The sequence below is a fragment of the Pseudomonas sp. RIT-PI-o genome, from assembly GCF_001297215.1.
Classification (GTDB): Bacteria; Pseudomonadota; Gammaproteobacteria; order Pseudomonadales; family Pseudomonadaceae; genus Aquipseudomonas; species Aquipseudomonas moraviensis_A.
In genome coordinates this window covers 111,404-167,582 of record NZ_LHPA01000037.1, presented here as the reverse complement: position 1 = coordinate 167,582, position 56,179 = coordinate 111,404, and the positions used below count along the sequence as shown (strand labels likewise).

Sequence of the window (56,179 nt, the reverse complement as noted above, 5' to 3'; positions counted from 1 at the left end):
GCTGCCGAAGGCTGCGATCTTTTGATCTTCAGGCCGGGGACATTTCCTGTGCGAGTCCCAAAAAAGCCGCCGGCAACCGCGCGCCCTTCCTTTCCTTGAGGCAATACAGATATTCCGGAATCTGCGGTGCATTCTCGATGGTCAGCACGCGCAGCTGCGGATCATGCGGCACTTCCTGACGCGCAATGATGCTGATGCCGATGTTGCGCAGCACCGCTTCACGAATCGACTCGCGGCTGCCGATCTCCAGCAGCGGCCCGAAGCTGACCCCGGCGCTGGCGAGCAATTCTTCGGTCAAGCGCCGCGTGGTCGAGCCCGACTCACGCATCAACAGCGTATGCCCGGCCAGTGCACTCAACGTCACATGCTCTTGCGCCGCCAATGGATGATTGCGATGCACCGCCAGCACCAACGGATCGGTGCCGAGCACCCGGCGAATCAATCGCGCATCGTCGAGCAACTGTGACGACGCCGCGACATCCACGCGGTAATCCTCCAGCGCTTCGAGCACTTGCTGCGAGTTGCCGATTTCCACCGACACTTCCACCTGTGGCAAACGCTCGCGGAAGGTTTTCACCAGATCGAGGATGTAATACGGCGCGGTAGCGGCAATGCGCAACGTGCCCTGCACCTGGCCGCTGTTACGCAAAAAGAACTCGATGTCGGCCTCTTGCTGCAACAGGGTTTTGACCATTGGCAGCAAGCGCGCGCCTTCGTCGCTGACGCTGAGGCGTCGACCGCCGCGATAAAACAGCTCCACCGAATACTGACTTTCCAGGTTACGGATCTGCGTGGTCACGGTCGGTTGACTGAGGCCGAGTTTTTTCGCCGCCAGCGTGATACTGCCCAGGCGGGCGACCATGTAGAACGCTTTCAGCTCGGCACTCAGCACAACCATTCCTCATGGTTATTTACGCAACAGGCGCAACCCGTTGAACACCACCAGCAGGCTCACGCCCATATCGGCGAACACTGCCATCCACATGGTGGCAAGCCCGGCGAAGGTTACCGCAAGAAAGATCGCCTTGATCACCAGGGCCAGCGCGATGTTCTGTTTCAGGATGCTCGCGGTATTGCGAGACAGGTTGATGAACGCGGGGATCTTGCGCAGATCGTCGTCCATCAGGGCGACATCGGCGGTTTCGATCGCGGTGTCGGTGCCTGCGGCAGCCATGGCGAAACCGATCTCGGCGCGGGCCAGTGCCGGCGCGTCATTGATGCCGTCGCCGACCATGCCGACGCGATGGCCCTGCTTGTACAGGTCTTCGATGGCCTGCAGTTTGTCGGTCGGCAGCAAGTCGCCGCGCGCCTCGTCGATACCGACCTGAGCGGCAATCGCTTGCGCGGTGTGGACGTTGTCGCCAGTGAGCATCAGGGTTTTCACACCGAGTTCATGCAACTGACGAATCGCTTCGCGGCTGCTTTCCTTGACCGTGTCGGCCACGGCAAACAACGCCAGCGGGCCAGAACTGTCGAGCAGCAGCACCACGGATTTGCCCTGTTTCTCCAGCGCGAAGAGTTTTTCCTCCAATTGCGGCGAGCACAGACCCAGTTCCTCGACCAGACGATGGTTGCCCAGGTGATAGGTCTGGCCATTGATATCGCCTTTGACGCCACGCCCACCCAGCGCTTCGAAGTTATCCACAGCGGGCGCCGCGGAATCTTTACCCACAGCAGCGTTGGCAATGGCCAGCGATACCGGGTGATCGGAGCGTCCGGCCAACGCTGCGGCGATGGCGGGTGCAGTTTGCTCGGCGGTTGCCTCCAGGCACAAGTAATCGGTCTGCACCGGTTTGCCATGGGTGATCGTGCCGGTCTTGTCCAGCGCCAGATAATCGAGCTTGAAGCCGCCCTCCAGATACACGCCGCCCTTGACCAGAATGCCTTTGCGCGCCGCCGCTGCGAGGCCGCTGACGATGGTCACCGGAGTGGAAATCACCAGTGCACACGGGCAGGCCACCACCAGCAGCACCAGCGCGCGGTAGATCCAGTCGAACCACGCCGCACCCATGAACAGCGGCGGAATCACCGCCACGGCTAAAGCGAAGACGAACACCGCCGGGGTGTAGATTTTCGAGAATTGATCAACGAAACGCTGGGTCGGCGCCCGTGCGCCTTGCGCCTGTTCGACAGCGTGGATGATCCGTGCGAGTGTCGAGTTGTTCGCCGCAGCGGTCACCGTATATTCCAGCGAACCGGCCTGATTGATGGTGCCAGCGAAGACTTTGTCACCGACGGTTTTCTCCACGGGCAGGCTTTCCCCGGTGATCGGCGCCTGGTCGATGGTCGAGCTGCCGCTGACCACCGCGCCGTCCAGGGCGATACGCTCGCCGGGTTTCACCCGCACGCGGGCGCCGAGTTCAACGCTTTTCACCTCTTGTTCGCGCCAATTGCCGTCGGCCTGCAATACCGTGGCTTGCTCAGGGGTCATCTGCATCAAGCCGCTGATCGCGTTGCGCGCGCGGTCCAGCGAGCGTGCTTCAATCAGCTCGGCGACGGTGAAGAGGAACATCACCATCGCCGCTTCCGGCCACTGGCCGATGAGGATGGCACCGGTTACGGCGATGCTCATCAGCGCATTGATGTTGAGGTTGAGGTTCTTCAGGGCGATCCAGCCCTTTTTGTAAGTGCCGAGGCCACCACTGAGAATCGACACCAGCGCAACGATCGCCACCACCCAATCGGGTGCGGCGCTGGTGAAGTGAATGACTTCGGCGCCCAGTGCGGTAAGGCCGGACAGCGCCAGCGGCCACCAGTGCTTTTTCACGGGTGCCGGGGCCTGTGCGTCGACGCCCGCGTCCAGCGGCTCGGCGTGCATGCCGAGGGATTTAATCGCGTCAGTGATGGGCTCGGTGCCCGGCAGATTGTGGGTCACGCCAAGAACGCGGTTGATCAGGTTGAATTGCAGCTGCTGCACCCCAGCCAGTTTGCCCAGCTTGTTTTGAATCAGCGTCTGCTCGGTCGGGCAATCCATCGCCTCGATGCGGAAACTGCTCAGGCGCGCATCGGCGCTGGTCATTTCGCTCAGTTGCACCAACGCAGGCGCTGCGGCTTTCGACCCGCAGCAGGATTCGCCACCGTGGTCATGTTTGTGCACGGGCTGCAATTTATGACCGTGATCGTGGCCGTCGCCGGGCTTGTGGGTGTGCAGGGAATCGCTCATTGGTCGCGTCCATGAAGGTGCCTGTTGCCAAGTAAAGACCCTGTAGCCACTATAGGGTCAAGCACCCATTTGGAGATGGCCGTCATGAAGATCGGCGAACTGGCGAAACTCACCGACTGCGCCGTGGAAACCATCCGCTACTACGAGCGCGAAAATCTCCTGCCGGAACCGGCGCGCAGCGACGGCAATTACCGTGTCTACACCCAGGCCCACGCCGAGCGCCTGACGTTCATCCGCAACTGCCGCACCCTCGACATGACTCTCGAAGAAATCCGCAGCCTGCTCGCCCTGCGCGACAGCCCGCAGGATCAGTGCGAGAGCGTCAATGCGCTGATCGACGAACACATCCAGCATGTGAAGGCGCGGATTGACGGATTGCTGGCCTTGCAGGCACAACTGCTCGACCTGCGCCAACGCTGTGGCGAAGGCCCGGAGGCAGATCAATGCGGGATCTTGCAGCGGCTGGAAGTGAGTGGCGGGGTTGTTGCAACGGAGGTTGAGCATTCCCACGTAGGCCGTAGCCACGGCCATTGAGCACACCACAAAAGCAAATGTAGGAGCTGCCGCAGGCTGCGATCTTTTGATCTTGTAAACAGCAAGATCAAAAGATCGCAGCCTTCGGCAGCTCCTACAGAGGGGGCCTGCGTAGTGGTTCAGACCGCCATCGGCGCAGTCATTGGCGGATGGTGCTCGTAGCCTTCCAGCGAGAAGTCGCTCGGCTCGACCAGTTCCAGCCACTCCGGTTGATACACACCGGTCTTGGCAAACTCCGGCACGCGATCGGAGATCTTCAGTTTCGGCATGGCAAACGGCTCGCGCTTGAGCTGTTCGTTGAGCATGTCCAAGTGGTTTTCGTAGACGTGGGCATCACCGATGAAATAGGTGAACCAGCGCGGCGTGTAACCGGTCAGGCGGCCGATCAGGCTCAGCAGTGCGGCGCCTTCGGTGAGGTTGAACGGCGTACCCAGACCCAGATCGTTGGAGCGGATGTACAGGGTCAGCGAGATCTCTTTGGTCTCGACGTTCGGGTGGAACTGGTACAGCAGATGGCACGGCGGCAGGGCCATTTCATCGAGCTGGGCGACGTTCCAGCCGTGGAACAGGATGCGCCGGCTGCCCGGATCCTTGATGATCGTGTCGACGCACTGGCGCACCTGATCGATCGCCTTGTACAGCACGACGTAAGCCTGGCCGTCTTCTTCGCCCTGAGCGATCTGCTTGTAGCCGTTGCTCAAGGTTTGCTCGATGGCGGCGGTGTTGCTCAGCGGGATCTGCTTGTAAGCCGGCCACTTGCGCCATTGCACGCCATAGATTTCGCCGAGGTCGTCGTCGCCCTGACGGAACGGGTTGGCCAGCCACTGCGCGTTTTCGTTGGCGTTCTGGTCCCAGACCTTGCAGCCCAGCGCGCGGAATTCAGCGGCGTTGTTCACGCCACGCAGAAAACCGCACATCTCGCCGATGGCCGATTTGAAGGCCATTTTGCGCGTGGTGATCGCCGGAAAACCTTCCTGCAGATCGAAACGCAGCATCGCCCCCGGGAAACTGATGGTGTTGATGCCGGTGCGGTTGGCCTGTTTACTGCCGTTCTGGATGACGTGCGAGACCAGTTCGAGATATTGCTTCATGAGTTACCTGTGTCCTTTGAGCCCCGGCGTCGCGCGCCGGGGTTCGTAGTTTAAGCCGTCGGCGCGAGCGGCGCTGCCGGGGCGCGACGATAGGCCAGCCAGATCAGCAACAGCCCGCCGACAATCATCGGCACGCACAGCACCTGACCCATGGTCAGCCAGTTCCACGCCAGATAGCCCAACTGTGCGTCCGGCACGCGGACGAATTCGACGATGAAACGGAAGATGCCATAGAACAGCGCGAACATGCCGGAGACGGCCATGGTCGGGCGCGGTTTGCGCGAGAAAATCCACAGGATCAGGAACAGCGCCACGCCTTCGAGGGCGAACTGATACAGCTGCGATGGATGGCGCGGCAACTGCGCCGGATCGCTGAACGGCGGGAACACCATGGACCATGGTACGTCGGTGGCCTTGCCCCACAGCTCGGCGTTGATGAAGTTGCCGATGCGCCCGGCGCCCAGACCGATCGGCACCATCGGCGCGACGAAGTCCATCAACTGGAAGAACGACTTGCCATTGCGCTTGCCGAACCACAAGGCCGCGAGCATCACGCCGATGAATCCGCCGTGGAACGACATGCCGCCCTTCCACACTTCGAAAATCAGCGTCGGGTTGGCCAGGTACGCGCTCAGGTCGTAGAACAGCACATAACCCAGACGGCCGCCGACGATCACGCCCATCGATAGCCAGAACACCAGATCGGAGAGCTTCTCCTTGGTCCAGGTCGGGTCGAAGCGGTTGAGCCGGCGCGACGCCAACAGCCACGCGCCGCCGATGCCGATCAGGTACATCAGACCGTACCAGTGGATTTTCAGCGGACCGATGGCCAGGGCCACCGGGTCGATCTGCGGGTAAGGCAGCATTGCGACTCCTTGTTAGAGTTGAAAGCGAAATTCCCGGGTGACGCTGCCACCTCAGGATTAAGCCAGGATTGCCACGCGGTCAGAGCAGAAAGCTCAAACCCACGCAGAACAGCAAAGCGGCGAACAGCCTTTTCAGCAAGCGCGGCGACAACCTGTGCGCCAGACGCGCGCCGAGCCGGGCGAATACCATGCTGGTCAGGGCGATGCCCAACAATGCCGGCAAATACACAAAACCGAGACTATGGGCCGGCAGCAACGGATCGTGCCACCCCAGAATCATGAAACTTGACGCACTCGCCAAAGCGATCGGCAGGCCACAGGCCGACGAGGTCGCCACGGCCTGCTGCATCGGCACGCTGCGCCAGGTCAGAAACGGCACGGTCAGCGAGCCGCCGCCAATACCGAAAATCGCCGAGGCCCAGCCAATCACCGTACCGGCCGCAGTCAGACCGAGCTTGCCCGGCACCGTTCGGCTGGCCTTGGGTTTGACGTCCAGCGCCAATTGCACGGCGATCACCAGAGCAAACACGCCGATGATCTTTTGCAGGTTCGGCCCCGAGATCGCTTCCGCGGTCAGCGCACCGAAACCGGCACCGAGCAGAATGCCCACGGTCATCCAGCGGAAAATCGCCCAACGTACCGCGCCACGGCGGTGATGTTCACGCACGGCGTTGATCGAGGTGAAGATGATCGTCGCCAGCGACGTACCCACCGCCAGATGCGTGAGAATCGACTGATCGAAGCCTTGCAGGGTAAAGCTGAACACCAGCACCGGGACGATGATGATCCCGCCGCCGACGCCAAACAGCCCGGCGAGCACGCCCGCGCAGGCGCCGAGCGCCAGGTAGAGCAGAAATTCCATGACCGTCTCCAGCACGCGTCGGCAAAACAGGACCGGCATGGTAACGGATGCGCAGCCTTCTGCTCCACTGGCGATGGATGCACGGACGCCGGATGCGTAGAGTGGGCAAAAAACACACAAGGACCACCTTATGTGCCTGATTGTTTTCGCCTGGCGCCCGGGCCATGCCCAGCCGCTGATCGTCGCGGCCAACCGCGACGAGTTCTACGCCCGCCCCAGCCTGCCATTGGCGCCGTGGCCGGAGGCGCCGCAGGTGCATGCCGGGCGCGATCTTGAGGCCGGCGGCACCTGGCTGGGGATCGGCGCCAACGGACGCTTCGCTGCACTGACCAATATTCGCGACCCGCAGCAGCCGCCCGCGACCAAATCCCGGGGCGAGCTGGTGGCACGCTTTCTCACGGGTGATCTTTCTATTGATGATTATTTGAGCGATGTAGTGGACCGTGCGGCGGAGTACGCCGGGTTCAACCTGCTGCTGGGCAATACCCATGAGCTTTGGCATTTCAATGCACGGGCGTCCGAGCCGGTGATGCTCCAGCCCGGGGTTTATGGGCTATCCAATGCCGGGCTGGACACGCCGTGGCCAAAACTGCTCAAGGCCAGGGCGGCGTTGAGCGCAGTGCTGGACGATCCGCAGCCTGAACGATTGCTGGCGTTGTTGAGCGATGCGCAGCCCGCACCAGAGGCCGAGTTGCCGGATACCGGGGTGGGCATGGCGACGGAGTCATTGTTGTCGAGCGTGTTTATTGCCAGCCAGAGTTACGGCACGCGGGCGAGTACGGCGTTGGTTGTGCAGGCGGACGGGACGCGGCGAATGGTGGAGCGCAGTTTTGGGCCGTATGGCGGTCATCTAGGGGAAGTTGAGGTTTGTGTCTAACAGCAGCCCCTCACCCCAGCCCTCTCCCGGAGGGAGAGGGGGCCGACCGAGGTGTCTTGGGCCTTACATCGACCTGAAAGAACAAGTCGATTATGGATTCAGCAAAGCTCTTTCAGGTCGACGGAGTTCTGCAGCATCCCCCGATCAGTCCCCTCTCCCTCCGGGAGAGGGCTAGGGTGAGGGGCCTTTGATCTTTAGAGAGCCTTGTTCACCACAGGCGAATTCATCTTAGCCAACCCAAGATTCTTCAGCGCCAACTGCAGCGAGCTATGGATAACCTGCGGGTTATCGATCTTCATCAGCTCCGCCAGCATCTCCTGTGCCTTGCTCAGGTTCACCTGGCGCAACATCCACTTCACCTTCGGCAGGTTGGTGGCGTTCATCGACAGGCTGTCGAAGCCCATCGCCATCAACAGCACTGCTGCCGCCGGATCACCGGCCATCTCGCCGCAGATGCTCACCGGTTTGCCTTCGGCGTGCGCATCGGTGACCACGGTTTGCAGCGCTTGCAGCACTGCCGGGTGCAGGTAGTCGTAGAGGTCGGCGACGCGCGGGTTGTTGCGATCGACCGCCAGCAGATACTGGGTCAAATCGTTGGAGCCGACCGAGAGGAAGTCGACCATCCGCGCCAGTTCCTTGGTCTGGTACACCGCTGCCGGGATTTCGATCATCACGCCGATCGGCGGCATCGGCACGTCGGTGCCTTCGTCGCGCACCTCGCCCCAGGCACGGTGGATCAGGTGCAGGGCTTCTTCGAGTTCATGGGTGCCGGAGATCATCGGCAGCAGAATCCGCAGGTTGTTCAGGCCTTCGCTGGCCTTGAGCATCGCGCGGGTCTGCACCAGGAAGATTTCCGGGTGGTCAAGGGTGACGCGAATACCGCGCCAGCCGAGGAACGGGTTGTCTTCCTTGATCGGGAAGTACGACAGCGACTTGTCACCGCCGATGTCGAGGCTGCGCATGGTCACCGGTTGCGGGTGGAACGCGGCGAGCTGTTCGCGGTAGATCGCCAGCTGTTCCTTCTCGCTCGGGAAGCGCTGGTTGATCATGAACGGCACTTCGGTGCGGTACAGACCGACTCCCTCGGCGCCGCGCTTCTGCGCCCGCGCCACATCGGCGAGCAGGCCGGTGTTGACCCACAGCGGCATGCGGTGACCATCGAGGGTCACGCACGGCAGGTCGCGCAGGGTGTCGAGGCCCAGCGCCAGTTGTTTCTCTTCTTCGACGACTTCGGCGAACTGCTTGCGCAGCACTTCGCTGGGGTTGGTGTAGACCTCGCCACGGGTGCCGTCGACGATCATTTCGATGCCGTCGACCTTGGCGTACGGCAGGTCGACCAGACCCATGACGGTCGGAATGCCCATGGCCCGGGCCAGAATCGCAACGTGTGAGTTACCCGAACCGAGTACCGACACCAGGCCGACCAGCGTGCCTTCCGGCACCTCGCCGAGCATCGCCGGCGTCAGTTCTTCGCTGACCAGGATGGTTTTTTCCGGGTAGACCAGGTTCTGCTGGCGCTCTTCCTGCAGATAGGCGAGCAGACGGCGACCAAGGTCTTTGACGTCCGACGCACGCTCACGCAGGTAAGCGTCGTCCATCAATTCGAAGCGGTTGACGTGTTCCGTGACCACCTGACGCAGCGCGCCCTGGGCCCATTGGCCAGTCTTGATCACGGTGGTGATTTCGCTGCCCAGCGAGGCATCGTCGAGCATCATCAGGTAGACGTCGAACAGCGCGCGCTCTTCCGGGCGCAGCTGGGTCGCCAGTTTGGCGGACAACGCGCGCATGTCGGCGCGCACGCCTTCGATGGCGGTCTTGAACAGCGCCAGCTCAGCGTTGATGTCGGTAATGGTCTTGTCCGGCACCACGTCCAGGTCGGCCGGCGGCAGCATGACCACTGCGGTACCGACAGCAGCACCCGGCGAGCCCGGCACGCCGACGAACTTGGCTTCCTGAATGCCCTTGCCCTGCCGGCCCAGGCCACGGATCGAACCGGTGGCCTCGGCATGGGCGATAACGCCGGCGAGCTGCGCGCTCATGGTCACGAGGAAGGCTTCTTCACCTTCGTCGAACTGGCGGCGCTCTTTCTGCTGGATGACCAACACGCCGACGACGCGGCGGTGGTGAATGATCGGAGCACCGAGGAACGAAGCGTAACGCTCTTCACCGGTCTCGGCGAAGTAGCGATAGCGCGGGTGAACCGATGCGTTTTCGAGGTTCAGGGGTTCTTCACGCGTGCCGACCAGACCGACCAGACCCTCGTTGGGGGCCATGCTGACCTTGCCGATCGAGCGCTTGTTCAAGCCCTCGGTGGCCATCAGGACGAAGCGATTGGTTTCCGGGTCAAGCAGGTAGACCGAGCAGACCTGGCTGCCCATGGCCTCTTTGACGCGCAACACAATAATCCCCAACGCCGCCTTGAGATCCTTGGCGGAGTTAACTTCCTGGACGATCTTGCGCAGCGTATTGAGCATGGCTCGGGGTCGAACTCCGTCGTCAGTCGCGCGCTAAAAGGCGCGGGGCAAGCTCTTTGAGAGCGCGTCGATACACCTCGCGCTTGAATGTCACCACCTGGCCCAACGGATACCAATAGCTGACCCAGCGCCAGCCATCGAACTCCGGTTTACCGGTCAGATCCATCCGCACCCGCTGCTCGTTGGAGATCAGGCGCAGGAGGAACCATTTCTGTTTCTGGCCGATGCACAACGGTTGGCTGTGGGTACGCACCAGGCGTTGCGGCAAACGATAGCGCAACCAGCCTCGGGTACAGGCCAGTATTTCAACATCTTCACGTTCCAGGCCAACTTCTTCGTTCAGCTCGCGGTACAAGGCGTCTTCCGGCGTCTCCTCGGGGTTGATCCCCCCTTGCGGAAACTGCCAGGCGTCCTGATTGATACGGCGAGCCCATAGCACCTGGCCGGCGTCATTCGTCAGAATGATCCCGACATTGGGGCGGAAACCATCGGGGTCGATCACGGCAACAACCTCGCAAACGCATGTCGCCGCATTGTTCCACAAAGCTTGATCAGGCGGCAACGAAGGTTCCTACCTTATGTGCACTCTTGTGAAAAGACCGTATTCTTGTCGCCTTTTTACTGACTTTTCAGCGGGTAACTGCAATGCGCCTGGCTCTATTCGATTTGGACAACACCCTTCTGGGCGGCGACAGCGATCACGCCTGGGGCGATTATCTGTGCGAGCGCGGCTTCCTCGACCCGATCGCCTACAAGGCGCGCAACGACGAGTTCTATCAGGATTACCTGGCCGGCAAGCTGGACAACGCCGCGTACCTGAACTTCTGCCTGGAGATTCTTGGCCGCACGGAAATGTCTGTGCTTGACGCCTGGCACAGTGATTACATGCGCGACTGCATCGAGCCGATCGTCCTGCCCAAGGCTCTGGATCTGCTGAAAAAGCACCGCGATGCCGGCGACAAACTGGTGATCATCACCGCCACCAACCGTTTCGTCACGGCGCCGATCGCCGTGCGTCTGGGCGTGGAAACCCTGATCGCCACCGAATGCGAGATGGTTGATGGCCGCTACAGCGGGCGCAGCACCGATATCCCGTGCTTCCGTGAAGGCAAGGTCACGCGCCTGAATCGGTGGCTGGAGGAGACTGGTTATTCGCTGGAGGGCAGCTATTTCTATAGCGACTCGATGAATGATCTGCCGCTGCTGGAGCAGGTGGCGAATCCGGTGGCGGTGGATCCGGATCCGAATTTGCGTGCTGAAGCCGAAAAACGCGGCTGGCCGGTGATTTCGTTGCGCGACTGATATCGCTATCGCGAGCAGGCTCCCTCCCACATTGGATCTGTGTCATTGACAAATCCCCTGTGGGAGCGAGCCTGCTCGCGAATGGCCGCAACTCGGTCGCAAACCTTAAACCGGCTTGGCCCCCATCAACGCCGCGATGGCGACAAACCCGACGCCGCTGACAATCGCCAGCGCCAGATTGAATGTGCGGTTACCCAGCCCGGTTGTCCAGAGCCGATCCAGCCGAACCAGCAGCCAGACCGCACTGAACGTGGCCACGGCGTAGATCACGCTCGATCCCAGAATCCACAATTGTCCCAAGGGCCAGCCAATCAGGTGCACCAGCCACCAGCCGGTGAACGGCATGCTGAGCATGCCGATCAGCATCAGGCACCAGATAAACAGCCACGGCCGGCGCATCGTGCTGGCCGGACCTTCGCTGCGATTGCGCCAGGTCAGGAAGGCCAGCCCCAGCCCACTCGCGAGGATGACCACGGTCGCTGCGACGTGAAGGACTTTCAGGGTGGTCAGGGTTTCCATGTCGTTCTCTTCCGTAGGTCCATGCCCATCAGCGTAGCCGTTCAGCCGAGAAACAGCTGATAGGCCGGATTGTCGCTTTCGTCCCAGTACGGGTAGCCGATTTCCGCCAGCGCCGCGGGCACCAGATGACGCTCGTCATGGGGCACTTGCAGGCCCGCGACCACACGGCCGTCCGCCGCGCCGTGGTTGCGATAGTGGAACATCGAGATGTTCCAGCGCCCGCCGAGCTTGTTGAGGAAGTTGAACAGCGCCCCCGGCCGTTCCGGGAATTCGAAGCGCAGCACCACTTCATCGACCACCTGCGCGGCGCGGCCACCGACCATGTGGCGGATGTGCAGCTTGGCCAGCTCATTGTCGGTCAGGTCGATAACCGGGAAACCCTGCTCGGTCAGGCTCGCCAGCAAGGCGCTGCGCGGGTCGTTGTCAGGATGGGTCTGCACGCCGACGAAGATGTGCGCTTCGCTGCCGGTGTTGTAGCGGTAGTTGAACTCGGTGATCTGGCGCTTGCCGATGGCTTCACAGAACGCCTTGAAGCTGCCGGCCTGCTCGGGAATGGTCACGGCGATGATCGCCTCGCGACCTTCGCCCAGCTCGGCGCGCTCGGCGACGTGGCGCAAGCGGTCGAAGTTGACGTTGGCGCCAGAGTCGATGGCGACGAATGTCTGACCGCTGACGCCGCGCTGCTCGACGTATTTCTTGATCCCGGCCACGCCCAGCGCGCCGGCAGGTTCGGTGATCGAACGGGTATCGTCGTAGATATCCTTGATTGCCGCGCAGATCTCGTCGGTGCTGACAGTGATCACTTCATCGACGTAATCCTTGCAGATCTCAAAGGTATGCTGGCCGATCTGTGCCACCGCCACACCGTCGGCGAAGATCCCCACGGTCGGCAGGACCACGCGCTCGCCCGCTGCCATCGCGGCCTGCAGACAATTGGAGTCGTCCGGCTCGACGCCAATCACCTTGATGTCGGGCCGCAGGTATTTCACGTACGCCGCGATACCGGCGATCAGCCCGCCGCCGCCAACCGGGACGAAAATCGCGTCCAGCGGCTGCGGGTGCTGACGGAGAATTTCCATGGCCACGGTGCCCTGCCCGGCAATGGTGTGGGGATCGTCGTACGGATGGATGTAGACGTAGCCTTTTTCATCAACCAGTTTCAGCGAATAGGCCAGCGCTTTCGGGAACGAATCGCCGTGCAGCACCACTTTGCCGCCGCGCGAACGCACGCCTTCGACTTTGATTTCCGGGGTGGTCTTGGGCATGACGATGGTGGCTTTGACGCCCAGCACTTTCGCCGCCAGGGCCAGACCCTGCGCATGGTTGCCCGCCGAGGCGGTGACCACGCCACGGGCGCGTTCTTCATCGCTCAGTTGGGTCAACTTGTTGTAGGCGCCGCGAATCTTGAACGAGAACACTGGCTGCAAGTCTTCGCGCTTGAGCCAGATGTCGTTGCCCAGTCGCTCGGAGAGCTGGCGAGCGTTCTGCAGCGGGGTTTCTACGGCAACGTCATAAACGCGCGAGGTGAGGATCTTTTTGACGTACTGTTCGAGCATCGGAAAGCATCACTGAGCGGGTTGGGCAGGGCCAAGGAGTCTAACCCGGCTTTCGGGCGCACGACCACACGAATCCAGAGGTTTTAGCCACGCTTGCGGCTATAATGCCGGCCTTTCTGCCCACCCCTTGCCCGCTTCGGAGCCCGCATGACCCAGGATCAACTCAAACAGGCCGTGGCCCAGGCCGCCGTCGACTTCATCCTGCCGAAACTCGACGACAAGAGCATCGTCGGCGTCGGCACCGGCTCCACCGCCAACTGCTTCATCGATGCCCTGGCCCAGCACAAGGGCGCGTTCGATGGCGCGGTCGCCAGCTCCGAAGCCACCGCCGCGCGCCTCAAGGGCCACGGGATTCCGGTGTATGAGCTGAACACTGTCAGCGATCTGGAGTTCTACGTCGACGGCGCCGACGAAAGCGATGCGCACCTGAACCTGATCAAGGGCGGCGGCGCGGCCCTGACCCGCGAGAAGATCGTTGCCGCCGTGGCCAAGACCTTCATCTGCATCGCCGACGCCAGCAAACTGGTGCCGGTGCTCGGTGAGTTCCCGCTGCCGGTGGAAGTGATCCCGATGGCCCGCAGCCACGTTGCCCGCCAACTGGTCAAGCTCGGTGGCGACCCGGTGTACCGCGAAGGCGTGCTGACCGACAACGGCAATATCATCCTCGACGTATTCAACCTGCAGATCACCAACCCGGTGGAACTGGAAGCGCAGATCAACGCCATCGTCGGCGTGGTCACCAACGGCCTGTTCGCCGCACGCCCGGCGGATATGTTGTTGCTGGGTACTAGCGAAGGTGTGAAAACCCTCAAGGCTGAGTAAGCCAACGCTGCCCACACTTGATGGGCAGACGAATAAACCTGTGGGAGCGAGCCTGCTCGCGAAAGCGCCAGTTCAGCCAACATTTTCATTGGCTGACACGACGCCTTCGCGAGCAGGCTCGCTCCCACAGTGTTTTGTGGTGTGAGTCAAGGCTGTGCAGGTTTTTTGAAGACGTAGAAAAGATTCGGCTCACTCACCAGGTATAACGTGCCGTCATCGTCCATCGCAATCCCCTCGGCCTGCGGCACGGTTTTCTGCAAACCCTGGCGTCCGCCGCTGATCGACATGGTGCTCAACGGCCGGCCGTCGACATCCAGTTCGATAATCAAGCGCGACTCGTCCGACAGCGCCAGCAAGTGCCCGCTGCGTTCGTCGTACTGCAGACTCGACAGGTCACGCACGAACATCCCGGCATCGCGCCTGGGGTTGTTGATCACGTGTACGGCGTAGGTCTTGTCCGGTTTGAAATGCGGAAAACCGTGGACCTCATAGATCAGCATGGGGTCGCGTTCTTTCGCCACGAACAGGCGTTTGCCCACCGAGTCGTAAGCCAGCCCCTCGAAACCCTTGTTGCTGGCCATGTGCACGCCCAAGGTCATCTGCTCGGCATCTTCGGCGTCAAGGAACGTGGTGTCGGCGTCGAGGTGGATCTTGATCAGGCGCTGCTGGCGCTCGTCGGTGATGACGTAGGTGTCGGCACTGATGTATTCGACCGCTTCAGGATCGCCGAACCCGACCAAAGCAATGCGCCGCAGGATCTTGCCTTCCAGCGACAGTTCGATCAGTTCGGAATTCTTGTTGGTCACGGTGAACAGGCTTTTGCGCACCGGATCGTAGGTCAGCGCCGAAACGTCATCGTCGAGCCCGTCGATTGGCCGCGCTTCGATCGTCACCCGATATTGATCCAGACCGATCGCCTCGCTGCTCAACGGCTGCCACAGGGTGTGCAGGTTGAACCAGGCGCGCTCGAACAGGCGCAGGTACTGGCCGATCGCGAGCAACGCGATCAGAGCAATCATCAACAGGACAAGAATCAACGGTTTGGGACGGGCAAGTCGACGCATTCAGGCAGGCTCGGGTTCAAGACAGGCCGATGAAATATCACGCCCGTCTGAATTGAAGCTTAATGGCCAGTTGCCTGCCAGGACAACCACACGATTCCGCGTTTGTCGTAGGGAAAATTACCTGTGCTTCTCGAAGCGATAAAACAGGTTCGGCTCGCTGACCATGTACAGCGTGCCGTCTTCGTCCATGGTCAGGCCTTCGGCGCGGGGAATGGTGTCTTTCAGACCGTTGAAATTGCCGAGCAAGGTCATGAAGCTGACTTGCTCGCCACGCTCGTCCAGTTCCAGCAACAGGTGCGAATCGGCCGACAACACCAGTAGATGGCCAGTGCGCGGATCGACCGCCAGCGCCGAGAGATTGCGAATGTCGAGCTCGTCACTGGCCAGCTTCTGCTTGTCGCCGATCAGCGTCTGACTGCCATCGCTCTTCCAGGTGAACAACGCCGGCGGGTGTTCTTCACCCAGCACAAGCTGATGATTGCGCGGATCCCAGGTGATGGCTTCAAAAGCCTTGTTCTGGTCTTTCGACGGCCCGAGGTCGTATTTCGGAAAGTCGGCAATGTTCAGCTCGCGGGTACCGGCGTCGACCTTGACGATCGACAACGTGTGCTGGCGCTCATCGACAATCGCCATCAGGCCGTTTTCCATGACCGTCAGACCTTCGGGATTGCTCCAGCCCACCAGCGGCATCTTGCGCAGCACCTCGCCCTGCAGTGTCAGCTCAGCGAGGAACGGATTTTTGCCCATCACCGAAAACAGGGTTTTGGTCTGCGGGTTGTAAGCCAGGTCGGAAGCTTCGTCCTTCTCCATGCCCGGCAACGGTTTGGCGTCGATCACCACCTGATAGTCCGGCAGCCACACGCTCTCCTTTTGCTCGGCCTTGCTCTCGAAGCGCTCCAGCACCCACAGCACACCACGATCATCCCAGTGCATGGCAAACGCCAGCCCATAAGCCGCCACGATGGCCAGCAACAGCCAGACATACCAGCGCAGAGCGAAGCGGGAACGGAGGGTGGGTTTCTGCTGAGTTCGAGATGCCATCAAGGGACGCGTTCCGTAAATTCAGGCCAAGGGTAATAGCACAAAGAGGCCGGCTGAGACGCCGCAATCGCGGAAATTATCCAGAGAGGATGTGAAAAAAACGGGAAATGGCGGGATTGGCGTGTGCGATATCAGCAGCAACGCAAAACGAATGTAGGAGTGAGCCTGCTCGCGATAGCGGTTTATCAGTCGAGATATGCATTGACTGGTAGACCGCTATCGCGAGCAGGCTCACTCCTACAAGGGGTTCTGCGGTGTGGCGGTTAGCGCACGCTGCTGCTGAAGCTGCTCGCCCCCGGCAGTTCAAGGACGATCTCGTCGCCGACGTTCAGCGGGCCGACACCCACCGGCGTACCGGTAAGGATCACGTCGCCGGCCTGCAGCGAGAAGCAGCCGGCCATGTGCTGGATCATCGGCACGATCGGATTGAGCATCGCACTGCTGTTGCCGTCCTGGCGCACTTCGCCGTCGATGGTCAGGCGGATGCCGATGTCGGTCAGGTCAGCGAAAGTGCTGCCGACCACGAACGGCGCGATCACCGCCGCGCCGTCGAACGACTTGGCGATTTCCCACGGCAGACCCTTGGCTTTCAGCTCGGCCTGCTTGTCGCGCAGGGTCAGGTCCAGCGCCGGGGCGAAACCGGAGATCGCATCGAGGACTTCTTCGCGGCTTGGTTTGGTCGACAGCGGCTTGCCGATCAACACAGCGATTTCCGCTTCGTAGTGCACCGAACCGCGCTCGGTCGGAATGCTGAAACCGCCTTCCAGCGGCACCACGCAACTGCCCGGCTTGATGAACAGCAGCGGCTCGGTCGGCACCGGGTTGTCCAGTTCCTTGGCGTGTTCGGCGTAATTGCGGCCAATGCACACGACTTTCCCGATCGGGAAGTGGATGCGCGTGCCGTCGACGTACTGGTGCTGATAGCTCATTTACCGACTCCTGCCTTCATTGATTCAACAGAGATTACCGATCACACCGGGAAAATCTTCCCCGGGTTCATGATGCCGTTCGGGTCGAACACTGCCTTGACCGCTTTCATGTACTCGATCTCGGCCGGCGAGCGGCTGTAGGTCAGGTAATCACGCTTGGTCATGCCCACGCCATGTTCGGCCGAGATCGAGCCGTTGTACTTCTCGACGGTTTCGAACACCCACTTGTTGACGGTGGCGCACTTGGCAAAGAACTCGTCCTTGCTCAGGTTTTCCGGCTTGAGGATGTTCAGGTGCAGATTGCCGTCGCCGATGTGGCCGAACCAGACGATTTCGAAATCCGGATAGTGCTCACCGACGATCGCGTCGATTTCGCGCAGGAACGCCGGCACCCTGGAAACGGTCACCGAGATGTCGTTCTTGTACGGCGTCCAGTGGGAGATGGTTTCGGAGATGTACTCGCGCAGCTTCCACAGATTATGCAGTTGAGTTTCGCTCTGGCTCATCACGCCGTCGAGTACCCAGCCCTGTTCGACACAGTGTTCGAAGGTTTCCAGCGCGCTGTTGGCCACTTCTTCAGTGGTCGCTTCGAATTCCAGCAGGGCGTAGAACGGGCAGTCGGTGTCAAACGGCGCCGGCACGTCGCCGCGGCCCATGACCTTGGCCAGGGCCTTGTCGGAGAAGAATTCGAACGCGGTCAGGTCGAGCTTGCCCTGGAAGGCGTGCAGCACCGGCATGATCGAATCGAAATCGGCGGTGCCGAGGACCATGGCGGTGAGGTTTTTCGGTGCGCGATCAAGGCGCATGGTCGCTTCGACGACGAAGCCGAGGGTGCCTTCGGCGCCAATGAACAGCTGACGCAGGTCATAACCGGTGGCGTTCTTGATCAGGTCCTTGTTCAGCTCGAGCACGTCGCCCTTGCCGGTGACGACCTTCATGCCGGCCACCCAATTGCGCGTCATGCCGTAGCGAATCACTTTGATCCCGCCGGCATTGGTGCCGATGTTGCCGCCAATCTGGCTGGAACCCGCCGAGGCGAAGTCGACCGGGTAGTACAGGCCGTTTTCTTCAGCAACGTTCTGCAGATGCTCAGTGACCACGCCCGGCTGGCATACAGCGGTGCGGTCGGTGAGGTTGACGTCGAGAATCTGGTTCATGTAATCGAACGACACCACCACTTCGCCATTGGCCGCCACCGCAGCGGCGGACAACCCGGTGCGCCCGCCGGACGGCACCAGCGCGACCTTGTGGGTGTTGGCCCAACGCACCACGGCCTGCACTTGCTCGATGGTCTTGGGAAACACGATAGCGCTCGGCGCCGGGGCGAAGTGCTTGGTCCAATCCTTGCCGTAAGCATTCAGGGAGTCGGCGTCGGTGAGGACTTTGCCGGGCTCAACCAGGGTCTTCAGTTCATCAATCAGCGCAGGATTGGTCATCGACAGAACTCTCGAACAATTCATGGTCATCCTGAGAACGCTTCACGTCGCAGGAATGAGTGTTTAGCGGGGTGGCTATGCTAGCATACCGACCCCGCAGGACAGTGCCCAAGGCCAGATCCGCGGTGACGGCTTTCCTGCCGTTTGGGTCAGCTCCAGGCTGCGCCCCTCCCTGCCATTTTTCTCCGGGATACAGGTTTACGCAGATGAGCAAGACTTCTCTCGATAAGAGCAAGATCAAGTTCCTTCTTCTCGAAGGCGTCCACCAATCGGCTGTCGACGTCCTCAAGGCGGCGGGCTACACCAGCATCGAATACCTGACTGGCTCCTTGCCGGAAGCCCAGCTCAAGGAAAAGATCGCTGACGCTCACTTCATCGGCATTCGCTCGCGCACGCAACTGACCGAAGAGATCTTCGATCACGCGAAGAAACTGGTCGCGGTCGGCTGTTTCTGCATCGGCACCAACCAGGTTGACCTCAGTGCGGCCCGCGAGCGCGGTATCGCCGTGTTCAACGCGCCGTACTCCAACACCCGTTCCGTAGCGGAACTGGTACTGGCCGAAGCGATCCTGCTGCTGCGCGGCATCCCTGAGAAAAACGCTTCCTGCCACCGTGGCGGCTGGATCAAATCCGCGGCCAACTCGTTCGAGATCCGTGGCAAGAAGCTCGGCATCGTCGGCTACGGCTCGATCGGTACGCAGTTGTCGGTTCTCGCGGAAGGCCTGGGCATGCAGGTGTTCTTCTATGACACCGTGACCAAGTTGCCACTGGGCAACGCTACCCAAGTCGGCAATCTGCATGAGCTGCTGGGCATGTCCGACATCGTCACCCTGCACGTCCCGGAAACCGCGGCGACCCAGTGGATGATCGGCGAGAAGGAAATCCGCGCCATCAAGAAGGGCGGCATCCTGATCAACGCTGCACGCGGCACCGTGGTCGAGCTCGACGCCCTGGCGGACGCGATCAAGGACAAGCACCTGATCGGCGCAGCCATCGACGTGTTCCCGGTGGAGCCACGCTCCAACGACGAAGAGTTCGAAAGCCCGCTGCGTGGCCTCGACAACGTGATCCTGACCCCGCACATCGGTGGCTCGACCGCCGAAGCGCAAGCCAACATCGGTCTGGAAGTGGCGGAAAAACTGGTCAAGTACAGCGACAACGGTACTTCGGTGTCGTCGGTCAACTTCCCGGAAGTGGCCCTGCCGGCTCACCCTGGCAAGCACCGCCTGCTGCACATCCACGAGAACATCCCGGGTGTGATGAGCGAGATCAACAAGGTCTTCGCCGAAAACGGCATCAACATCTCCGGTCAGTTCCTGCAGACCAACGAGAAGGTCGGCTACGTGGTGATCGACGTCGACGCCGAGTACTCGGAGCTGGCGCAAGAGAAGCTGCAACACGTCAACGGTACTATCCGTAGTCGCGTCCTGTTCTAGAAAAGCAGCGGCAAGCTTCAAGCTACTAGCGGCAAGTGAACAGCGCTCTTGTTTTAACTTGCCGCTTGCAGCCAGCCACTTGTAGCTGAATAAAAAAGGGAGCCCCGAAGGGCTCCCTTTTTTTATTTCACGTTAACCGTGATTTTTTCCGAAACGATCGATGGGTCGAACGGCATGTGGCCGCTGTCGCCGAGGATCAATTGCAAGGTGTGCTTGCCGGGGGCCAGTTTGATCGTGGCTTCGGTCTGCGCCTTGCCGAAATGCATGTGGTGCGCGTCGGTCGGGATCGGCGCGCCTTCGGCCGGCAGGTCGTCGACGTCGATCAACAGATGATGGTGGCCGGTGTTCTTGGTGGTATCACCCGCCGGGGCCAGCGCAATGTTCTTGACGCCGAACTTGACTTTGAATTCCTGGGAGACCGTAGCGCCGTCCTCGGGAGAAACGATGAACACTTCAGCATCCTTGGGAGCCGGCGTTGCCGCACTGGCCAGCACCGAAACCCCCATCAGCACACCGGCCAACGCTGCACGTGACATAAAGCTTTTCATTTTCTTCTCCAGTTTTTCCGTAAAATCCGCACGGTCATGACAACTTCATGACCATTCGTTGTCGAAGGCACTCGACAACCATAGCAAAGCGAGCCTGAATCAGAGCGTCGCGATAATGATTTCAAAGGAGTGACCATGCGCTTGCTGCCTGGCCTGATCTGCCTGCTACCCCTTCTGAGCCCGCTGGCTCACGCCGAACTGATTGATGACGTCAACGACCGTGGCGAGTTGCGCATAGCCATTGAGGCTAATACACCGCCCTTCAATTACAAGGAAGGCGACACACTCACGGGGTTCGAGGTCGAGCTTGGGCAACTTCTTGCCAAGGAGCTGGATGTACGCGCCGATTTCATCGTCACCGACGAGGGCGATCTGCTCCAGGGCGTTGAAAGCGGCAAGTACGACGTCGCGCTCAACCACATAGCACTGACACCCGAACTCAAGGATCGTTTCGACTTCAGCGAGCCCTACGGCGAGGTCGATGGGCAACTGCTCGCGAAGAAGGACGAGACGCCACGGCCGATGGTGCTGGTGCAGGCGTTGACCGAAGAGAAGCCGAAAGCGGCGGCGCCGGTGGAACTGGCGATTCCGTTTCAAAAGGGCAATCCGGCGTTTCAGGCCAGCCTCAAGAGCGCGCTGGAACGGATCAAGGCGGATGGGCGGTTGGCGGCGTTGTCGCAGAAGTGGTTGAAACCGTAAGAGCCCCCTCACCCTAACCCTCTCCCGGAGGGAGAGGGAACTGATTGGGGGGATGCTTTAGTGATACGCCGACTTGGGATTGCTATACCGAATCCGAAATCGACTGATCATGGCTTTGCCGAACCCATAATCGCCAAGGTCTTTCAGGTCGATGGACAGCGCCAGACACCTCGGTCGGCCCCCTCTCCCCCCGGGAGAGGGCTGGGGTGAGGGCAACTATTGCGGATCAGTCCAAAGCTGCCAAAGCCACCGCCGCCTCATCCAGCTCTAGCTCATTGAACACCCGAACACCATGACGCCTGAGCAACGCCGCCGTCACCCCTTCGCCACTGACCTTGACCCCACTGAACGTCCCGTCATACGTCAGCAGATTCCCGCACGAAGGGCTGTTGGCCTTGAGCACCGCCACCCTGATGCCGTGCCGTTGCACCAGTTCCAGCGCTTGGCGCGCACCTTCGAGAAACTGCGCACTGACATCCTCGCCTTCGGCAGTGATGACTGCAGCATTGCCATCCAGCACCTCACCGCCCTGCCCGCCGGGAATCTCCGCCGCCGCCCTCGGCGTCGGCAAACCACCGGCCACCTCAGGACACAACGGCACTACACGGCCCTCGGCAATCCACTGCTCAAGCAGATCAAACGGACCACTCGCGCCACCGTCATAACGCACGCGATGGCCCAACAGGCAGCGGCTGACCAGAATCTTTTCCATGCTCAGAACGGCTCGTTGCCACGGCGACGGAACCACCCGGTCAGCGACAGCCGCTCGCGATGAGCCGGCAATACTTCGTGGGGGACTTCGCCGGAGAGAAACACCACCAGACAACCGCCGGTAGGTTGCACATCGTGCACACGCTCATCGTTCAAGTACATGCGCAACTGGCCGCCGTCCTCCGGCAGCCAGGCGTCGTTGAGGTAGATGACCGCCGACACCATGCGTCGGTCGTCATCGCGAAAGCGGTCGACGTGCTTGCGATAAAACGCGCCGGGCGGGTACAGGGCGAAATGGCATTCGAAATCTTCGAGGCCCAGAAACAGTCCGCGATTGAGCGCCTCGCGCAGACTGTCCATCAGGCTCAGATAGCGGTCGGTAGCGTCGGCCTGGCCGGGGTCGATCCACTGAATGTGATCGCCACGAATACCCTCGCGAATCTCCGAAAACGGCCCGCGCCCGACCGCCGCCGGCGCCAGTTCACCTTCGGCCTCACGTTTACGGCACTCGGCCGCCAGCGCCCGGGTCAGATCGGCGGGCAGGAAGATGTTCTGCTGCGACCAGCCGTGTTCGGCCAGGTCATCGACAATGCGTAACAGCAGTGGGTGTTCAGAGGATATCGGCATGGCGCGCATAGTATGCCGACGGCAATAAATCCGACAGAGCCACGCAGCGGCTTGCTACGAATTCTCGACAAGTACCGGCACCGCACGGACAATAGTCCGCTGCTGACAGGAGTCCCTATGCGCCGTTTGCTTTTTTCACTGTTGATGTTCTGCGTATTGCCCGCCTGGGCGGACGGCCACGATCAGTTGTACAAGGTCGCCGGCTGGCCAGAACAACGCGCGCATTTCAACGATGCCCTGAGCGCCGCCCAGCAGCGCTATCAGAACAGCCTGCCGCCTGCGGTGTTTCAAGCACTGGTCAACAACAGCAACCAGCGGTTCGCCGCGCAGGCCATGGATCAACGCGCCGAAGCGCAACTGCGACAGAAACTCGCTGATCCGAAACCGGCGCTGACCTTTTTCCAGTCACCGCTGGGCAAGAAAATCGTCGCCGCCGAACTGCTCGCGACCCGCCGCGATCAACTGGCGAAAAATGCCCAGGGCCTGCCAAAAATGCAGGCCAGCGACAGTCGTTTGCTGATCATCGGCCACCTGGCGCAAGCCTTGCCGGCCCGCGAGGCTGGCGCCGAGGTCAGTCTGGCGATTGCCGGCGTGGCGGCGGACAGTTTGAGTTCGATGATCCCGGGATTGCTCGGCGGTGGTCAGGCGCAGGGCATGTTGAATGGTCAGCGCCAGCGACTGATGGATCAGATCGGCGCCGATCTGAACAACACCCTGCTCTACGTTTATCGCGATTTGTCGGATGAAGAGCTGGAAGAGTTTGCGACGTTTGCCGAGTCGACCGAGGGCAAGGCTTACTATCAGGCGGCGCTGGCGGCGATTCGGGCGGGGTTGGCGGTCGGCCAGTGATCTTCGTTGCCTGAAAGATCGCATTCGCGAGCAGGCTCGCTCCCACAGTTGTAACGCATTCCCCTGTGGGAGCGAGCCTGCTCGCGAAGAGGCCCGCACAGCCGCTACAGATTCCGCCCCCTGATCCGCTTGCTCAAGAACTCGAAATACTCCTCACGCATCTCTACCGTCTCATTGGCCAGGTGATGCCGTGCCTCGGCCAGCAGCAGAATCTGCGGGCGGTCGAACTTCCATTTCAATACCTGCAGATTGTGCTGCCAATCGACCGTCATGTCCGCCTGCCCCTGAATGATCAGCGGCCGTCGCGGACTTTTTTTCGCGTGCTCGACGCGGATGATCCAGCGCGACAACGCGCCCACCCATTTCGTTGGCAGACGTCTTGGCTGTAACGGATCGGCCTGCAGAAACGGTAGAAAATCCGGGTCGTTGGAATTCTCGCTGAAGCGCCGCGCGACGCCGCGAACAAATGGCCGCAGCAGGTAATAACTCAACTGCGACCAGCCCCAGGCCCGTGGTCGCACCAGCGGCGCCAGCAGAATCACCTGGCCCTGCGCCGGGCTGTTCTCGCCATGGTTGAGCAGGTGATCGACGACAATCGCGCCCCCGGTGCTCTGCCCGCACAAATGCCACGGCTGCGGCAGCGCGATCGAAGTCGCTTCAGCGAACAACGCTTGCAGCATGTGCTGATATTCAGCGAAATCGCGGATGCTCGCCCGCGGCCCGCTCGACAGTCCATGCCCCGGCAAGTCGCAGGCAATCACCGCGAAATCCTGATCCAGCGCCCACTCGATCACATGCCGGTACAGGCCGATGTGATCGTAGTAACCGTGCAGCAGAAACAGCGTCGCCTTGACCTTCTCCGGCCACCAGCAATGACTGACCAGTTCGTAGCCATCGACTTCGAAACGCCCCATGCCGCGCCACACATCGCGCTCGGCGAAGTCGGTCTTGTAGAAGCGCTGATAAGCCTTCGCCTCATCCGATAACGGCTGCCACTCGGCCAACGGCTTGAGGCTCGCGCGTAAATGATCGGGGTCGAAAGTATCGGGCATGCGCACATTCCAAAGCGGTTAACGGACTTTATCGGCCTGCGATATTCATCTGTCGGAGCAAGCATGGCAAGCTACCCAACCTTTTCAGATTCCGAAACCATGCGTTCGCCCTACCGCACCGCACTGTTCGCCAGCCTGCTCGCGCTGATCTGCGCCGGGGTGCTGTGGGCGGCATATGACTGGTTTCAGGGCCGCTATCTGCGTGCGTTCAGTGAACACACGGCGGTGTTTTCCGGCGATCCGCTGCGCCTGCCGGACGACCTCGCCGGGCCGGGCAATATCCGTCTCGTGCACTTCTGGGACCCGGCCTGTCCGTGCAACGTCGGCAATCAACAGCACCTGAGCGAGATGGTCGAACAGTTCGGCGCGCGCGGCGTGGAGTTCTTCGCCGTGCAAAAACCCGGCAGCCACGGTCAGTTGCCCGCCACCCTCGCCGGCCTGAAAACCATCATCATCCTGCCCGGCTCCGAACAGATTCCCGCCAGCCCCGCCGTGGCGATCTGGGATCGCAGCGGCAAACTGGCCTACTTCGGCCCGTACAGCGAAGGCCTGACCTGCAACTCCAGCAACAGCTTTATCGAACCGATCCTGCATGCCCTGACGGAAGACCGCCCGGTGAACGCTACGCACACCTTGGCGGTGGGTTGTTATTGCCCGTGGCCGGCGGATGCGCGGTAAGGCATTCCGGACTTTTCAAGGACAGCGCTGCACCGCACAGATGCTCTGTGCTAAATGTTTGCAGCCCGACGGGCGGCCCTCCCGCCTGCACAAGGAGTCACCATGAAGCGTGCGTTGATCGTCGTTGCCTTGCTCATCGTTGTCCTGCTCTGCGCCGCTGGCGGCTATATCTACAGCAAGCAGCCGACGCGCCAGGGTCAGGTCGAGCTGCGCAACCTGCAAGGCTCGGTGACCGTGCGCTATGACGAGCGCGGTGTGCCGCATATCCGCGCCGAGAACGAAACCGACCTCTATCGCGCCCTCGGTTATGTGCACGCGCAGGATCGCCTGTTCCAGATGGAAGCCCTGCGTCGCCTCGCCCGCGGTGAGCTGGCCGAAGTGCTCGGGCCGAAACTGCTCGACACCGACAAGCTGTTTCGCAGCCTGCGCATCCGCGAGCGCGCCGCCAGTTACGTCGCCAGCCTGGACAAGCAGTCGCCGGCGTGGAGGGGCCTGCAAGCCTATCTGGATGGCATCAACCAGTATCAGGACAGCCACGCCGCGCCGATCGAGTTTGACGTGCTGGGCATCCCCAAGCGGCCGTTCACCGCCGAAGACAGCATCAGCGTCGCCGGTTACATGGCCTACAGCTTTGCCGCCGCGTTTCGCACCGAGCCGCTGCTGACCTACGTGCGCGATCAGCTCGGCGCCGATTACCTCAATGTGTTCGATCTTGACTGGCAGGCCAAAGGCGTACTTGCCACGGATCACACCAGGCATCCGCCAGCCCTCGCCGCCGGCGACTGGCAGGACCTCACCGCCCTCGCCCGCCTCAGCGAACAGGCACTGATCGACAACGGTCTGCCGCAGTTCGAGGGCAGCAACGCTTGGGTCATCGCCGGCAGCCGCAGCCAGAGTGGCAAGCCGTTGCTGGCCGGCGATCCGCATATCCGCTTTTCGGTGCCGTCGGTGTGGTACGAGGCGCAGCTGTCGGCGCCGGGCTTCGAGTTGTACGGCCATCATCAGGCGCTGGTGCCGTTCGCGTTCCTTGGGCACAACCTCGATTTCGGCTGGAGCCTGACCATGTTCCAGAACGATGACCTCGATCTGATCGCCGAGAAGGTCAACCCTGACAATCCCGATCAGGTCTGGTATCGCGGCCAATGGACCGACCTGCTCGTCAGCGAGCAACAGATCAATGTGAAGGGTCAGGCGCCGGTGACGATCACCTTGCGCCAGTCGCCGCATGGGCCGATCGTCAACGATGCCCTCGGCAGCGCTGCCGGCAAGACCCCGATTGCGATGTGGTGGGCATTCCTCGAAACACCCAACCCGATCCTCGACGGCTTTTACCAGCTCAACCGCGCTGACACGTTGGCCAAGGCCCGCGCGGCGGCGGCCAAGGTGCAGGCGCCGGGTCTGAATCTGGTTTACGCCAACGCCAAGGGCGATATCGCCTGGTGGGCCTCGGCCTTGCTGCCGAAACGCCCGGCCGGGGTGAAACCGGGCTTCATTCTCGACGGCAGCACGCCTGAGGCGGACAAGGACGGCTACTACCCGTTCAGCGCCAACCCGCAGGAAGAGAACCCGGCACGCGGCTATATCGTCTCGGCCAACTTCCAGCCGGTATCGCCGACCGGCATGGAGATTCCCGGTTACTACAACCTCGCCGATCGCGGCCAGCAGCTTGATCGTCAGCTCAGCGACAACCGGGTTAAGTGGAGCAACGAGGCCAACCAGAAACTGCAGCTGGGCACGACGACCGGCTACGGCCCGCGTCTGTTGGCGCCGCTGTTGCCCGTGTTGCGTGAAGTGGTGAGCGATCCGGCGCAACGCAAACTGGTCGAGCAATTGGCGCAATGGCCCGGCGACTATCCGCTGAATTCGGTCAGCGCGACGGTGTTCAACCAGTTCCTCTACGACCTTGCCGACGCAGCGATGCGCGATGAGTTGGGCAATGACTTTTTCGAAACGATGCTGTCGACGCGGGTCATCGATTCCGCCTTGCCGCGACTGGCGGCGAGAGCTGATTCACCTTGGTGGGACAATCGCAGCACGCCGGTCAGAGAAACCCGCGCCGACGTCGTGCGCACGGCATGGGCGGCGAGCATGCAGCATCTGCAACTGACCCTCGGCGACGGTGTGGCGGGTTGGCAGTGGGGCGCGGCGCACACCCTGACCCATGGCCATCCGCTGGGCCAGCAGAAGCCACTGGATCGGCTGTTCAATGTCGGCCCGTTCGCGGCGCCAGGCAGCCACGAAGTGCCGAACAACCTCTCGGCGAAAATCGGCCCGGCGCCATGGCCGGTGACCTATGGACCGTCGACCCGGCGTCTGGTGGATTTTGCCGATGCGGTGCATGCCCTGACGATCAATCCGGTCGGCCAGAGCGGCGTGCCGTTGGACAATCACTATGACGATCAGGCCGAGGCGTATGTGGAGGGGATTTATGTGCAGGCGCATTTCAGCGAGGAAGAGGTGCTGGCGAATACGCGGAGTACGTTGAAGCTGTTGCCTGCGCGCAAGCCCTGAAGAGCCCCTCACCCTAGCCCTCTCCCAGAGGGAGAGGGGACCGATTGGGGATATTGGGGAGAAACGCCGACGTGCAAGATTGGCACCGAATCCATAATCGATAAGGTCTTTCAGGTCGATGTAACACGCCAGACACCGCGGTCGGCCCCCTCTCCCTCTGGGAGAGGGCTGGGGTGAGGGCTTTCGAGCTCAAGCCCGGATCAAACATCCAGCGCAAAATTCAGCCGAAACTGCTGGGGCGTCACGCCCAAGCGCCGGTTGAACACACTGCGCATATGCTGCGCATCCCGAAACCCGCACTGATACGCCACGGTTTTCAACGGCGCCGTGGTGCTTTCCAGCATGACCCGCGCTGCGTCCACCCGCGCCCGTTCGACGAATTCCGCCGGGGTCACTTTGGCTTCTCGCGCGAACACCCGCGAGAAATTGCGCGCACTCATGTTCGCTGCATTGGCCAGATCGGCAATCGTCAGGTCGCCGGTGAGATTGGCCAACACATACAGCTGCACCAGCGCCACCGCTGATGTCGGTTCGGCATGCGGCGTGAGGAACGGGCTGAACTGCGATTGTCCGCCCGAGCGCTGGGTGAACACCACCAGCCGTTTCGCCACACTCAGCGCCACCTCGGCACCGTGATCGCGCGCCAACAGGTACAGCGACAGATCAATGCCCGCCGTGACCCCGGCCGAGGTGTAGAGCGTGCCGTCCTCGACATACAGGCGATCCGCCTCGACCCGCGTGGTGGGGCACAACTGCGCAAGCGCCTCGGCATCGTTCCAGTGCGTGGTGACGGTGCGCCCCTCGAGCAAACCGGCGCGGGCGAGCATGAACGCGCCGTTGCAGATCGAGCCGCAACGCCGGGCGCGACCACAGGCGTCACGCAGCCAGGCGTCGAACGTCGGGCCGAAATCCATGAACGGCAATTGCGGGCCGCCAGCGACCAGCAACAGGTCGGGGCTATCGGTTGCTTCGCTGAAGTGGCAGTGGGCGTTCAGGCTCATGCCGTTGGAACAGGCCATCGGCCCGTGCTCGAGGCCGATCACTTGCAAGCGATAGTGATCCTGCGGCGCGAGGAAGCGGTTGGCTTCGGCGAACACGTCCATGGGGCCGCTGACATCCAGTGACTGCACGCCGGGGAATACCACGATGGCGACGGATTTGTTCATGGCTCAAACGTCCTCAATACCTGTGACAAACACACCAACCTGTGGGAGCGAGCCTGCTCGCGAAGAGGTCATCACACGCAACATAGCGGCCGAATGACACACCGCCTTCGCGAGCAGGCTCGCTCCCACATGGACCGGGCCTGGTCTGTTGATCGAGCCAACCTGGCCAATCCACACCCGACAAGCGAGCTTGGCACGATTTGCAGGTGCAATGGCAAGGATCGCAGCCATGACTCGATTGCTCGCCTGGCGCGCCGGGAACAGACTTTCTCCAGCAGCGCCACGACGGCGTTTTCGACGAGGAAACCGTTATGACCAGCACCATCGCCGGCATCAAGATCCCTGACAGCGCCCTCGCCCGGGCCACCACCGAATACATCCGCGACATCGAATCCGACCTGCTCTATCACCACTCGCGTCGAGTGTTTCTGTTCGGTGCCTTGAGCGGCGAGCGCCAGCAACTCGCCTACAACCCGGAGCTGCTGTACGTCGGCGCGATGTTCCATGACCTTGGTCTGGTCGCAGGCCATCGCAGCGATGACGAACGTTTCGAGGTGGACGGCGCGAATGCCGCGGCAGCGTTTCTCAAGCCGTACGGGCTGAGCGACGACGACATCGAGCAGGTGTGGCTGTCGATTGCATTGCACACCACGCCGGGCGTGCCCAAGCATCTGCGCCCGACCGTGGCACTGGTGACGGCCGGGGTGGAGATGGACGTGCTGGGCATGGACTACGCGGCCTTCAGCAGCGTGCAGCGCGAAGCCGTGGTGCATGCGCATCCACGCGGGGAGGGTTTCAAGGAGTGCATCATCTGCGCGTTCGCCGATGGCTTGCGCCATCGTCCGCAGACCACGTTCGGCAATGTGAAGACCGATGTGCTGGTGGATCAGGAGCCGGGATTCAAGCCGATGAATTTCGTCCAAGTCATCCGCCAATCTCCCTGGACTGCCTAAACCCCCTGTAGGAGTGAGCCTGCTCGCGATAGCGGAGTGTCAGCCGAATAATGCCTGGCTGACACACCGCTATCGCGAGCAGGCTCACTCCTACAGTCTGGATTTGGGTTGGCCTCGGAAATGAGACCAACCCTTCGGCTCACACAGCCTGTGGCGCAGGCGCGCGACGCGCGTCCGGTTGCTTCCACGAATCGGCAGCGCTTTCTTCGATGGCTTGCTGGATGGCTTTCTTGCGTGCTTCTTCGGCGCGGCGGCTGAAGAACCAGACGAGGAAGGTCACCAGCGACACCGCCAGCAGAATCAGGCTGGCCACCGCGTTGATCTCCGGCTTCACACCGAGCCGCACCGCCGAGAACACTTCCATCGGCAGGGTCGTCGAACCCGGGCCGGAGACGAAGCTCGCCAGCACCAGGTCATCCAGCGACAGCGCGAACGACATCATCCCGCCCGCCGCCAGCGATGGCGCGATCATCGGGATGGTGATCAGGAAGAACACCTTCCACGGCCGCGCCCCCAGGTCCATCGCCGCCTCTTCGATCGACAGGTCCAGCTCACGCAGACGCGCCGACACCACCACTGCCACATACGCCGCGCAGAACGTGGTGTGCGCAATCCAGATGGTGACGATGCCGCGTTCCTGCGGCCAGCCGATCATCTGCGCCATCGCCACAAACAGCAGCAACAGCGACAGACCGGTGATCACTTCCGGCATCACCAGTGGCGCAGTCACCAGGCCGCCGAACAGCGTGCGACCCTTGAAGTGAGTGATGCGCGTCAGCACGAACGCCGCCAGTGTACCCAGCGCCACCGCAGCAACCGCCGTGTAGCAGGCGATTTCCAGCGAGCGCAGCACCGAGCCCATCAATTGCGAGTTGTCCAGCAGGCCGACGTACCACTTGATCGACCAGCCGCCCCACACCGTTACCAGTTTCGAGGCGTTGAACGAGTAGATCACCAGGATCAGCATCGGCAGATAGATGAAGATCAGACCCAGTACCAGCATCAGGCTGGAGAAACGCAAGCGCTTCATTCTTTACCCTCCATTTCCTTCGCCTGACTGCGGTTGAACAGGATGATCGGCACAATCAGGATCGCCAGCATCACCACCGCCAGCGCGGACGCCACCGGCCAGTCGCGGTTGTTGAAGAATTCTTGCCACAGCACCTTGCCGATCATCAGGGTTTCCGGGCCGCCGAGCAGTTCTGGAATGACGAACTCGCCGACCACCGGAATGAACACCAGCATGCAGCCGGCGATGATGCCGTTCTTGGACAGCGGAATGGTGATCTTCCAGAAGCTGTTGAAGGTGCTCGAACCCAGGTCAGACGCGGCTTCCAGCAGGCTCTGGTCATGCTTCACCAGGTTGGCGTACAGCGGCAGGATCATGAATGGCAGATAGGAATAGACCACACCGATGTACACGGCGAGGTTGGTGTTGAGGATCTGCAGCGGCTCGTCGATCAGGCCCATGCTCATCAGGAAACCGTTGAGCAGGCCGTTGTTGCTCAGAATACCCATCCACGCGTAGACGCGGATCAGGATCGCGGTCCAGGTCGGCATCATGATCAGCAGCACCAGCACCGTTTGCAGCTCTTTGCGCGCGCTGGCGATGGCGTAGGCCATCGGATAACCGATCAGCAGGCAGAGCACGGTGCTGATAAAGGCCATTTTCAGCGAGCCGAGGTAGGCGGCGATGTACAGCTCGTCGTCGCCGAGCATCGCGTAGTTGCCCAGGTTCAGCAGCAGTTGCAGCTTCTGCTCGGCGTAGGTGTAGATCTCGGTGTACGGCGGAATCGCCACGTCGGCTTCGGCGAAGCTGATCTTCAGAACGATGAAGAACGGCAGCATGAAGAACAGGAACAGCCAGATGAACGGCACCCCGATGACCAGCTGCCGGCCATTGGGGATGACTCGGTTGATGCGGCGTTTGAATTTGCGCATGTTCATGAGCGAAGTACCACGCCACTGTCGTCTTCCCACCACACGTAGACCTGATCGCCCCAGGTCGGACGCGCGCCGCGACGTTCGGCGTTGGCGACAAACGACTGCACCAGTTTGCCGCTCGGCAATTCGACGTAGAACACCGAATGCCCGCCCAGATAGGCGATGTCGTGGACCTTGCCGCTCGACCAGTTGTACTCGCAGGTCGGTTGATCGGCGGTGACCAGCAGCTTCTCCGGGCGGATCGCGTAGGTGACCGACTTGTCCTGCACCGAGGTGCTGATACCGTGGCCGACGTAGATCTGCCGGTCGAGGTCCTTGCAAGTGATGGTCGCGTGGCCTTCGGCGTCGTCGATGACTTCACCTTCGAAGATGTTGACGTTACCGATGAATTCACAGACCAGACGGCTGGTCGGGGTTTCGTAGATGTCGATCGGGCTGCCGATCTGCGCGATCCAGCCCAGGTGCATGATCGCGATGCGCTCGGCCATGGTCATGGCCTCTTCCTGGTCGTGGGTCACCATCACGCAGGTCACGCCGACGCGCTCGATGATTTCCACTAGTTCCAGCTGCATCTGCGAGCGCAGTTTCTTGTCCAGCGCGCCCATCGGCTCGTCGAGCAGCAGCAGCTTCGGCCGCTTGGCCAGCGAACGGGCCAGGGCCACGCGCTGACGCTGACCGCCGGACAGTTGATGCGGCTTGCGCTTGGCGTACTGGCTCATCTGCACCAGCTTGAGCATCTCGGCCACACGTGCGTCGATCTCGGCCTTGGGAATCTTGTCCTGCTGCAGGCCGAAGGCGATGTTCTGCGCCACGGTCATGTGCGGGAACAGGGCGTAGGACTGGAACATCATGTTGATCGGACGGTCGTACGGCGGCATGTCGGTGATGTCGACGCCGTCGAGGAAAATCCGCCCTTCCGTGGGCCGTTCGAAGCCTGCCAGCATCCTCAGCAAGGTGGATTTGCCCGATCCCGAACCGCCGAGCAGGGCGAAGATCTCACCCTTCTTGATTTCCAGGGACACGTCGTCCACGGCAATCGTCTCGTCGAACTTCTTCGTGACCCGGTCGATTTTGACCAGCACCTGTTTCGGTGTCTGGTCGCCCTCGAGGGCTTTCTTGTAGGCGCCGGAGGCAACTGCCATTTACGAAACTCCCAACAGAAGCAGCAGTTCGCCACGCAAGACGAACCCTGGATAGTTTGTGCGTTATTTGCCCGACTTGACCTTGGTCCAGCTGCGGGTCATCAAACGCTGAATATTGGCTGGCAACTCGGTCGACACGTAGGTCTTGTCGAGGACGGCTTGCGGTGGGTAAACCGCTTCATCGGTGCGAATGGATTGTTCCATCAGCTTGTCCGAACCCGGATTGGGGTTGGCGTAACCGACGTAATCACTGACCTGGGCAATCACCTCAGGTTTCAGCAAATAATTGATGAAGGCGTGGGCTTCCTTGACGTTGGACGAATCCTTGGGGATCGCCAGCATGTCGAACCATAGCGCGCCGCCCTCTTTCGGAATCGAGTAGGCGATGTTGACGCCCTTCTTGGCTTCCTCGGCACGGTTCTTCGCCTGGAAGATGTCGCCGGAGAAACCGATCGCCACGCAGATGTCGCCGTTGGCCAGGTCGCCGATGTACTTCGAGGAGTGGAAATAGGTCACATAAGGACGCACCGCGAGCAGCTTGGCGGTGGCTTTTTCGTAGTCCTTGGTATTGGTGCTGTTGGCGTTCAGGCCCAGGTAATTAAGCATGGTCGGCATCATTTCATCTGCCGAATCGAGGAACGCGACGCCACAGCTGTGCAGTTTCTTGATGTTTTCCGGTTCGAACAGCACGGCCCAGGAGTCGATCCTGTCGATGCCGAGCACGGCTTTGACCTTGTCGACGTTGTAGCCAATGCCGTTGGTGCCCCACAGATACGGCACGGCGTAGAGGTTGCCCGGATCGTTCTGCTCCAGACGCTTGAGCAGCGCCGGGTCGAGGTTGGAATAATTCGGCAACTGGGTCTTGTCGAGCTTCTGGAACGCGCCCGCCTTGATCTGCTTGCCGAGGAAGTGGTTCGACGGCACGACCACGTCGTAACCGGTGCGCCCGGCGAGCAGCTTGCCTTCCAGGGTTTCGTTGGAATCGAAAACGTCGTAGACCGGTTTGATTCCGGTCTCTTTCTCGAAGTCGGCCAGGGTCGATTCGCCGATGTAATCGGACCAGTTATAAATATGCACCGTACCGGCGGCGTGGGCTCCGACAGCGATGGTCAGGCCGGCAGCGGCCAGCAGGGCTTTGCGCAAAGAAGAAAATACAGGCAAGTGGAGGTCCTCTAGATTGATTGGGCCCAAGTTGCCCCCGCGCTGCATGACAGCCATGGCTGCCCGACAACAAAACCGGCGCGCAACTTACCTTCGAAAAACCGATCCAGCAAAACTTTCTGTCATTTAATTATCCGCTGGCCGCCGTCGCGGCGACGACGGCCAGTGGTTGTGGCGACAAACCGGCTTATTTGCCCGATTTGATCTTGGTCCAGCTGCGAGTGATCAGACGCAGTGTCGCGGCGTCCAGATCGCTGATCGCATAGAGCTGCTTCTTCACTTCAGCCGACGGATAGATGCTCGGGTCGCTGGTGATGTCCTTGTCCACCAGAGGCGTCGCGGCCTTGTTGCCGTTCGGGAAACGCACGGCGTTGGTGATGCCGGCCATCACTTGCGGCTCCAGCAGGTAGTTCATGAACTTGTAGGCGGCTTCGACGTTTTCGGCATCCTTGGGAATGGCGACCATGTCGTAGAAAGTACCAGCGCCTTCTTTCGGAATGGTGTAGGCCAGTTTGACCTTGTCACCGGCTTCCTGAGCGCGGGTCTTGGATTGCTCCAGGTCACCCGAGTAACCGACGGCGACGCAGATGTTGCCGTTGGCCAGGTCCGAGATGTACTTGGACGAGTGGAAGTAGGCAACCGAAGGACGGATCTTCAGGAACAGGTCTTCGGCGGCTTTGAGGTCAGCCTTGTCCTTGCTGTTGGTCGGCTTGCCCAGGTAGTGCAATGCCGCCGGAATCATTTCGGTCGGTGCATCGAGGAAGCTCACGCCGCAGCTTTTGAGTTTCTCGATGTTTTCCGGCTTGAATACCACGTCCCACGAATCGATCTTGTCGATGCCCAGCGCAGCCTTGACCTTGGCCGGGTTGTAGCCGATGCCGATCGAGCCCCACATATACGGGAAGGCGTGCTTGTTGCCCTGGTCGCTGGCGTCGCCAACAGCCTTGAGCAGGTCTTCGTCGAGGTTTTTCCAGTTCGGCAGTCTGGACTTGTCCAGCTCCTGGTAGACGCCGGCCTTGATCTGCTTGGCGAGGAAGTTGTTGGAAGGCACCACGATGTCGTAACCGGATTTGCCGGCCAGCAGCTTGGCTTCCAGGGTTTCGTTACTGTCGAAGACGTCGTAGACGACTTTGATCCCGGTGGCTTTCTCGAAGTTGGCCACGGTGTCCGGCGCGATGTAGTCGGACCAGTTGTAGACGTGCAGTACCTTGTCGTCCGCGTGCACCGCACCCGCCATCATGCCCGCCATGGACAGCGCGAGCAGAGTCTTGCCAGCTAGCTTTTTACCTAATGCCTTCATGCGTCATGCTCCAAATTTTTCTTTTTTGAACCACTTTGTTCAGCGGCCGAACCCGGACAACCGGAACCGCGGCTAGTCTGGCAAGATCCGAGGCGGTCTTTCAACAAAAGACCAGCCTTTCTGACAGCTTTGAGCGAGTGCGCCGCAGCTCCCCCGCTCAAAGCCTAGCACCTAGGCCTGCAGCGCATTGAGGGTCAGGTCAAGACACTTGCGTGCTTTTGTAACCAGCTCATCGATCTCGGCTTTGCTGATCACCAGCGGCGGCGCGATGATCATGGTGTCGCCGACTGCGCGCATGATCAGGCCGTTGTCGAAGCAGAACTGCCGGCAGATCATGCCGACGCCCTTGCCTTCATAACGCTTGCGCGTGGCCTTGTCCTGCACGAGCTCGATCGCCCCCAGCAGACCGACGCCACGAACTTCACCCACCAATGGGTGATCGTTCAGCTCGCGCAGACGTTTCTGCAAATACGGTGCCGTTTCGTTGTGGGCGTTCTCGATAATTTTTTCTTCGCGCAGGATGCGGATGTTTTCCAGGCCCACCGCTGCTGCCACCGGGTGCCCGGAGTAAGTGAAACCGTGGTTGAAATCACCGCCTTCATTGAGCACGGCCACCACCGAATCACGCACGATCAGCCCGCCCATCGGGATGTAGCCGGAAGTCAGGCCCTTGGCGATGGTCATCATGTCAGGCGCAAGGTCGTAGAAATCGCTACCGAACCACTCACCGGTACGGCCGAAACCGCAGATCACTTCATCGGCGACGAAAAGGATGTCGTACTTGGCAAGGATTTCCTTGATGCGCGGCCAGTAGGTATCGGGCGGAATGATCACGCCACCGGCACCCTGGATCGGCTCGGCAATAAAGGCACCGACATTGTCGACGCCGACTTCGAGAATCTTCTCTTCCAGCTGATTGGCCGCCCAGATGCCGAACTCTTCCGGCGACATGTCGCCGCCTTCAGCGAACCAGTACGGCTGCGCGATGTGGACGATGCCCGGAATCGGCAGGTCGCCCTGCTCGTGCATGTAGGTCATGCCGCCGAGGCTCGCGCCGGCCACGGTGGAACCGTGATAACCGTTTTTGCGGCTGATGATGACTTTCTTGTTCGGCTGGCCCTTGATCGCCCAGTAGTGGCGAACCATACGCAGCATGGTGTCGTTGCCTTCGGAGCCGGAACCGGTGAAGAACACATGGTTCATGCCTTCAGGCGCGACGTCGGCGATCGACTTGGCGAGTTCCAGCGCTGGCGGGTGGGCGGTCTGGAAGAACAGGTTGTAGTACGGCAGTTCGCGCATCTGTTTGGCGGCGGCATCGGCCAGTTCATCGCGGCCGTAACCGATCGCCACGCACCACAGGCCGGCCATGCCGTCGAGGATCTTGTTGCCTTCGCTGTCCCACAGGTAAACGCCCTTGGCGTTGGTGATGATCCGCGGGCCCTTCTCTTTCAGCTGCTTGAAATCACTGAACGGGGCCAGGTGGTGATCGCTGCTCAGCGCTTGCCACTCACGGGTTTGCGGGTTGTTGCTGGTCATGCCAATTCTCCTTGTTATCGGTGAAGGCGCGACGGCTGGCCGCCGCGCCCGGCGTATCAGACGGCGAAGAGCAGGTACTCACGCTCCCAGGAACTGATCACGCGCTTGAAGTTTTCATGCTCGGCCCGCTTGACCGCGACGTAGCCGGTGATGAAGGTCTTGCCGAGGTATTTCTCGACGGTCTTGCTGTTCTCCATGCGCTCCAGCGCATCTTCGATGGTCAGCGGCAGGCGCAGGTTGCGGCGCTCGTAACCACGACCGACCACCGGCGCGCTCGGGTTGAGGCCCTCAACCATGCCGATGTAGCCGCAGAGCAGGCTCGCGGCGATCGCCAGATACGGGTTGGCATCGGCGCCCGGCAGACGGTTTTCCACGCGGCGGTTCTGCGGGCCGGCATCCGGTACGCGCAGGCCGACGGTGCGGTTCTCCTCGCCCCACTCGACGTTCACCGGTGCCGAGGTGTCCGGGAGGAAGCGGCGGAACGAGTTGACGTTCGGCGCGAACAGCGGCAACAGCTCGGGGATCAGTTTCTGCAGGCCACCGATGTGATGCAGGAACAGTTGGCTCATGGTCCCGTCTTCGTTGGAGAAGACGTTCTTGCCGGTCTGAATGTCGATGATGCTCTGATGCAGGTGCATGGCGCTGCCCGGCTCGCCGGTCATCGGCTTGGCCATGAATGTCGCGGCCACGTCGTGCTTGAGCGCGGCTTCACGCATGGTGCGCTTGAACACCAGAATCTGGTCGGCCAGCGACAGGGCGTCGCCGTGACGGAAGTTGATTTCCATCTGCGCCGTGCCGTCCTCGTGGATCAGCGTGTCGAGGTCCAGCTCCTGCAGTTCGCACCAGTCGTAGACGTCTTCGAACAGCGGGTCGAATTCGTTGGCCGCCTCAATGGAGAACGACTGCCGACCGATTTCCGGACGGCCCGAGCGGCCGATCGGCGGCTGCAACGGATAGTCGGGGTCGTCGCTGCGCTTGGTCAGGTAGAACTCCATTTCCGGCGCCACGATCGGCTGCCAGCCCTTGTCGGCATACAGCTTCAGGACTTTCTTGAGGACGTTGCGCGGCGACAGCTCGATCGGGTTGCCTTGCTTGTCGTAGGTGTCGTGGATCACCTGCGCGGTCGGCTCGATGGCCCACGGCACCAGGTACACCGCGTTCTGGTCGGGGCGGCAGATCATGTCGATGTCGGCCGGGTCGAGCAGTTCGTAATAGATGTCGTCTTCGACGTAGTCGCCGGTCACGGTCTGCAACAGCACGCTCTCCGGCAGCCGCATGCCTTTTTCGGCGATGAACTTGTTGGTCGGCGAAATCTTGCCCCGGGTGATCCCGGTCAAGTCAGCGATCATGCATTCGACTTCTGTGATCTTGCGGTCTTTCAACCAATCGGTGAGCTGGTCGAGGTTGTTACTCATAAATGCCTCTGGGCTGAGTCTCCTGACGCTATGTCAGGCAATTTTGACGCTTGGGGCGTCGCGTTAAGGGGGGCTTGCTCGCGCAGTGCCGGCTTACGCCTGGCACCGCGCATAGACAATGAAAGAGGAGCTTACCTGCCCTTTACGCTGGTGTTGCATTTCCCGTGCACTTTGCAAGCGTGCAGAATCACCAGCACGACGCTGAGCGCGGCATGGGCTTTGAGAGGGAAAGAGTTCTATAGTGGAAGGGGACGCCATAAAGCGGATGCTGTGTCCGACGTCCAGAATATCGGACGCTGCCGTTTTGCCGACTGTTGACGAGAGTATCGTCGACAGGCTGCGCGCCTTGCTGGCTGCGCTACGGACGGATTGATCGCCACTGATGTGATGAGCATGCAGACCGGACTGTTGCAAGCAGTCGGTGATGCCGATTAACGGCAGGCGAGACATGAAGCACCCCGGTATTATTGCTGTTATGGGTTTGACCGGAGCTTAGCCTTGTTCATTTTTTTACACAACACCCCCGTAAAAAATACAACACGGCCTGCTCAAGCCCGCAGTTGAGCAACGTTCAAGGTTTGAAAAAACGCCCCAAAGTGCCCCATAAATGCCCTTCAAGCGCTTTTTCGGGGCAAAAAAGGCCTCGCTTGACTTCGGCAGGCCGTTCGGGTTGACTGAAACCAGAAAAGATCAATGATTGATATTTTTAACAACAAAGGTGTTGCATCATGTCGGTACCCCCGCGTGCCGTTCAGCTTAACGAAGCGAACGCGTTCCTTAAGGAACATCCTGAGGTTCTGTACGTTGACCTTCTGATTGCGGATATGAATGGTGTGGTGCGCGGCAAGCGCATCGAACGCACCAGCCTCCACAAGGTTTACGAGAAAGGCATCAACCTGCCGGCCTCTCTATTTGCTCTGGATATCAACGGCTCCACGGTGGAAAGCACCGGTCTGGGCCTGGACATCGGCGACGCCGATCGCATCTGCTATCCGATCCCCGATACCCTGTGCAACGAGCCATGGCAGAAGCGCCCTACCGCGCAACTGTTGATGACCATGCACGAACTCGAAGGCGACCCGTTCTTCGCCGATCCCCGTGAAGTGTTGCGTCAGGTGGTGACCAAGTTCGACGAGCTCGGCCTGACCATCTGCGCCGCCTTCGAACTCGAGTTCTACCTGATCGATCAGGAAAACGTGAACGGCCGTCCGCAGCCGCCACGCTCGCCGATCTCCGGCAAACGTCCGCACTCGACTCAGGTCTACCTGATCGACGACCTCGACGAATACGTCGACTGCCTCCAGGACATTCTCGAAGGCGCCAAAGAGCAAGGCATCCCGGCCGATGCGATCGTCAAGGAAAGTGCCCCGGCGCAGTTCGAAGTGAACCTGCACCACGTCGCCGACCCGATCAAGGCCTGCGACTACGCAGTGCTGCTCAAGCGTCTGATCAAGAACATCGCCTACGACCATGAAATGGACACCACTTTCATGGCCAAGCCGTATCCGGGCCAGGCGGGCAACGGTCTGCACGTACATATTTCGATTCTGGACAAAGCCGGCAAAAACATTTTTGCCAGCGAGGATCCCGAGCAGAACGCCGCGCTGCGTCACGCGATCGGCGGTGTGCTCGAGACCCTGCCGGCGCAGATGGCTTTCCTCTGCCCGAACGTCAACTCGTATCGTCGCTTCGGCGCGCAGTTCTACGTACCGAACTCGCCGTGCTGGGGCCTGGACAACCGCACTGTGGCGATTCGCGTACCGACCGGCTCGGCCGATGCCGTGCGTATCGAACACCGCGTGGCCGGCGCCGACGCCAACCCGTACCTGCTGATGGCTTCGGTACTGGCCGGCGTGCACCACGGTCTGGTCAACCAGATCGAGCCGGGCGCACCTGTCGAAGGCAACAGCTACGAGCAGAACGAACAGAGCCTGCCGAACAACTTGCGCGATGCCCTGCGCGAGCTGGACGACAGTGAGGTGATGGCCAAGTACATCGATCCGAAGTACATCGATATCTTCGTCGCCTGCAAGGAGAGCGAGCTGGAGGAATTCGAACACTCCATCTCCGACCTTGAGTACAACTGGTATCTGCATACCGTTTAAACGGTTTGCGGTAATAAAAAGCGCTGCCGGCTATTTCAGCCGGCAGCGCTTTTTTATGCCTGATTGCTTTCCCTTTGTGGCGAGGGAGCTCGCCACAGGGATCGTATTGCATTCGGGATGGGCGCTCCGCGTACAATGCCCGCTGCCCCGCAGGAGACTTCCATGACGCGTCCCGCCACCGTTCGCAAACCCCGTGCCCGCAGTCAGGCGCGGATCGATTCGATACTCGACGCCGCGCGCACGCTGCTCGCCGCCGAGGGCGTGGCCAGCCTGTCGATCTACAGCGTCGCCGAGCGCGCGCAGATTCCGCCCTCTTCCGTGTATCACTTTTTCGCCAGCGTCCCGGCGCTGCTCGAAGCGCTGACCGCCGATGTCCACGCGGCCTTCCGCGCCTGCCTGCAAGCGCCGATCGATCATGATGCTTTGCGCGACTGGCGAGATCTGTCGCGACTGGTCGAACAGCGCATGCTCGAGATCTACGATCAGGATGCCGCCGCACGGCAATTGATTCTGGCGCAACATGGCCTGACCGAAGTGACCCAGGCTGACCGCCAGCACGATCTGGAACTGGGCGACCTGATGCACAAATTGTTCGACCAGCATTTCGAGTTGCCGAGACTGCCGGACGATGTCGATGTGTTTGCCCTGGCCATGGAACTGGGCGACCGGGTGTATGCCCGCTCGGTGCAGCAGCACGGGCAGATCACCCCGCGCATGGCCGAGGAAGGGATGCGCGTGTTTGATGCCTATATCGGCCTGTATCTACCGACGTACCTGCCGAAGAGGCATCCCTAGCGCATGCACCGACCCCTTCGCGAGCAGGCTCGCTCCCACATTTGAAATGCGCTCCCCTGTGGGAGCGAGCCTGCTCGCGAAAGTCGCGCCGCCGATTTCAAGCCAGGCACAAAAAACCCCGAAGGGCTCACACCCTCCGGGGTTGTTTTTTGTTCACCGGCTTACAACTTGGCGATCGACACCTCGGTGGATTTCACAAAGGCGATCACCTCGCTGCCGACCACCAGTTCCAGCTCCTTGACCGAACGGGTGGTGATCACCGAAGTGACGATGCCCGAAGCGGTCTGCACGTCGATTTCCGACAGCACGTCGCCGAGGACGATTTCCTTGATCGAGCCTTTGAACTGGTTGCGCACGTTGATGGCTTTGATAGTCATGGCATTGATTCCTGTCGTTTGCTTGAGTTATTGCGCCCAACGCAGTTGCGTAGGCAGGGGTGAAACGGGTTCCGGCGCCGGCGGTTCACCGGGCAGGGACAGAACACGGTTAAGCACTTCGGTTTCCAGCGCGGCGAGGCGATGCGAGCCACGCACCCGAGGGCGCGGCAGCTCGACGTGCAGGTCGAGGCCGACTTCGCCGTCCTCGATCAGGATCACCCGGTCGGCAATCGCCACCGCTTCGCTGACGTCGTGGGTCACCAGCAGCACGGTGAAGCCGTGTTGCTGCCAGAGACGCTCGATCAATTGCTGCATCTCAATGCGGGTCAGCGCATCCAGTGCACCGAGCGGTTCGTCGAGCAGCAGCAGACGCGGCTGATGGATCAGTGCGCGGGCCAGTGCAACCCGCTGCTTCTGCCCACCCGACAACGCCGCCGGCCATTCATTGGCGCGATCTGCCAGGCCAACCGCGTCCAATGCTTCAAGAGCCTTCGGACGCCAGTTGCCTTTAAGCCCGAGTCCGACGTTGTCGATGATCCTTTTCCACGGCAGCAGTCGCGCTTCCTGGAACATCAATCGCGTGTCGTCGCGCGCCTGGCTGAGTGGCGCGGAGCCGGCGAGCAGCTCGCCGCCAGTCGGCTGGTCGAGGCCGGCGAGCAAGCGCAAAAACGTGCTCTTGCCACAACCGCTACGCCCGACCACGGCGACGAATTGCCCCGCCGGAATGTGCAGATCGATGTCGCGCAGCACCTGACGCGCGCCGAAGGTTTTTTGCAGGTTGCGCACCGCCAGTGGAATCCCGCGCAGCAGGCGTGGAGGTTGTTGAGCAGTCATGCCGCACCTCCCTTGGCAACCTGATAGGCCGGGTGCCAGCGCAGCCACACGCGTTCAAGTCCACGAGCGGCAAGGTCGGCAAGTTTGCCGAGCACCGCGTAAAGCAGGATCGCCAGCACCACCACGTCGGTCTGCAAAAACTCACGGGCATTCATCGCCAGGTAGCCAATACCGGAGCTGGCCGAGATGGTTTCGGCGACAATCAGCGTCAGCCACATAAAGCCCAGGGCGAAGCGCACGCCGACCAGAATCGACGGCAGCGCCCCCGGCAGAATCCCCTGCCAGAACAGACTGAAACCGCTCAGACCATAACTGCGCGCCATCTCCACCAGCGCCGGGTCGACGTTACGGATGCCGTGATACGTGTTGAGGTAGATCGGGAACAACGTGCCCAGCGCCACCAGAAAAATCTTCGCCGACTCATCGATGCCGAACCACAGGATCACCAGCGGAATCAGCGCCAGATGCGGCACGTTGCGGATCATCTGCACCGAGGAGTCGAGCAGGCGTTCGCCCCACTTCGACAGACCGGTGATGAAACCCAATACCAGGCCAATGCTGCCGCCAATGGTGAAACCGAGTGCCGCGCGCCAGCCGCTGATCGCCAGGTGCGTCCAGATCTCGCCGCTGCGTACCAGACTGACGCCGGCCTCGATCACCGCCACCGGCGCCGGCAGAATCCGCGTCGACAACCAGCCCGCCGACACCGACAACTGCCACACCGCCAGCAGCAACACCGGCAACGCCCAAGGCGCGAGGCTGTGGATAAATTTCTTCATGGCCGCGCCTCAGCTCTGCGACGCGGCTTTGGGCAGGATGTCGTTGGCGACCATCTCACCGAACGGGCTGACATAACCGGCGCTTTTCGGCAGTTCCGGGCGCTCGACGTCGAGGTGTGGGAACAGCAGCTCGGCCACCCGATACGATTCTTCGAGGTGTGGATAACCGGAGAAGATGAAGGTGTCGATGCCCAGATCCGCGTATTCCTTGACCCGCGCCGCCACGGTCGGGCCGTCACCGACCAGCGCGGTTCCGGCACCGCCGCGCACCAGACCGACGCCGGCCCAGAGGTTCGGGCTGACTTCGAGGTTGTCGCGGCTGCCACCGTGCAGCGCGGCCATGCGTTGCTGGCCGACCGAATCGAAGCGCGCCAGCGAGGCCTGAGCACGCTGGATGGTGTCGTCGTCCAGATGCGAGATCAGGCGATCCGCCGCTTGCCAGGCTTCGGCGTTGGTTTCACGGACGATCACGTGCAGACGAATGCCGAAGCGCACGGTGCGCCCGAGCTTGGCGGCCTTGGCGCGAACCTGGGCAATCTTCTCGGCCACCGCTGCTGGCGGCTCGCCCCAGGTCAGAACCATCTCCACTTGCTCGGCGGCCAGATCCCGCGCCGCTTCCGAGGAACCGCCGAAATACAGCGGCGGACGCGGTTGCTGGATCGGCGGATAGAGCAGCTTGGCGCCCTTCACGCTGATGTGCTCGCCGTCATAATCGACGGTTTCGCCTTCCAGCACGCGGCGCCAGATGCGGGTGAATTCCACCGAGGCCTGATAGCGTTCTTCATGGTTGAGGAACAGCCCGTCACCGGCCAGTTCTTCCGGATCGCCACCGGTGACCAGATTGAACAGCGCACGCCCGCCGGACAGACGATCAAGCGTGGCGGCTTGGCGCGCCGCGACCGTCGGGGAAATGATCCCGGGGCGTAGGGCGACGAGGAATTTCAGACGCTGGGTCACCGGAATCAGTGAGGCCGCGACCAGCCATGAGTCTTCGCAGGAACGCCCGGTGGGAATCAGCACCCCGCCAAAGCCCAGACGATCCGCCGCTTGCGCGACCTGTTGCAGATAACCGTGATCAACCGCGCGGGCGCCTTCGGCGGTGCCAAGGTAATGGCCGTCGCCGTGAGTAGGCAGGAACCAGAAGATATTGAGGCTCATGGAGTGGTCTCCTTGTAGATTCGAATTACTCGGCTTGTGAGCTTTGGGCCACAGCGGCCGGCGGGGTCCAGATCACATCCTTGATGCTCAACGGCTTGGGAATCAGCTTGAGCTGGAAGAACGTGTCGGCGATTTTCTGTTGCGCGGCGACCACGTCCGGGGTCAGGAACAGCGCGCCATAGCCCTGGCGTTTCACCGAGGTCAGGGTGATGTCCGCCGGCAGGCCGAGCAGCGGCGCGACCTGCCGGGTCACGTCTTCAGGATTGGCTTTGGACCATTCACCAACCGCGCGCACTTCTTCGACGAGGGTCTTGATCACCTCGGGATTTTTCTGCGCGTAGGGTTTGGTCGCCAGATAGAACTGGTGGTTGTCGACGATGCCTTTGCCGTCGCGCAGGGTGTGCGCTTGCAGTTGTTGCTCGGCAGCGGCCTGGTACGGGTCCCAGATGACCCAGGCGTCGACACTGCCACGCTCGAACGCAGCGCGGGCATCGGCCGGTGGCAGGAACACCGTTTGAATGTCGCTGTACTTGAGGCCGGCGTCTTCCAGCGCACGCACCAGCAGGTAGTGGACGTTCGAGCCTTTGTTCAGGGCGACTTTCTTGCCCTTGAGATCGGCCACGGATTTGATCGGCGAGTCCTTCGGCACGAGGATCGCTTCGCTGTTCGGCGCTGGCGGTTCGTAGGCGACGTAGAGCAGATCAGCGCCAGCGGCCTGGGCGAAAACCGGTGGGGTTTCGCCGGTCACGCCGAAATCGATCGAGCCGACGTTGAGGCCTTCCAGCAGTTGTGGGCCGCCGGGGAATTCGGTCCATTGCACGTCGACGCCTTGCGCCGCCAGACGTTTTTCCAGGGTGCCTTTGGCTTTGAGCAGCACCAGCGTGCCGTACTTCTGATAACCGATCCGCAATGTCTCGGCTTGAGCTTGAGTGATGGCGCCGAAGGACACAGCCGCAGCAAACAGAGCGACCAGACCACGACGCAAAAATACAGTGCGCATAGCGCTCTCCTTTTTGCTGTTGGGTTTTGGCTGCACCTGCTTGCCCGTTGGCGGGCGAGTAAGGCCAGTACTTCAAATTCCGGTGAGGCTTAAATGCTCCAGCGAGCACTCAACAAACGTTCGTTCAACAGGCCCGGCTCCAGCGGTTTCGGCCGACGCGCCATGGCGCCGATGAACTGGTCCAGCGCCTCGTGCAAGCGTTGCTCCAGGGCCGGCGCCAGTTGCGCGGCGGCACTGCCTTCGCCGTAAGCGATCTGGCTGTCCTCGGCGAAAATACCCTGGAGCATTTCCTGGGCTTTGAGTGCCGACAGCACAGGCTTGAGGGCGTAATCGACCACCAGCATGTGGGCGATGCTGCCGCCGGTGGCCATCGGCAAGACAATCTTGTGGTTCAGGGCACGCTCGGGGAGCAGATCCAGCAGAGTCTTCAGCGCTCCGGAAAACGAGGCCTTGTACACCGGGGTGGCGATCAGCAGGCCATCGGCGTTTTCAATCTGTTGCAGCAGGTCGAGGACCTTCGGGCTGTCGAAGCGGGCGTGGAGAAGATCCTCGGCCGGGAAGTCCCGTACCTGATAACTCACCACTTCCACCCCTTGCTGTTGCAACCAGCGTTGCGAACGCTCCAGCAGCACTCCGGAACGGGAGCGCAGGCTGGGGCTGCCACCGAGTGAGACGACCAGCATTGCAGATTCCTTTAAGCGTTACAGGCGATTCGCAGGCTGCGATCTCGCTTCAATGGCAGTGACCTTACCAGCTGATTTATATATCCATAAATCATATTTATTCATTTGGTTATGCGTTTAAGAGATATGCCGCTGAGCAGAATCCAGGCGAAAAAAAAGGCCGTCGAAACGGCCGGAAATCCCCTGCTTTGTGGTTCCGGATTTTCGGTTGCCTGGGCTGGCGCCTTCGCGAGCAGGCTCACTCCTACAGGGAAACGCATTCCAAATGTAGGAGTGAGCCTGCTCGCGATGGCGCCAGCGGCTACTCCGCAGAAATCACTTGTTGGGTTGCGGCGTCAGGCGCAGGTAAGGCTTCACCGCGCGATAGCCTTTCGGGAAGCGCTGCTTGATCTCGTCTTCGTCCTTGAGCGACGGCACAATCACCACTTCTTCACCGTCCTGCCAGTTGGCCGGGGTGGCCACCTTGTAGTTGTCGGTGAGCTGCAGCGAGTCGATCACCCGCAGGATCTCGTGGAAGTTGCGCCCGGTGCTTGCCGGATAGGTGATGGTCAGGCGGATCTTCTTGTTCGGGTCGATCACGAACAGTGAACGCACGGTCAGGGTGTCGTTGGCATTCGGGTGGATCAGATCGTAGAGATCGGAGACCTTGCGATCGGCATCGGCGAGGATCGGGAAATTGACGATAGTGTTCTGGGTTTCGTTGATGTCTTCGATCCACTTGTGGTGCGAGTCCACCGGGTCGACCGACAGCGCGATGGCTTTTACGCCGCGCTGGCTGAATTCATCCTTGAGCTTGGCGGTGAAACCCAGCTCCGTGGTGCACACCGGGGTGAAATCCGCCGGATGGGAAAACAGCACGCCCCAGCTGTCGCCCAGCCATTCGTGGAAACGAATCTTGCCGGCGCTGGAATCCTGTTCGAAATCGGGGGCGATGTCGCCGAGTCTGAGGCTCATGGTGCTGCTCCTGATGAGGGATGGGAGACAACAACTGTAGCTCGGGATCGATCAGTGTGAAAAAGAATAAATAACTAGATATCTAGATCATTAATGAATATTAAACATCTGTTCATTGGACACTGGCCCGCATCGCGACGAACATCGCACGCAAGGTTCGAGAAGGCCTTGAGTTGCAGCAAAGAGGGAATCGAGAAGGGCTTACGGGGGTGAGCCTGACTCGAAACGCAAAAGCCCCGTCCGGCGCGATGCCGGACGGGGCTTTTTTTGTCTGCGAATCGAGCCGCGTGATTACAGCAGCGGGATCGAGTAGCTGACGATCAGGCGGTTTTCGTCCTGCGAACGGGTGTTCGGCAGGTCGGTGCGCCATACAGCGTTTTTCCACATCAGGCCGACGTTCTTGAACGGGCCTTCCGGTACTACGTAACCGATGGTGAAGTCGCGTTCCCACTCGGAGCGGTTCGAAGCGTTTTCACGGCCGTTGGTACCAACGGTGTCGATGCTGTCGCCTTTGAGGTAGACCACACCCGCCGTCAGGCCAGGTACGCCGACCTTGGCGAAGTCATAGGAGTAGCGAGCCTGCCAGGTTTTCTCACCGGCGCGGCCGAACTTCTGAATCTGCATGTCGGTGATGGTGTAGTTCGACGAACCGTCACCCTGGTTCAGCCAAGGGAAGTCGCTGCTGCCGTTGGAAACCTGGTAACCGCCACCGAAGGTGTGACCGGCAACGGTGTACAGGAACAGGCCGCTGTACAGGTTGTTGTCGACTTCACCGCGGCCGTTACGGAAACCGGTGTAGTTACCCGAACTGTAGTAAGCCGAGTCAGTACCGTTCTTGCCGTCATCGGAACTGTTGAAGTAACGCAGATCGGATTTCAACACGCCCGGGCCGATCGACCAGTTGTGCACCAGACCGAGGAAGTGCTGCTTGTAGAAATCTTCCAGGTTGCCGTAGTAGTACTGGGCAGTCAGGTCTTTGGTGATCTTGTAGTCACCACCGGCGTAGATGAACTTGTTGCTGTCACGGAAAGCCGTGCCACGGGAGTTGGCACCACCGATCGAGAGGTTTTCGTTGTTGCTGGAGTTACGACCTTTTACCGCTTCGATCTGACCGCCGACCAGGGTCAGGTCCTTGATCTCGCCGGAAGTGATCTGGCCACCCTGCCAGGTTTGTGGCAGCAGACGACCGTCGTTGGTCACGATCACCGGCAGTTTTGGCTGCAGGGTACCGAGCTTCAGTTCAGTCTGGGAGATCTTGGCTTTGGCAGTCAGGCCCAGGCTGGAGAAGTTGTCCACGGCCTTGCCGTTGGACTCGCTCGGGAACACGGTGCCGCCGTAAGCGGTACCGCTGTTGCCGTTGGTGCCGCCGCCCGAATCAAGACGGATGCCCAGCAGGCCGATGGCGTCGAGACCGAAACCTACGGTGCCTTGGGTGTAACCGGAGATGAAACGCAGATCGAAGCCCTGGCCCCATTCTTCGTTCTTGTTGGCGCCAGCGCCGTCACGGTTGTCAGTGTTGATGTAGAAGTTGCGCAGACCCAGAGTAGCCTTGCTATCTTCGATGAAACCGGCGGCGCCTGCCTGCTGCGCCATAACCCCAACGGCCACAGCCAGGGCCAAGGTGGACTTGTTCATGTATCGCTCCTCTCGTTCTAATTCTTGTGTTCCTGGTTCGGGGTCGATTTGCCCTGAATCCTAAGATTCGCGATTAGCGCCAGACCGTGACTGCCAAGTCAATCGTAACCTTGTGTGTCTACGACCATCGTCTAATCGCTAGTGATTTGGTCCCTGCAGCGTAAAGACTTCCTGATAATCCCAAAAAGAATTTATTCATTCTTTTTCATACCATTCGGGTATATGGCCCATTAATGGCCATCCGCGCCGGGAAACAGCGTATCGGCGCCTAAGCTCATTCCTAAATGGTATTTGTTGACCTTTTTTTAGATCGATTAGCTTTGCCGTACTCCCAACACGGCAAATCCCATCGAAAAGGCGACGCATCATGGCGAAACGCGCACTATCAAGTCAATTTGTTACAGTTTGTGTGTCGGCACTGTTTTGTTTTTCCGCACAGGCCGCCGGTCTGACTGTCGGCTACCAGACCGGCATCGATCCCAGCAAAGTGCCACAGGCCGACGGCGTCTATGAAAAAACCATTGGCGAGAAGATCGACTGGCGGCGCTTCAACAGCGGCCCGGAAGTAGTGACAGCCATCGCCTCCGGCGACGTGCAGATCGGCAACCTCGGCTCGAGCCCTTTGGCTGCGGCGGCGTCACGTAATCTGCCGATTGTGGCGTTCATCGTTTCGGCGCAGATCAACGCCGCCGAAGCTTTGGTGGTGCGCAACGGCAGCGGCATCGACAAGCCGCAGGATCTGGTCGGCAAGACCATCGCCACGCCGTTCGTATCGACCTCGCACTACAGTCTCCTCGGGGCGCTGAAGCACTGGGGCCTGAATACTTCGCAAGTCAAAGTGGTCAATCTGCAACCGGCGGAAATCGCCGCCGCGTGGAAGCGTGGCGACATTGACGGGGCGTTTGTCTGGTCTCCGGCGCTGGGCGAGATTCGCAAGACAGGCAAGACCCTGACCGACGCCGCACAAGTCGGCCAGTGGGGTGCGCCGACATTCGAGGTGTGGGTCGCGCGCAAGGATTTTGCCGAGAAGCATCCCGAGGTCGTGGCGAAATTCGCCAAGGTCACCCTGGACTCCTTCGCTGATTACGCCGCGCACAAGGACGGCTGGACAGCCGACTCGGTGCCTGTGCAGAAAATCGCCAAACTGACTGGTGCCAACGCGGCGGATGTGCCGGAACTGCTGGCCGGTTCGGCATTCCCGGATGCCAAGGCGCAGCAAACCACGGCGCTGCTGGACGGCGGCACCGCGAAGGCAATTGCTGAAACGGCGAAATTCCTGAAAGAACAGGGCAAGGTCGAGACGGTGCTGCCGGATTACTCGCCTTACGTCAGCGCGAAATTCATCACCCAGTAAAAAGCTTCGCGAGCAGGTCGAATCGTCGCACCGTCGCTCCCACACTGGAATGCGCTTTCCTGTGGGAGCGACGGTGCGACACGGTTTTACAGAGTTTTTTCGAAAATCTTCGAATTGCGCTGATAGTTGTACAGCGACGCCCGCGCCGCTGGCAGGCGTTCGACGCTGCTCGGCTCGAACCCGCGCTCACGGAACCAGTGCGCAGTGCGGGTGGTGAGCACGAACAGGGTTTTCAAACCCTGCGCCCGCGCCCGGGTTTCGATGCGCTCAAGCAATTCGTCGCCGCGGCCGCCATGGCGGTATTCCGGATTCACCGCCAGACACGCCAGCTCGCCCGCATCGGAATCGGCAATCTGATACAGCGCCGCACAAGCAATGATCATCCCTTCACGCTCGACCACGCTGAACTGCTCGATCTCACGCTCCAGCACTTCACGGGAGCGACGCACCAGAATGCCCTGCTCTTCCAGCGGACTGATCAGGTCGAGCAGGCCGCCGACGTCTTCAATCGCTGCCTCGCGCACCAGCTCGAATTGCTCTTGCGCGACCAGCGTACCGCCACCGTCACGGGTGAACAGTTCGGTCAGCAGCGCGCCGTCTTCGGCGTAACTGACGATATGGCTGCGCGCCACGCCGCCACGGCAGGCCTCGGCGGCGGCATCGAGCAACTCCGCTTGATAGTTGCTCATGCCCAGGCGCTGCAGATGCGCCGGCACCTGTTGAGGGCGCAGTTCGCGCACCAGTTTGCCGTTCTCGTCGATCAGGCCGAGCTCGGCGCCGAACAACAGCAGCTTGTCCGCGCCCAGATCAATCGCGGCGCGGGTGGCGACGTCTTCGCAAGCAAGGTTGAAGATTTCGCCGGTCGGCGAGTAGCCCAACGGCGACAGCAGCACGATCGAACGCTCGTCGAGCAGGCGGTTGATGCCCTTGCGGTCGACCCGACGCACTTCGCCGGTGTGGTGATAGTCGACGCCCTCCAGCACGCCGATCGGCCGCGCCGTGACGAGGTTGCCGCTGGCCACGCGCAAGCGTGAGCCCTGCATCGGCGAAGAGGCCATGTCCATCGACAGCCGCGCTTCGATGGCGATACGCAAATGGCCGACCGCATCGATCACACATTCCAGAGTCGCGGCATCGGTGATGCGCATGCCGTGATGGTAATGCGGGGTCAGGCCACGGGCGGCGAGGCGGGTTTCGATCTGCGGGCGCGAACCGTGCACCAGCACCAGACGCACGCCGAGGCTGTGCAGCAAGACCAGGTCGTGGACGATATTGCCGAAATTCGGATGCTCGACGCCGTCGCCGGGAAGCATGACGACGAAGGTGCAATCGCGGTGGGCATTGATGTAGGGAGACGCGTGGCGGAGCCAATTGACGTATTCGGGCATGAACCTGGGCCTGTAATAAAGAGCAGCCGAAAAAAGGGGCGAAACGAAAAACGCACAGCGGGCTGATGGTTATCGTCGGAACAGGCTTGGCGACACGCGCGCTCTCCTCATGAATACGGGTTGGGGTGCAGGCAATTTAGCGGGTTCGGTCAGACAAAACACAACTCCCCTGTAGGAGTGAGCCTGCTCGCGATAGCGGAATTTCAGTCAATATCTTCGGTGACTGACTCACCGCTATCGCGAGCAGGCTCACTCCTACAGGTACAGCATTCACTCACACAAGTTTGTCCGGGCTCAGGCAGTAATGTTCAATCAACTGCCGAATCAGATGCACGGTAGGCTGCAAACGTGACATTTCAAGGTACTCGCCCGGTTGATGCGCGCAGGCGATGTCGCCGGGGCCAAGCACGATGGTTTCGCAGCCGAGGCGCTGAAGATAAGGCGCTTCGGTGCCGAACGCTACTGCTTCGGCACGATGACCGGTGAGCTTTTCGGCGATGCGCACCAGTTCGGCATCCTCGGCCTGCTCGAACGGCGGCACTTCCGGGAACAGCGGTTTGTAATCGATTTTCACCTTGTGCCGCTCGGCCACCGGGTTGAGCTTGCGCAAAATTTCCGCACGCAGCACGTTCGGGTCCATGCCCGGCAGCGGCCGCAGGTCGAATTCCAGCGAACACTGGCCGCAGATGCGATTGGGGTTGTCGCCACCATGAATGCAGCCGAAGTTCATCGTCGGTTGCGGCACGCTGAATTGCGCATTGCTGAATTCACGCTGCCACAACAGGCGCAGGCCGCGCAGTTCGCCGATGGCATCGTGCATCGCTTCAAGGGCGCTGTGGCCCAGGCGCGGATCCGAGGAATGACCGCTCTGCCCGAGGATGTCGATGCGCTCCATCATGATGCCTTTGTGCATGCGGATCGGCTTGAGCCCGGTCGGCTCGCCGATCACTGCCGCGCGGCCCAGCGGTTGCCCGGCCTCGGCCAGCGCGCGGGCGCCGGACATCGAGCTTTCTTCGTCGCAGGTGGCGAGAATCAGCAGCGGTTGTTTGAACGGTTGCTCGAGCAGCGGCTGCACGGCTTCGATGATCAGCGCGAAGAAGCCCTTCATGTCGCAACTGCCCAGCCCTACCCAGCGGCCATCGACTTCGGTGAGCTTCAGCGGGTCGGTCTGCCACAACGCGTCGTCATAGGGCACCGTGTCGCTGTGCCCGGCCAGCACCAGGCCGCCGGGACCACTGCCAAAACTGGCGAGCAGATTGAATTTGCCGGGGCTGACCTGCTGGATATCGCAGCTGAAACCCAGGTCACCCAGCCACCCCGCCAGCAGATCGATGACGGCGCGGTTGGATTGATCGAGGCTCGGTTGGGTACAGCTGACCGATGGCGCGGCAATCAGCGCGGCGAACTGGTCTTGCATGGACGGCAATGGCATCACTGACTCCAGGTCCCGGATTGAGGCCCACTATAGAACCATCCGGCGCGCGGAATAAACCGCCGCAGGGCGTAGGAAGTTTGACTCCTGTACACTGCACGGCCTTGGCAGCCACACATTCCCCCGGCTGCGCTCCCGATTCTGGATGTTCCGGCCATGCAAAAAGAAACCGAAATCAAACTCCGCGTCAGCCGCGAAACCCTCGCTGCCCTGCGCGAGCACCCGCTGCTGAAGAAGCGCAACAAAAGTGGCTGGGAACGCCGTGAGTTGATGAATCAGTATTTCGACACCCCCGAGCGCGATCTGGCCCAGGCCAAAGTCGCCCTGCGCCTGCGCAAGGACGGTGACGAAGTGATTCAGACCCTCAAGACCCGTGGCCAGAGCGTCGCCGGTCTGTCCGAGCGTAACGAGTACGACTGGAAGCTCCCGAAAGCCAAGCTCGACGTGAAGAAACTCGACGGCGAATGCTGGCCCGAGGCGCTGGCCGAGCTGGACAAGAAAACCCTCAAGCCGATCTTTACCACTGATTTCGTCCGCGAGCGCGCTGAAATCGCCTGGGGCCGTGGCAAGACCAAAGTGGTCATCGAGGCGGCGCTGGATCTCGGTCACGTGGTGGTCGGCAAGCAGAAGGAAGAGATCTGCGAACTGGAACTGGAGCTGCGCGAAGGCGAGCCCGCCGCGCTGTTGGAACTGGCTGCTGAACTGGCCGAGACCCTGGCACTGATGCCGTGCGACATCAGCAAGGCCGAGCGCGGTTATCGCCTGCACGACGCCAACAGCTACTCGCTGAGCCTGCCAGCGCCGCAGCTGACCACCGAAACCCGTCTCGACGACGCCTTCGCCGCGCTGAGCTGGCACCTGCTCGGCAGCAGCCAGCGTCTGGCCGAACAATATCGCTTCAACGGCCACTGGCGCCTGCTGCAGGACTGGGTCGAGAACCTCGCGGAAATGCGCGCCCTGCTCAGCAGCCTCGGTCAAGCGGCACCGCGTCAGTCGACCCACGACCTGCGCGTCGCCCTTGATGCCTTGCTGGAAGACTGGCGCCCGCTGGTGCAGGTCGGCATCGAAGACGAAGACGTGCGCAAAGCCGCGCCTGAGCAGTTCCTCGAAGAGCTGGAAGACCCGCGCTGGGGTCAGTTCTCGCTGAACGCCTCGCGCTGGCTGCTGGCCCGTACCTGGACCGCCGACCGCAACACTCGAGGCAACCGTCAGGGGGACGCGCAACTGCACAGCTGGTTGCCGCGTCTGCTGGGCGAAGAAGCCACCGCTCTGCAGTTGCAGCGCTACCAGCAGCAGCCGGAAGATCTCGCCGAGCAACTGCCGCGCATCGAGCGCATTCAGGTCTGGCTGCACCATGCACGCAACGTGCTGGATATCCCGGAAATGGATCGCCTCTACGGTGAACTGAACAAACTGGCGCAACTGGCCAACGAGCCGACCATCACCGACGAACTGCTCGATGCACGCAAGCATCAGGCGATTGCGGTGTACCAGAACCGCGCCTGGAAGATCCTCCTGCGCATGTAACACGTTGTGGCGAGGGAGCTTGCTCCCGCTGGGCTGCGAAGCGGCCCCGAAACCTGCGTCCGCAGGAACAGGGAGTCCTCCGGCCTCCAGCGGGAGCAAGCTCCCTCGCCACAATTGCTATCAGACCGGGAGGCTCGTGGTGGACTTGATCTCCGACAGCGCCACGATCGAATTCACTTCCTGTATCCCCGGCACCAGCGACAGCTTCTCGAAGAAGAACCGCTCGTACGCCTCGATGTCCGCCGCAACGATGCGCAACATGAAGTCCACGGCACCCATCAGCACATAACACTCCAGCACTTCCGGAAAGCCGCGAATCGCCTCGGTGAATTCGGTGAAGTTCGACCGGCCGTGGGCGTTGAGTTTGATCTCGGCGAAGATCTGCGTGTTCAGGCCGATCTTCTTGCGATCCAGCAAGGTCACCTGCCCGCGAATGATGCCCTCCTCCTTCATCCGCTGAATCCGCCGCCAGCACGGCGATTGCGACAGGCCCACCTGCTCGGCGATCTGCGCGCTCGACAGCGAAGCGTCTTGCTGCAGCAAGGCGAGAATCTTGCGATCGTAGCCATCCAGCTCGCTGTGCATAAAAAATCCTCAAAGATCAGCTTTCACGAATCATCGATTTCGATAAATCCCGTCAAGCGCCGATCATAGCCAAGAAATACCCCGCGCCGAATGTAAAAATTTCTCCAGTACCTTTGGAGACTCGCCATGCCGCACCTTGAAGCCGTGAACAGCCCCGCCACCCGCGCCGATGTCTGGAACATCAGTAACGCGCACTGCCTGGCGCAATACCAAATCCTCGCCGAGGCCGAGCCCGATCTGCTGGTGCGGGTATTGAATCTGTTCGCCTTGCAGTTCCTGACGCCGGAGCAGGTCAACGTGCAGCGCCAAGACGATCTGCTGTCGATCGATCTGCTGATGAGCGGCCTGAGCTGGCATCGCGCGCAGGTGATCGCGGAAAAACTGCGCAACCTGATCAGCGTCTGCTCGGTGGATCTGCACAACGTCGACGCGGCATGGCAGGCGCCCGTGCAAGCCGCCGGCTGACAGATCCGGCAACGGCTTCGTCGGGTAGTGGCCCAACGGTCAGCAGCGCCACGACTATCCTTTTGGGCATGACGCTTAAAAAGGAAAGCCACATGTCCGTTCAATTTGTCACTCAGGACCGCTGGCTGGACCTCAACGATGTACTGCGTGAACTGGTTGCCCAAGGCTTCATCTGCCAGGACGCGGCGGAACAGGCGCTCAATGCCCGCCGTCGCCATGCTGCTCACGGGCAGATGCATCCGCTGGAGTTCATCGCCAGCCAACAACTCGACGACCTCAGCCGGCCAGGCAAATATCTGGATCTGGAAAGCCTGACCCTGTGGCTGGCACAACAGGCCGGCCAGCCGTACTTGCGCATCGATCCGTTGAAAATCAACGTCGCAGCGATCACACCGCTGATGTCCTATGCCTTCGCGCAACGGCACAGGATTCTCGCCGTCGCCGTGGACCGTGATGCGGTGACCGTGGCCAGCGCCCAGCCTTACGTCAACGGATGGGAAGCCGATCTGACCCACGTATTGAAGTTGCCGATCAAACGGGTCGTGGCCAACCCGGTGGATATCCAGCGCTTCAGCGTCGAGTTCTTTCGTCTGGCCAAATCGGTCAGCGGCGCCAGCAATGCCGACGCGCAGGGCGGCAATCTCGGCAACTTCGAACAACTGCTCAATCTCGGCGCCAGCGATCAGGAGCCGGACGCCAACGACGCGCACATCGTCAACATCGTCGACTGGCTGTTCCAGTACGCCTTCCAGCAGCGCGCCAGTGACATCCACATCGAACCGCGCCGCGAGCACGGCACCGTGCGCTTTCGCATCGCCGGCGTGCTGCACAACGTCCATCAATT

Annotated in this window: 52 protein-coding genes (1 of these 52 only partly in view); 16 read left to right on the top strand and 36 right to left on the bottom strand. The window is 61.0% G+C overall.

The genetic code is table 11. The features are described from left to right. Positions 1-28 precede the first annotated feature (28 nt). The gene (locus AEQ63_RS21940) at positions 29-892 is read right to left on the bottom strand and encodes a LysR family transcriptional regulator (RefSeq protein ID WP_064364770.1); all 864 of its coding nucleotides are present in this window, start codon (positions 890-892) and stop codon (positions 29-31) included. A gap of 15 nt (positions 893-907) precedes the next feature. Continuing rightward, the gene (locus tag AEQ63_RS21935) at positions 908-3,163 is read right to left on the bottom strand and encodes a heavy metal translocating P-type ATPase (protein WP_064364720.1); all 2,256 of its coding nucleotides are present in this window, start codon (positions 3,161-3,163) and stop codon (positions 908-910) included. 84 nt (positions 3,164-3,247) lie between these two features. Here AEQ63_RS21935 and cadR point away from each other — a divergent pair, with 84 nt between their 5' ends. Continuing rightward, positions 3,248-3,697 (top strand): Cd(II)/Pb(II)-responsive transcriptional regulator, encoded by a 450-nt coding sequence (cadR, locus tag AEQ63_RS21930; RefSeq protein WP_042606526.1) that lies wholly within the window; start codon positions 3,248-3,250, stop codon positions 3,695-3,697. Between the two features lie 119 nt (positions 3,698-3,816). On the opposite strand, the gene AEQ63_RS21925 is transcribed toward cadR, so the two are convergent. The 3 genes from AEQ63_RS21925 to AEQ63_RS21915 form a co-directional block, all read right to left on the bottom strand. Continuing rightward, positions 3,817-4,788 carry a thymidylate synthase gene (locus AEQ63_RS21925; RefSeq protein WP_042606525.1) on the bottom strand — a complete coding sequence of 324 codons (972 nt, stop codon included), beginning with the start codon at positions 4,786-4,788 and terminating at the stop codon, positions 3,817-3,819. Positions 4,789-4,838: 50 nt separating this feature from the next. Continuing rightward, positions 4,839-5,654, bottom strand: a complete 816-nt coding sequence (lgt, locus tag AEQ63_RS21920; protein ID WP_064364719.1) for a prolipoprotein diacylglyceryl transferase — start codon at positions 5,652-5,654, stop codon at positions 4,839-4,841. A 79-nt stretch (positions 5,655-5,733) separates the two neighbouring features. After that, a complete protein-coding gene (locus AEQ63_RS21915; RefSeq protein WP_042606524.1) occupies positions 5,734-6,516 on the bottom strand; it encodes a sulfite exporter TauE/SafE family protein in 783 nt (260 codons plus the stop codon). A gap of 130 nt (positions 6,517-6,646) precedes the next feature. Between AEQ63_RS21915 and AEQ63_RS21910 the strand changes: the two genes are divergently transcribed. Beyond that, entirely contained in the window at positions 6,647-7,393 is a 747-nt protein-coding gene (locus tag AEQ63_RS21910) for an NRDE family protein (RefSeq protein ID WP_064364718.1), read from the top strand. A gap of 194 nt (positions 7,394-7,587) precedes the next feature. Here the strand turns inward: AEQ63_RS21910 and ptsP are convergent, their stop codons facing one another. Both ptsP and AEQ63_RS21900 read right to left on the bottom strand, forming a co-directional pair. Next, positions 7,588-9,867 (bottom strand): phosphoenolpyruvate--protein phosphotransferase, encoded by a 2,280-nt coding sequence (gene ptsP / locus AEQ63_RS21905; protein WP_064364717.1) that lies wholly within the window; start codon positions 9,865-9,867, stop codon positions 7,588-7,590. A 22-nt stretch (positions 9,868-9,889) separates the two neighbouring features. Then, on the bottom strand, positions 9,890-10,369 hold the full coding sequence (locus AEQ63_RS21900; protein ID WP_003229203.1) for an RNA pyrophosphohydrolase: 480 nt from the start codon (positions 10,367-10,369) through the stop codon (positions 9,890-9,892). Between the two features lie 143 nt (positions 10,370-10,512). Here AEQ63_RS21900 and AEQ63_RS21895 point away from each other — a divergent pair, with 143 nt between their 5' ends. Further along, the gene (locus AEQ63_RS21895; protein WP_042606521.1) at positions 10,513-11,169 is read left to right on the top strand and encodes an HAD family hydrolase; all 657 of its coding nucleotides are present in this window, start codon (positions 10,513-10,515) and stop codon (positions 11,167-11,169) included. A 105-nt stretch (positions 11,170-11,274) separates the two neighbouring features. Here the strand turns inward: AEQ63_RS21895 and AEQ63_RS21890 are convergent, their stop codons facing one another. Together AEQ63_RS21890 and ilvA are read right to left on the bottom strand one after the other, a co-directional pair. Further along, positions 11,275-11,688 carry a DUF2269 family protein gene (locus AEQ63_RS21890; protein WP_064364716.1) on the bottom strand — a complete coding sequence of 138 codons (414 nt, stop codon included), beginning with the start codon at positions 11,686-11,688 and terminating at the stop codon, positions 11,275-11,277. 41 nt (positions 11,689-11,729) lie between these two features. Beyond that, on the bottom strand, positions 11,730-13,244 hold the full coding sequence (ilvA, locus tag AEQ63_RS21885; protein WP_064364715.1) for a threonine ammonia-lyase, biosynthetic: 1,515 nt from the start codon (positions 13,242-13,244) through the stop codon (positions 11,730-11,732). 147 nt (positions 13,245-13,391) lie between these two features. Between ilvA and rpiA the strand changes: the two genes are divergently transcribed. After that, the gene (gene rpiA, locus AEQ63_RS21880) at positions 13,392-14,066 is read left to right on the top strand and encodes a ribose-5-phosphate isomerase RpiA (protein WP_064364714.1); all 675 of its coding nucleotides are present in this window, start codon (positions 13,392-13,394) and stop codon (positions 14,064-14,066) included. Between the two features lie 146 nt (positions 14,067-14,212). Here the strand turns inward: rpiA and AEQ63_RS21875 are convergent, their stop codons facing one another. From AEQ63_RS21875 to AEQ63_RS21860, 4 genes are all read right to left on the bottom strand, one after another. After that, a complete protein-coding gene (locus AEQ63_RS21875; protein WP_064364713.1) occupies positions 14,213-15,130 on the bottom strand; it encodes an SdiA-regulated domain-containing protein in 918 nt (305 codons plus the stop codon). 117 nt (positions 15,131-15,247) lie between these two features. Then, positions 15,248-16,171, bottom strand: coding sequence for an SdiA-regulated domain-containing protein (locus AEQ63_RS21870; protein ID WP_064364712.1), 924 nt, complete (start codon positions 16,169-16,171; stop codon positions 15,248-15,250). Positions 16,172-16,434: 263 nt separating this feature from the next. Further along, entirely contained in the window at positions 16,435-17,100 is a 666-nt protein-coding gene (locus tag AEQ63_RS21865) for a fumarylacetoacetate hydrolase family protein (protein WP_064364711.1), read from the bottom strand. A 41-nt stretch (positions 17,101-17,141) separates the two neighbouring features. Further along, positions 17,142-18,536, bottom strand: coding sequence for an FAD-binding oxidoreductase (locus AEQ63_RS21860; protein WP_042606516.1), 1,395 nt, complete (start codon positions 18,534-18,536; stop codon positions 17,142-17,144). Between the two features lie 206 nt (positions 18,537-18,742). On the opposite strand from AEQ63_RS21860, the gene serA reads away from it, so the two are divergent. Continuing rightward, entirely contained in the window at positions 18,743-19,972 is a 1,230-nt protein-coding gene (gene serA / locus AEQ63_RS21855) for a phosphoglycerate dehydrogenase (protein WP_025112046.1), read from the top strand. A 122-nt stretch (positions 19,973-20,094) separates the two neighbouring features. Here the strand turns inward: serA and AEQ63_RS21850 are convergent, their stop codons facing one another. Then, on the bottom strand, positions 20,095-20,520 hold the full coding sequence (locus tag AEQ63_RS21850; RefSeq protein ID WP_039757489.1) for a DUF4399 domain-containing protein: 426 nt from the start codon (positions 20,518-20,520) through the stop codon (positions 20,095-20,097). 135 nt (positions 20,521-20,655) lie between these two features. Between AEQ63_RS21850 and AEQ63_RS21845 the strand changes: the two genes are divergently transcribed. Next, entirely contained in the window at positions 20,656-21,219 is a 564-nt protein-coding gene (locus tag AEQ63_RS21845) for a transporter substrate-binding domain-containing protein (RefSeq protein ID WP_064364710.1), read from the top strand. Positions 21,220-21,445: 226 nt separating this feature from the next. Here AEQ63_RS21845 and AEQ63_RS21840 read toward each other — a convergent pair whose 3' ends face one another. Then, positions 21,446-21,931, bottom strand: a complete 486-nt coding sequence (locus AEQ63_RS21840; protein ID WP_064364709.1) for a DUF523 domain-containing protein — start codon at positions 21,929-21,931, stop codon at positions 21,446-21,448. Between the two features lie 2 nt (positions 21,932-21,933). Then, entirely contained in the window at positions 21,934-22,566 is a 633-nt protein-coding gene (locus AEQ63_RS21835) for a 2OG-Fe(II) oxygenase (protein ID WP_064364708.1), read from the bottom strand. 108 nt (positions 22,567-22,674) lie between these two features. Between AEQ63_RS21835 and AEQ63_RS21830 the strand changes: the two genes are divergently transcribed. Continuing rightward, positions 22,675-23,406 (top strand): DUF2059 domain-containing protein, encoded by a 732-nt coding sequence (locus AEQ63_RS21830; RefSeq protein ID WP_024014712.1) that lies wholly within the window; start codon positions 22,675-22,677, stop codon positions 23,404-23,406. 104 nt (positions 23,407-23,510) lie between these two features. Here AEQ63_RS21830 and AEQ63_RS21825 read toward each other — a convergent pair whose 3' ends face one another. Then, positions 23,511-24,458, bottom strand: a complete 948-nt coding sequence (locus AEQ63_RS21825) for an alpha/beta hydrolase (protein ID WP_042606512.1) — start codon at positions 24,456-24,458, stop codon at positions 23,511-23,513. Positions 24,459-24,557: 99 nt separating this feature from the next. On the opposite strand from AEQ63_RS21825, the gene AEQ63_RS21820 reads away from it, so the two are divergent. Both AEQ63_RS21820 and AEQ63_RS21815 read left to right on the top strand, forming a co-directional pair. Continuing rightward, positions 24,558-25,136 (top strand): DUF6436 domain-containing protein, encoded by a 579-nt coding sequence (locus AEQ63_RS21820; protein WP_042606511.1) that lies wholly within the window; start codon positions 24,558-24,560, stop codon positions 25,134-25,136. 102 nt (positions 25,137-25,238) lie between these two features. Beyond that, positions 25,239-27,647, top strand: a complete 2,409-nt coding sequence (locus AEQ63_RS21815) for a penicillin acylase family protein (protein WP_064364707.1) — start codon at positions 25,239-25,241, stop codon at positions 27,645-27,647. Positions 27,648-27,847: 200 nt separating this feature from the next. Here the strand turns inward: AEQ63_RS21815 and AEQ63_RS21810 are convergent, their stop codons facing one another. Further along, positions 27,848-28,813 carry a GlxA family transcriptional regulator gene (locus tag AEQ63_RS21810; protein WP_064364706.1) on the bottom strand — a complete coding sequence of 322 codons (966 nt, stop codon included), beginning with the start codon at positions 28,811-28,813 and terminating at the stop codon, positions 27,848-27,850. A 311-nt stretch (positions 28,814-29,124) separates the two neighbouring features. On the opposite strand from AEQ63_RS21810, the gene AEQ63_RS21805 reads away from it, so the two are divergent. Next, positions 29,125-29,766: an HD domain-containing protein gene (locus tag AEQ63_RS21805; protein WP_064364705.1), complete on the top strand. Its 642-nt coding sequence runs from the start codon at positions 29,125-29,127 to the stop codon at positions 29,764-29,766. A gap of 139 nt (positions 29,767-29,905) precedes the next feature. Here the strand turns inward: AEQ63_RS21805 and AEQ63_RS21800 are convergent, their stop codons facing one another. The 7 genes from AEQ63_RS21800 to AEQ63_RS21770 form a co-directional block, all read right to left on the bottom strand. Next, positions 29,906-30,796, bottom strand: coding sequence for an ABC transporter permease subunit (locus tag AEQ63_RS21800; RefSeq protein WP_064364704.1), 891 nt, complete (start codon positions 30,794-30,796; stop codon positions 29,906-29,908). Then, positions 30,793-31,674: an ABC transporter permease subunit gene (locus tag AEQ63_RS21795; RefSeq protein WP_173867416.1), complete on the bottom strand. Its 882-nt coding sequence runs from the start codon at positions 31,672-31,674 to the stop codon at positions 30,793-30,795. Before AEQ63_RS21795 ends, AEQ63_RS21800 begins: the two co-directional genes overlap by 4 nt. A 35-nt stretch (positions 31,675-31,709) precedes the next feature. Continuing rightward, a complete protein-coding gene (locus AEQ63_RS21790) occupies positions 31,710-32,852 on the bottom strand; it encodes an ABC transporter ATP-binding protein (RefSeq protein ID WP_064364702.1) in 1,143 nt (380 codons plus the stop codon). A gap of 63 nt (positions 32,853-32,915) precedes the next feature. Continuing rightward, positions 32,916-34,013, bottom strand: a complete 1,098-nt coding sequence (locus AEQ63_RS21785) for a polyamine ABC transporter substrate-binding protein (RefSeq protein ID WP_064364767.1) — start codon at positions 34,011-34,013, stop codon at positions 32,916-32,918. A gap of 187 nt (positions 34,014-34,200) precedes the next feature. Beyond that, positions 34,201-35,313 (bottom strand): polyamine ABC transporter substrate-binding protein, encoded by a 1,113-nt coding sequence (locus AEQ63_RS21780; RefSeq protein WP_042607056.1) that lies wholly within the window; start codon positions 35,311-35,313, stop codon positions 34,201-34,203. A 171-nt stretch (positions 35,314-35,484) separates the two neighbouring features. Then, complete coding sequence (locus AEQ63_RS21775) at positions 35,485-36,849, bottom strand: aspartate aminotransferase family protein (RefSeq protein WP_064364701.1); 1,365 nt, start codon at positions 36,847-36,849, stop codon at positions 35,485-35,487. A 56-nt stretch (positions 36,850-36,905) separates the two neighbouring features. Further along, positions 36,906-38,264 carry a glutamine synthetase family protein gene (locus tag AEQ63_RS21770; protein WP_042607058.1) on the bottom strand — a complete coding sequence of 453 codons (1,359 nt, stop codon included), beginning with the start codon at positions 38,262-38,264 and terminating at the stop codon, positions 36,906-36,908. Between the two features lie 728 nt (positions 38,265-38,992). On the opposite strand from AEQ63_RS21770, the gene AEQ63_RS21765 reads away from it, so the two are divergent. Next, positions 38,993-40,369: a glutamine synthetase family protein gene (locus tag AEQ63_RS21765; RefSeq protein ID WP_039757469.1), complete on the top strand. Its 1,377-nt coding sequence runs from the start codon at positions 38,993-38,995 to the stop codon at positions 40,367-40,369. A gap of 162 nt (positions 40,370-40,531) precedes the next feature. Next, positions 40,532-41,164: a TetR/AcrR family transcriptional regulator gene (locus tag AEQ63_RS21760; RefSeq protein ID WP_064364700.1), complete on the top strand. Its 633-nt coding sequence runs from the start codon at positions 40,532-40,534 to the stop codon at positions 41,162-41,164. A 161-nt stretch (positions 41,165-41,325) separates the two neighbouring features. On the opposite strand, the gene AEQ63_RS21755 is transcribed toward AEQ63_RS21760, so the two are convergent. From AEQ63_RS21755 to AEQ63_RS21720, 8 genes are all read right to left on the bottom strand, one after another. After that, entirely contained in the window at positions 41,326-41,541 is a 216-nt protein-coding gene (locus AEQ63_RS21755) for a TOBE domain-containing protein (RefSeq protein ID WP_003229256.1), read from the bottom strand. 27 nt (positions 41,542-41,568) lie between these two features. Further along, positions 41,569-42,375 (bottom strand): aliphatic sulfonates ABC transporter ATP-binding protein, encoded by an 807-nt coding sequence (ssuB, locus tag AEQ63_RS21750; protein WP_042607060.1) that lies wholly within the window; start codon positions 42,373-42,375, stop codon positions 41,569-41,571. After that, positions 42,372-43,154 carry an aliphatic sulfonate ABC transporter permease SsuC gene (gene ssuC / locus AEQ63_RS21745; RefSeq protein WP_064364699.1) on the bottom strand — a complete coding sequence of 261 codons (783 nt, stop codon included), beginning with the start codon at positions 43,152-43,154 and terminating at the stop codon, positions 42,372-42,374. The genes ssuB and ssuC overlap by 4 nt, the downstream gene beginning before the upstream one ends. A gap of 9 nt (positions 43,155-43,163) precedes the next feature. Next, the gene (ssuD, locus tag AEQ63_RS21740; protein ID WP_064364698.1) at positions 43,164-44,312 is read right to left on the bottom strand and encodes an FMNH2-dependent alkanesulfonate monooxygenase; all 1,149 of its coding nucleotides are present in this window, start codon (positions 44,310-44,312) and stop codon (positions 43,164-43,166) included. A 25-nt stretch (positions 44,313-44,337) separates the two neighbouring features. Further along, entirely contained in the window at positions 44,338-45,312 is a 975-nt protein-coding gene (locus tag AEQ63_RS21735) for a sulfonate ABC transporter substrate-binding protein (protein ID WP_064364697.1), read from the bottom strand. An 89-nt stretch (positions 45,313-45,401) separates the two neighbouring features. After that, positions 45,402-45,995 (bottom strand): NADPH-dependent FMN reductase, encoded by a 594-nt coding sequence (gene ssuE, locus AEQ63_RS21730; RefSeq protein ID WP_042607062.1) that lies wholly within the window; start codon positions 45,993-45,995, stop codon positions 45,402-45,404. A 315-nt stretch (positions 45,996-46,310) separates the two neighbouring features. Next, entirely contained in the window at positions 46,311-46,949 is a 639-nt protein-coding gene (locus tag AEQ63_RS21725) for a peroxiredoxin (RefSeq protein ID WP_024014725.1), read from the bottom strand. Between the two features lie 291 nt (positions 46,950-47,240). Continuing rightward, positions 47,241-48,584: an OprD family porin gene (locus AEQ63_RS21720; RefSeq protein ID WP_064364696.1), complete on the bottom strand. Its 1,344-nt coding sequence runs from the start codon at positions 48,582-48,584 to the stop codon at positions 47,241-47,243. 364 nt (positions 48,585-48,948) lie between these two features. On the opposite strand from AEQ63_RS21720, the gene tauA reads away from it, so the two are divergent. After that, positions 48,949-49,938, top strand: a complete 990-nt coding sequence (gene tauA, locus AEQ63_RS21715) for a taurine ABC transporter substrate-binding protein (protein WP_152972404.1) — start codon at positions 48,949-48,951, stop codon at positions 49,936-49,938. Between the two features lie 86 nt (positions 49,939-50,024). Here the strand turns inward: tauA and argA are convergent, their stop codons facing one another. Next, the gene (gene argA, locus AEQ63_RS21710; RefSeq protein WP_064364694.1) at positions 50,025-51,326 is read right to left on the bottom strand and encodes an amino-acid N-acetyltransferase; all 1,302 of its coding nucleotides are present in this window, start codon (positions 51,324-51,326) and stop codon (positions 50,025-50,027) included. A gap of 274 nt (positions 51,327-51,600) precedes the next feature. Next, on the bottom strand, positions 51,601-52,758 hold the full coding sequence (gene argE, locus AEQ63_RS21705) for an acetylornithine deacetylase (protein WP_064364693.1): 1,158 nt from the start codon (positions 52,756-52,758) through the stop codon (positions 51,601-51,603). Positions 52,759-52,914: 156 nt separating this feature from the next. Here argE and AEQ63_RS21700 point away from each other — a divergent pair, with 156 nt between their 5' ends. Beyond that, positions 52,915-54,285, top strand: coding sequence for a CYTH domain-containing protein (locus AEQ63_RS21700; protein ID WP_039757448.1), 1,371 nt, complete (start codon positions 52,915-52,917; stop codon positions 54,283-54,285). 120 nt (positions 54,286-54,405) lie between these two features. Here the strand turns inward: AEQ63_RS21700 and AEQ63_RS21695 are convergent, their stop codons facing one another. Beyond that, on the bottom strand, positions 54,406-54,870 hold the full coding sequence (locus tag AEQ63_RS21695; RefSeq protein ID WP_042607067.1) for an Lrp/AsnC family transcriptional regulator: 465 nt from the start codon (positions 54,868-54,870) through the stop codon (positions 54,406-54,408). 126 nt (positions 54,871-54,996) lie between these two features. On the opposite strand from AEQ63_RS21695, the gene AEQ63_RS21690 reads away from it, so the two are divergent. Continuing rightward, positions 54,997-55,335 (top strand): hypothetical protein, encoded by a 339-nt coding sequence (locus AEQ63_RS21690; protein ID WP_064364692.1) that lies wholly within the window; start codon positions 54,997-54,999, stop codon positions 55,333-55,335. Positions 55,336-55,427: 92 nt separating this feature from the next. Further along, positions 55,428-56,179: the 5' portion of a GspE/PulE family protein gene (locus AEQ63_RS21685; RefSeq protein WP_064364691.1), read on the top strand. The gene runs 1,033 nt beyond the window's last position; 752 of the gene's 1,785 nt are visible here — the first part of the coding sequence; its start codon is at positions 55,428-55,430; its stop codon lies off the right edge, out of view.

Excerpts from the sequence above, each read along its gene's own strand:
- AEQ63_RS21935 (WP_064364720.1), bottom strand. The coding sequence starts at position 3,163 with ATGAGCGATTCCCTGCACACCCACAAGCCCGGCGACGGCCACGATCAC.
- cadR (WP_042606526.1), top strand. The coding sequence starts at position 3,248 with ATGAAGATCGGCGAACTGGCGAAACTCACCGACTGCGCCGTGGAAACC.
- AEQ63_RS21925 (WP_042606525.1), bottom strand. The coding sequence starts at position 4,788 with ATGAAGCAATATCTCGAACTGGTCTCGCACGTCATCCAGAACGGCAGT.
- lgt (WP_064364719.1), bottom strand. The coding sequence starts at position 5,654 with ATGCTGCCTTACCCGCAGATCGACCCGGTGGCCCTGGCCATCGGTCCG.
- AEQ63_RS21915 (WP_042606524.1), bottom strand. The coding sequence starts at position 6,516 with ATGGAATTTCTGCTCTACCTGGCGCTCGGCGCCTGCGCGGGCGTGCTC.
- AEQ63_RS21910 (WP_064364718.1), top strand. The coding sequence starts at position 6,647 with ATGTGCCTGATTGTTTTCGCCTGGCGCCCGGGCCATGCCCAGCCGCTG.
- ptsP (WP_064364717.1), bottom strand. The coding sequence starts at position 9,867 with ATGCTCAATACGCTGCGCAAGATCGTCCAGGAAGTTAACTCCGCCAAG.
- AEQ63_RS21895 (WP_042606521.1), top strand. The coding sequence starts at position 10,513 with ATGCGCCTGGCTCTATTCGATTTGGACAACACCCTTCTGGGCGGCGAC.
- AEQ63_RS21890 (WP_064364716.1), bottom strand. The coding sequence starts at position 11,688 with ATGGAAACCCTGACCACCCTGAAAGTCCTTCACGTCGCAGCGACCGTG.
- ilvA (WP_064364715.1), bottom strand. The coding sequence starts at position 13,244 with ATGCTCGAACAGTACGTCAAAAAGATCCTCACCTCGCGCGTTTATGAC.
- rpiA (WP_064364714.1), top strand. The coding sequence starts at position 13,392 with ATGACCCAGGATCAACTCAAACAGGCCGTGGCCCAGGCCGCCGTCGAC.
- AEQ63_RS21875 (WP_064364713.1), bottom strand. The coding sequence starts at position 15,130 with ATGCGTCGACTTGCCCGTCCCAAACCGTTGATTCTTGTCCTGTTGATG.
- AEQ63_RS21870 (WP_064364712.1), bottom strand. The coding sequence starts at position 16,171 with ATGGCATCTCGAACTCAGCAGAAACCCACCCTCCGTTCCCGCTTCGCT.
- AEQ63_RS21865 (WP_064364711.1), bottom strand. The coding sequence starts at position 17,100 with ATGAGCTATCAGCACCAGTACGTCGACGGCACGCGCATCCACTTCCCG.
- AEQ63_RS21860 (WP_042606516.1), bottom strand. The coding sequence starts at position 18,536 with ATGACCAATCCTGCGCTGATTGATGAACTGAAGACCCTGGTTGAGCCC.
- serA (WP_025112046.1), top strand. The coding sequence starts at position 18,743 with ATGAGCAAGACTTCTCTCGATAAGAGCAAGATCAAGTTCCTTCTTCTC.
- AEQ63_RS21850 (WP_039757489.1), bottom strand. The coding sequence starts at position 20,520 with ATGAAAAGCTTTATGTCACGTGCAGCGTTGGCCGGTGTGCTGATGGGG.
- AEQ63_RS21845 (WP_064364710.1), top strand. The coding sequence starts at position 20,656 with ATGCGCTTGCTGCCTGGCCTGATCTGCCTGCTACCCCTTCTGAGCCCG.
- AEQ63_RS21840 (WP_064364709.1), bottom strand. The coding sequence starts at position 21,931 with ATGGAAAAGATTCTGGTCAGCCGCTGCCTGTTGGGCCATCGCGTGCGT.
- AEQ63_RS21835 (WP_064364708.1), bottom strand. The coding sequence starts at position 22,566 with ATGCGCGCCATGCCGATATCCTCTGAACACCCACTGCTGTTACGCATT.
- AEQ63_RS21830 (WP_024014712.1), top strand. The coding sequence starts at position 22,675 with ATGCGCCGTTTGCTTTTTTCACTGTTGATGTTCTGCGTATTGCCCGCC.
- AEQ63_RS21825 (WP_042606512.1), bottom strand. The coding sequence starts at position 24,458 with ATGCCCGATACTTTCGACCCCGATCATTTACGCGCGAGCCTCAAGCCG.
- AEQ63_RS21820 (WP_042606511.1), top strand. The coding sequence starts at position 24,558 with ATGCGTTCGCCCTACCGCACCGCACTGTTCGCCAGCCTGCTCGCGCTG.
- AEQ63_RS21815 (WP_064364707.1), top strand. The coding sequence starts at position 25,239 with ATGAAGCGTGCGTTGATCGTCGTTGCCTTGCTCATCGTTGTCCTGCTC.
- AEQ63_RS21810 (WP_064364706.1), bottom strand. The coding sequence starts at position 28,813 with ATGAACAAATCCGTCGCCATCGTGGTATTCCCCGGCGTGCAGTCACTG.
- AEQ63_RS21805 (WP_064364705.1), top strand. The coding sequence starts at position 29,125 with ATGACCAGCACCATCGCCGGCATCAAGATCCCTGACAGCGCCCTCGCC.
- AEQ63_RS21800 (WP_064364704.1), bottom strand. The coding sequence starts at position 30,796 with ATGAAGCGCTTGCGTTTCTCCAGCCTGATGCTGGTACTGGGTCTGATC.
- AEQ63_RS21790 (WP_064364702.1), bottom strand. The coding sequence starts at position 32,852 with ATGGCAGTTGCCTCCGGCGCCTACAAGAAAGCCCTCGAGGGCGACCAG.
- AEQ63_RS21780 (WP_042607056.1), bottom strand. The coding sequence starts at position 35,313 with ATGAAGGCATTAGGTAAAAAGCTAGCTGGCAAGACTCTGCTCGCGCTG.
- AEQ63_RS21775 (WP_064364701.1), bottom strand. The coding sequence starts at position 36,849 with ATGACCAGCAACAACCCGCAAACCCGTGAGTGGCAAGCGCTGAGCAGC.
- AEQ63_RS21770 (WP_042607058.1), bottom strand. The coding sequence starts at position 38,264 with ATGAGTAACAACCTCGACCAGCTCACCGATTGGTTGAAAGACCGCAAG.
- AEQ63_RS21765 (WP_039757469.1), top strand. The coding sequence starts at position 38,993 with ATGTCGGTACCCCCGCGTGCCGTTCAGCTTAACGAAGCGAACGCGTTC.
- AEQ63_RS21760 (WP_064364700.1), top strand. The coding sequence starts at position 40,532 with ATGACGCGTCCCGCCACCGTTCGCAAACCCCGTGCCCGCAGTCAGGCG.
- AEQ63_RS21755 (WP_003229256.1), bottom strand. The coding sequence starts at position 41,541 with ATGACTATCAAAGCCATCAACGTGCGCAACCAGTTCAAAGGCTCGATC.
- ssuB (WP_042607060.1), bottom strand. The coding sequence starts at position 42,375 with ATGACTGCTCAACAACCTCCACGCCTGCTGCGCGGGATTCCACTGGCG.
- ssuC (WP_064364699.1), bottom strand. The coding sequence starts at position 43,154 with ATGAAGAAATTTATCCACAGCCTCGCGCCTTGGGCGTTGCCGGTGTTG.
- ssuD (WP_064364698.1), bottom strand. The coding sequence starts at position 44,312 with ATGAGCCTCAATATCTTCTGGTTCCTGCCTACTCACGGCGACGGCCAT.
- AEQ63_RS21735 (WP_064364697.1), bottom strand. The coding sequence starts at position 45,312 with ATGCGCACTGTATTTTTGCGTCGTGGTCTGGTCGCTCTGTTTGCTGCG.
- ssuE (WP_042607062.1), bottom strand. The coding sequence starts at position 45,995 with ATGCTGGTCGTCTCACTCGGTGGCAGCCCCAGCCTGCGCTCCCGTTCC.
- AEQ63_RS21725 (WP_024014725.1), bottom strand. The coding sequence starts at position 46,949 with ATGAGCCTCAGACTCGGCGACATCGCCCCCGATTTCGAACAGGATTCC.
- AEQ63_RS21720 (WP_064364696.1), bottom strand. The coding sequence starts at position 48,584 with ATGAACAAGTCCACCTTGGCCCTGGCTGTGGCCGTTGGGGTTATGGCG.
- argA (WP_064364694.1), bottom strand. The coding sequence starts at position 51,326 with ATGCCCGAATACGTCAATTGGCTCCGCCACGCGTCTCCCTACATCAAT.
- argE (WP_064364693.1), bottom strand. The coding sequence starts at position 52,758 with ATGCCATTGCCGTCCATGCAAGACCAGTTCGCCGCGCTGATTGCCGCG.
- AEQ63_RS21700 (WP_039757448.1), top strand. The coding sequence starts at position 52,915 with ATGCAAAAAGAAACCGAAATCAAACTCCGCGTCAGCCGCGAAACCCTC.
- AEQ63_RS21695 (WP_042607067.1), bottom strand. The coding sequence starts at position 54,870 with ATGCACAGCGAGCTGGATGGCTACGATCGCAAGATTCTCGCCTTGCTG.
- AEQ63_RS21690 (WP_064364692.1), top strand. The coding sequence starts at position 54,997 with ATGCCGCACCTTGAAGCCGTGAACAGCCCCGCCACCCGCGCCGATGTC.